The organism is Cedecea sp. (assembly GCF_036500665.1).
Taxonomy (GTDB): domain Bacteria; phylum Pseudomonadota; class Gammaproteobacteria; order Enterobacterales; family Enterobacteriaceae; genus Cedecea.
This window is the reverse complement of record NZ_DASYBS010000096.1, coordinates 115344-172610: the sequence shown is the minus strand read 5'-3', so window position 1 is coordinate 172610 and position 57267 is coordinate 115344. Positions and strand designations below refer to the sequence as shown.

52 protein-coding genes (2 of these 52 running past the window's edge) are annotated in these 57267 nt (G+C 54.6%); 13 read left to right on the top strand and 39 right to left on the bottom strand.

Features of this window, described 5'->3' with window-relative positions; genetic code table 11:
• The 3 genes in view from VGM55_RS15685 to VGM55_RS15675 are tightly spaced (at most 21 nt apart) and all read right to left on the bottom strand, a layout consistent with a single transcriptional unit that may run on beyond the window.
• Nucleotides 1-478, bottom strand: the 5' portion of a protein-coding gene (locus VGM55_RS15685) for an RNA polymerase sigma factor (RefSeq protein WP_154188304.1). 35 nt of this gene lie to the left of the window's left edge; the window shows 478 of its 513 coding nt (coding positions 1-478); the start codon lies at nucleotides 476-478; its stop codon lies beyond the left edge, outside the window.
• Nucleotides 479-499: 21 nt separating this feature from the next.
• Nucleotides 500-1042 (bottom strand): cytochrome b, encoded by a 543-nt coding sequence (locus VGM55_RS15680; RefSeq protein WP_154188303.1) that lies wholly within the window; start codon nucleotides 1040-1042, stop codon nucleotides 500-502.
• A complete protein-coding gene (locus tag VGM55_RS15675) occupies nucleotides 1039-2127 on the bottom strand; it encodes a catalase family peroxidase (protein WP_414648278.1) in 1089 nt (362 codons plus the stop codon). Before VGM55_RS15675 ends, VGM55_RS15680 begins: the two co-directional genes overlap by 4 nt.
• Before the next feature lie 575 nt (nucleotides 2128-2702).
• On the opposite strand from VGM55_RS15675, the gene VGM55_RS15670 reads away from it, so the two are divergent.
• A complete protein-coding gene (locus tag VGM55_RS15670) occupies nucleotides 2703-4268 on the top strand; it encodes a methyl-accepting chemotaxis protein (RefSeq protein ID WP_331635969.1) in 1566 nt (521 codons plus the stop codon).
• Nucleotides 4269-4305: 37 nt separating this feature from the next.
• On the opposite strand, the gene VGM55_RS15665 is transcribed toward VGM55_RS15670, so the two are convergent.
• Nucleotides 4306-5022 carry a Type III secretion system effector HopBA1 gene (locus tag VGM55_RS15665; RefSeq protein WP_331635968.1) on the bottom strand — a complete coding sequence of 239 codons (717 nt, stop codon included), beginning with the start codon at nucleotides 5020-5022 and terminating at the stop codon, nucleotides 4306-4308.
• Nucleotides 5023-5153: 131 nt separating this feature from the next.
• Entirely contained in the window at nucleotides 5154-5570 is a 417-nt protein-coding gene (locus tag VGM55_RS15660) for a hypothetical protein (protein ID WP_154188300.1), read from the bottom strand.
• A 283-nt stretch (nucleotides 5571-5853) separates the two neighbouring features.
• Between VGM55_RS15660 and mutS the strand changes: the two genes are divergently transcribed.
• On the top strand, nucleotides 5854-8415 hold the full coding sequence (mutS, locus tag VGM55_RS15655; protein ID WP_331635967.1) for a DNA mismatch repair protein MutS: 2562 nt from the start codon (nucleotides 5854-5856) through the stop codon (nucleotides 8413-8415).
• 91 nt (nucleotides 8416-8506) lie between these two features.
• Here the strand turns inward: mutS and rpoS are convergent, their stop codons facing one another.
• The 12 genes from rpoS to cysD form a co-directional block, all read right to left on the bottom strand.
• On the bottom strand, nucleotides 8507-9499 hold the full coding sequence (gene rpoS / locus VGM55_RS15650; RefSeq protein ID WP_154188285.1) for an RNA polymerase sigma factor RpoS: 993 nt from the start codon (nucleotides 9497-9499) through the stop codon (nucleotides 8507-8509).
• 57 nt (nucleotides 9500-9556) lie between these two features.
• Nucleotides 9557-10714: a murein hydrolase activator NlpD gene (gene nlpD / locus VGM55_RS15645; protein WP_331635966.1), complete on the bottom strand. Its 1158-nt coding sequence runs from the start codon at nucleotides 10712-10714 to the stop codon at nucleotides 9557-9559.
• A gap of 131 nt (nucleotides 10715-10845) precedes the next feature.
• A complete protein-coding gene (locus tag VGM55_RS15640) occupies nucleotides 10846-11472 on the bottom strand; it encodes a protein-L-isoaspartate(D-aspartate) O-methyltransferase (RefSeq protein WP_154188283.1) in 627 nt (208 codons plus the stop codon).
• The gene (gene surE, locus VGM55_RS15635) at nucleotides 11466-12227 is read right to left on the bottom strand and encodes a 5'/3'-nucleotidase SurE (protein WP_154188282.1); all 762 of its coding nucleotides are present in this window, start codon (nucleotides 12225-12227) and stop codon (nucleotides 11466-11468) included. The genes VGM55_RS15640 and surE overlap by 7 nt, the downstream gene beginning before the upstream one ends.
• On the bottom strand, nucleotides 12208-13254 hold the full coding sequence (gene truD, locus VGM55_RS15630; protein WP_331635965.1) for a tRNA pseudouridine(13) synthase TruD: 1047 nt from the start codon (nucleotides 13252-13254) through the stop codon (nucleotides 12208-12210). The genes surE and truD overlap by 20 nt, the downstream gene beginning before the upstream one ends.
• Nucleotides 13254-13733, bottom strand: a complete 480-nt coding sequence (gene ispF / locus VGM55_RS15625) for a 2-C-methyl-D-erythritol 2,4-cyclodiphosphate synthase (RefSeq protein WP_154188280.1) — start codon at nucleotides 13731-13733, stop codon at nucleotides 13254-13256. The genes truD and ispF overlap by 1 nt, the downstream gene beginning before the upstream one ends.
• A complete protein-coding gene (ispD, locus tag VGM55_RS15620; protein ID WP_154188279.1) occupies nucleotides 13733-14443 on the bottom strand; it encodes a 2-C-methyl-D-erythritol 4-phosphate cytidylyltransferase in 711 nt (236 codons plus the stop codon). Before ispD ends, ispF begins: the two co-directional genes overlap by 1 nt.
• A gap of 19 nt (nucleotides 14444-14462) precedes the next feature.
• Entirely contained in the window at nucleotides 14463-14789 is a 327-nt protein-coding gene (gene ftsB / locus VGM55_RS15615) for a cell division protein FtsB (protein ID WP_008458337.1), read from the bottom strand.
• 185 nt (nucleotides 14790-14974) lie between these two features.
• Nucleotides 14975-15298, bottom strand: coding sequence for a DUF3561 family protein (locus VGM55_RS15610; RefSeq protein WP_154188278.1), 324 nt, complete (start codon nucleotides 15296-15298; stop codon nucleotides 14975-14977).
• 50 nt (nucleotides 15299-15348) lie between these two features.
• Nucleotides 15349-15954: an adenylyl-sulfate kinase gene (gene cysC / locus VGM55_RS15605; RefSeq protein WP_331635964.1), complete on the bottom strand. Its 606-nt coding sequence runs from the start codon at nucleotides 15952-15954 to the stop codon at nucleotides 15349-15351.
• Nucleotides 15954-17381 carry a sulfate adenylyltransferase subunit CysN gene (gene cysN, locus VGM55_RS15600; protein WP_331635963.1) on the bottom strand — a complete coding sequence of 476 codons (1428 nt, stop codon included), beginning with the start codon at nucleotides 17379-17381 and terminating at the stop codon, nucleotides 15954-15956. Before cysN ends, cysC begins: the two co-directional genes overlap by 1 nt.
• Nucleotides 17382-17392: 11 nt before the next feature.
• Nucleotides 17393-18301 carry a sulfate adenylyltransferase subunit CysD gene (gene cysD / locus VGM55_RS15595; protein ID WP_154188276.1) on the bottom strand — a complete coding sequence of 303 codons (909 nt, stop codon included), beginning with the start codon at nucleotides 18299-18301 and terminating at the stop codon, nucleotides 17393-17395.
• Between the two features lie 278 nt (nucleotides 18302-18579).
• Here cysD and VGM55_RS15590 point away from each other — a divergent pair, with 278 nt between their 5' ends.
• Nucleotides 18580-19620, top strand: coding sequence for an aminopeptidase (locus tag VGM55_RS15590; protein WP_154188275.1), 1041 nt, complete (start codon nucleotides 18580-18582; stop codon nucleotides 19618-19620).
• Between the two features lie 39 nt (nucleotides 19621-19659).
• Here VGM55_RS15590 and VGM55_RS15585 read toward each other — a convergent pair whose 3' ends face one another.
• The 5 genes from VGM55_RS15585 to cysJ all read right to left on the bottom strand — a co-directional run bounded on the left by VGM55_RS15585 (nucleotide 19660) and on the right by cysJ (nucleotide 27625).
• Nucleotides 19660-21504: a glycoside hydrolase family 9 protein gene (locus VGM55_RS15585; RefSeq protein WP_154188274.1), complete on the bottom strand. Its 1845-nt coding sequence runs from the start codon at nucleotides 21502-21504 to the stop codon at nucleotides 19660-19662.
• A 24-nt stretch (nucleotides 21505-21528) separates the two neighbouring features.
• Nucleotides 21529-22920: an OprD family outer membrane porin gene (locus VGM55_RS15580; protein ID WP_331635962.1), complete on the bottom strand. Its 1392-nt coding sequence runs from the start codon at nucleotides 22918-22920 to the stop codon at nucleotides 21529-21531.
• Nucleotides 22921-23254: 334 nt separating this feature from the next.
• A complete protein-coding gene (gene cysH / locus VGM55_RS15575; protein WP_331635961.1) occupies nucleotides 23255-23986 on the bottom strand; it encodes a phosphoadenosine phosphosulfate reductase in 732 nt (243 codons plus the stop codon).
• 121 nt (nucleotides 23987-24107) lie between these two features.
• A complete protein-coding gene (gene cysI, locus VGM55_RS15570; protein WP_154188271.1) occupies nucleotides 24108-25820 on the bottom strand; it encodes an assimilatory sulfite reductase (NADPH) hemoprotein subunit in 1713 nt (570 codons plus the stop codon).
• A complete protein-coding gene (gene cysJ / locus VGM55_RS15565) occupies nucleotides 25820-27625 on the bottom strand; it encodes an NADPH-dependent assimilatory sulfite reductase flavoprotein subunit (RefSeq protein WP_331635960.1) in 1806 nt (601 codons plus the stop codon). Before cysJ ends, cysI begins: the two co-directional genes overlap by 1 nt.
• Nucleotides 27626-27928: 303 nt before the next feature.
• Here cysJ and queD point away from each other — a divergent pair, with 303 nt between their 5' ends.
• The 4 genes from queD to VGM55_RS15545 all read left to right on the top strand — a co-directional run bounded on the left by queD (nucleotide 27929) and on the right by VGM55_RS15545 (nucleotide 30539).
• Nucleotides 27929-28294 carry a 6-carboxytetrahydropterin synthase QueD gene (queD, locus tag VGM55_RS15560; RefSeq protein ID WP_162473299.1) on the top strand — a complete coding sequence of 122 codons (366 nt, stop codon included), beginning with the start codon at nucleotides 27929-27931 and terminating at the stop codon, nucleotides 28292-28294.
• 112 nt (nucleotides 28295-28406) lie between these two features.
• The gene (locus VGM55_RS15555) at nucleotides 28407-29681 is read left to right on the top strand and encodes an FAD-dependent oxidoreductase (RefSeq protein WP_154188269.1); all 1275 of its coding nucleotides are present in this window, start codon (nucleotides 28407-28409) and stop codon (nucleotides 29679-29681) included.
• Entirely contained in the window at nucleotides 29678-29950 is a 273-nt protein-coding gene (locus VGM55_RS15550) for a 4Fe-4S dicluster domain-containing protein (protein ID WP_038479427.1), read from the top strand. The genes VGM55_RS15555 and VGM55_RS15550 overlap by 4 nt, the downstream gene beginning before the upstream one ends.
• 13 nt (nucleotides 29951-29963) lie before the next feature.
• Nucleotides 29964-30539: a glycerol-3-phosphate responsive antiterminator gene (locus VGM55_RS15545; protein WP_038479425.1), complete on the top strand. Its 576-nt coding sequence runs from the start codon at nucleotides 29964-29966 to the stop codon at nucleotides 30537-30539.
• On the opposite strand, the gene VGM55_RS15540 is transcribed toward VGM55_RS15545, so the two are convergent.
• The 5 genes from VGM55_RS15540 to VGM55_RS15520 all read right to left on the bottom strand — a co-directional run bounded on the left by VGM55_RS15540 (nucleotide 30523) and on the right by VGM55_RS15520 (nucleotide 35869).
• Nucleotides 30523-31389 carry an electron transfer flavoprotein subunit alpha/FixB family protein gene (locus VGM55_RS15540; RefSeq protein WP_331635959.1) on the bottom strand — a complete coding sequence of 289 codons (867 nt, stop codon included), beginning with the start codon at nucleotides 31387-31389 and terminating at the stop codon, nucleotides 30523-30525. The genes VGM55_RS15545 and VGM55_RS15540 overlap by 17 nt on opposite strands.
• On the bottom strand, nucleotides 31386-32165 hold the full coding sequence (locus VGM55_RS15535) for an electron transfer flavoprotein subunit beta/FixA family protein (RefSeq protein ID WP_331635958.1): 780 nt from the start codon (nucleotides 32163-32165) through the stop codon (nucleotides 31386-31388). The genes VGM55_RS15540 and VGM55_RS15535 overlap by 4 nt, the downstream gene beginning before the upstream one ends.
• A complete protein-coding gene (locus tag VGM55_RS15530) occupies nucleotides 32143-33498 on the bottom strand; it encodes an MFS transporter (RefSeq protein ID WP_331635957.1) in 1356 nt (451 codons plus the stop codon). The genes VGM55_RS15535 and VGM55_RS15530 overlap by 23 nt, the downstream gene beginning before the upstream one ends.
• 60 nt (nucleotides 33499-33558) lie before the next feature.
• Nucleotides 33559-35013 carry an FAD-binding oxidoreductase gene (locus VGM55_RS15525; protein ID WP_331635956.1) on the bottom strand — a complete coding sequence of 485 codons (1455 nt, stop codon included), beginning with the start codon at nucleotides 35011-35013 and terminating at the stop codon, nucleotides 33559-33561.
• A gap of 70 nt (nucleotides 35014-35083) precedes the next feature.
• Nucleotides 35084-35869, bottom strand: a complete 786-nt coding sequence (locus VGM55_RS15520) for an SDR family oxidoreductase (RefSeq protein ID WP_331635955.1) — start codon at nucleotides 35867-35869, stop codon at nucleotides 35084-35086.
• 347 nt (nucleotides 35870-36216) lie between these two features.
• Here VGM55_RS15520 and VGM55_RS15515 point away from each other — a divergent pair, with 347 nt between their 5' ends.
• Together VGM55_RS15515 and VGM55_RS15510 are read left to right on the top strand one after the other, a co-directional pair.
• Complete coding sequence (locus VGM55_RS15515) at nucleotides 36217-37515, top strand: MFS transporter (RefSeq protein WP_331635954.1); 1299 nt, start codon at nucleotides 36217-36219, stop codon at nucleotides 37513-37515.
• Nucleotides 37516-37541: 26 nt separating this feature from the next.
• Entirely contained in the window at nucleotides 37542-39020 is a 1479-nt protein-coding gene (locus VGM55_RS15510) for an FGGY-family carbohydrate kinase (RefSeq protein WP_331635953.1), read from the top strand.
• 45 nt (nucleotides 39021-39065) lie between these two features.
• Here VGM55_RS15510 and queE read toward each other — a convergent pair whose 3' ends face one another.
• From queE to rlmD, 7 genes are all read right to left on the bottom strand, one after another.
• Nucleotides 39066-39737, bottom strand: coding sequence for a 7-carboxy-7-deazaguanine synthase QueE (gene queE, locus VGM55_RS15505; protein ID WP_331635952.1), 672 nt, complete (start codon nucleotides 39735-39737; stop codon nucleotides 39066-39068).
• Between the two features lie 142 nt (nucleotides 39738-39879).
• Nucleotides 39880-40896 carry an alcohol dehydrogenase AdhP gene (adhP, locus tag VGM55_RS15500; RefSeq protein ID WP_154188262.1) on the bottom strand — a complete coding sequence of 339 codons (1017 nt, stop codon included), beginning with the start codon at nucleotides 40894-40896 and terminating at the stop codon, nucleotides 39880-39882.
• Nucleotides 40897-41063: 167 nt separating this feature from the next.
• The gene (gene eno / locus VGM55_RS15495) at nucleotides 41064-42368 is read right to left on the bottom strand and encodes a phosphopyruvate hydratase (RefSeq protein WP_016538007.1); all 1305 of its coding nucleotides are present in this window, start codon (nucleotides 42366-42368) and stop codon (nucleotides 41064-41066) included.
• An 86-nt stretch (nucleotides 42369-42454) separates the two neighbouring features.
• The gene (gene pyrG, locus VGM55_RS15490) at nucleotides 42455-44092 is read right to left on the bottom strand and encodes a glutamine hydrolyzing CTP synthase (RefSeq protein WP_038479387.1); all 1638 of its coding nucleotides are present in this window, start codon (nucleotides 44090-44092) and stop codon (nucleotides 42455-42457) included.
• Nucleotides 44093-44317: 225 nt separating this feature from the next.
• Nucleotides 44318-45109, bottom strand: a complete 792-nt coding sequence (mazG, locus tag VGM55_RS15485) for a nucleoside triphosphate pyrophosphohydrolase (RefSeq protein WP_154188261.1) — start codon at nucleotides 45107-45109, stop codon at nucleotides 44318-44320.
• Nucleotides 45110-45208: 99 nt separating this feature from the next.
• Nucleotides 45209-47437 carry a GTP diphosphokinase gene (gene relA / locus VGM55_RS15480; RefSeq protein ID WP_154188260.1) on the bottom strand — a complete coding sequence of 743 codons (2229 nt, stop codon included), beginning with the start codon at nucleotides 47435-47437 and terminating at the stop codon, nucleotides 45209-45211.
• Nucleotides 47438-47488: 51 nt separating this feature from the next.
• Nucleotides 47489-48802, bottom strand: coding sequence for a 23S rRNA (uracil(1939)-C(5))-methyltransferase RlmD (gene rlmD / locus VGM55_RS15475; protein ID WP_154188259.1), 1314 nt, complete (start codon nucleotides 48800-48802; stop codon nucleotides 47489-47491).
• 61 nt (nucleotides 48803-48863) lie between these two features.
• On the opposite strand from rlmD, the gene barA reads away from it, so the two are divergent.
• Nucleotides 48864-51620: a two-component sensor histidine kinase BarA gene (gene barA, locus VGM55_RS15470; RefSeq protein ID WP_331635951.1), complete on the top strand. Its 2757-nt coding sequence runs from the start codon at nucleotides 48864-48866 to the stop codon at nucleotides 51618-51620.
• Between the two features lie 69 nt (nucleotides 51621-51689).
• On the opposite strand, the gene VGM55_RS15465 is transcribed toward barA, so the two are convergent.
• The gene (locus tag VGM55_RS15465; RefSeq protein ID WP_331635950.1) at nucleotides 51690-52262 is read right to left on the bottom strand and encodes a TetR/AcrR family transcriptional regulator; all 573 of its coding nucleotides are present in this window, start codon (nucleotides 52260-52262) and stop codon (nucleotides 51690-51692) included.
• A gap of 176 nt (nucleotides 52263-52438) precedes the next feature.
• Here VGM55_RS15465 and VGM55_RS15460 point away from each other — a divergent pair, with 176 nt between their 5' ends.
• Nucleotides 52439-53566 (top strand): MBL fold metallo-hydrolase, encoded by a 1128-nt coding sequence (locus VGM55_RS15460; RefSeq protein WP_154188257.1) that lies wholly within the window; start codon nucleotides 52439-52441, stop codon nucleotides 53564-53566.
• Nucleotides 53567-53608: 42 nt separating this feature from the next.
• A complete protein-coding gene (locus VGM55_RS15455; RefSeq protein ID WP_154188256.1) occupies nucleotides 53609-53950 on the top strand; it encodes a helix-turn-helix domain-containing protein in 342 nt (113 codons plus the stop codon).
• Between the two features lie 46 nt (nucleotides 53951-53996).
• Here the strand turns inward: VGM55_RS15455 and VGM55_RS15450 are convergent, their stop codons facing one another.
• From VGM55_RS15450 to syd, 4 genes are all read right to left on the bottom strand, one after another.
• Nucleotides 53997-54446, bottom strand: a complete 450-nt coding sequence (locus VGM55_RS15450; RefSeq protein WP_154188331.1) for a flavodoxin — start codon at nucleotides 54444-54446, stop codon at nucleotides 53997-53999.
• Nucleotides 54447-54463: 17 nt separating this feature from the next.
• Entirely contained in the window at nucleotides 54464-55243 is a 780-nt protein-coding gene (gene truC / locus VGM55_RS15445) for a tRNA pseudouridine(65) synthase TruC (protein WP_331635949.1), read from the bottom strand.
• Nucleotides 55243-55572, bottom strand: coding sequence for a YqcC family protein (locus tag VGM55_RS15440; protein WP_154188254.1), 330 nt, complete (start codon nucleotides 55570-55572; stop codon nucleotides 55243-55245). The genes truC and VGM55_RS15440 overlap by 1 nt, the downstream gene beginning before the upstream one ends.
• A gap of 650 nt (nucleotides 55573-56222) precedes the next feature.
• The gene (gene syd / locus VGM55_RS15435; protein ID WP_331635948.1) at nucleotides 56223-56768 is read right to left on the bottom strand and encodes a SecY-interacting protein; all 546 of its coding nucleotides are present in this window, start codon (nucleotides 56766-56768) and stop codon (nucleotides 56223-56225) included.
• A gap of 64 nt (nucleotides 56769-56832) precedes the next feature.
• On the opposite strand from syd, the gene queF reads away from it, so the two are divergent.
• Nucleotides 56833-57267, top strand: the 5' portion of a protein-coding gene (queF, locus tag VGM55_RS15430) for an NADPH-dependent 7-cyano-7-deazaguanine reductase QueF (RefSeq protein ID WP_154188252.1). It continues 408 nt past the right edge of the window; 435 of the gene's 843 nt are visible here — the first part of the coding sequence; its start codon is at nucleotides 56833-56835; the stop codon falls past the right edge of the window.

Genomic DNA, 57267 nt, shown 5'->3' with positions numbered 1-57267 from the left:
CACCCTCATCCCACTTTTGCAGCTGTTTTCTGGCCCGTGATAAACGTGACATCACGGTACCTAACGGAATATCCAGCGACTCCGCCGCTTCTTTATAGCTCAGCCCTTCCACGCTGATGAGCAGCAGCAGCGCGCGCTGCTCCACGGGAAGCTGGCTGAACATCGCCAGCATGTCGTCATTGATAAGCATCTCTTCGGCTGAAGCAGCAACTAGGCTTTCATCGCCGGTAAACAGCGACAAAATACGCTGGTAGCGCCTTTTACGCCGCTCGCCATCAATAAACTGCCGATAAAGGATCGAGAACAGCCAGCTGCGCAAACTCTCGCGAGCCGCCAGATCCCTTTCCTGCGTAAACGCTTTTTCCAGGCAGGACTGTACCAAATCCTCCGCGGAGTGAGGGTTACGCGTGAGCCACAAGGCAAAACGCTGCAGATGCGGCAGCATTTCACGTATTTCCAGTTCGCTCAGTGTTGACATGATTTACTCCGCTGCGCGACGTTAGCCACGGCCTTTATAGCCCGTCATGCTGCTGAACACGCCATCACGCAACAACAGCGCATGGAACAGTGCGGCAGTCAGATGCAGAACCACGGTGACGAACAGCAGCAGCGCAAGCCAGGTGTGCAGCGGCCGAAGCATGGCATAAAGCTCAATATTTTTGGCCACCAGCGCCGGTAACGTGATGCCGGCCCCCAGCGTCACGGGATAGCCCGCCGCAGAGAGCATCGCCCAGCCCACCAGCGGCTGAGCCACCATCAGAAGATACAGCAGCCAGTGGGATAAATGCGCGAGCGCCACCTGAAAACCAGGCAGATGCGCCGGGAGCGACGGCGTTTTATAACGCAGACGAAGATATACCCTCAGAATAACCAGCAGCAGAATGGCGACGCCGAGCGGTTTATGCAACGAGTATAAAAAGGCATGCAGTTCCGACACGGTGGACACCATCCCCACGCCGATAAACAACATCGCCACGATCATCAGCGCCATCGCCCAGTGAACGACGCGCAGCAAAGGGTGAAAATAAGCTGCTTTACTCATAACCCGGCCCCTTTATTTACCTGAGCTTCTTCATGCGTGCGGCGATTGAAGGATGACGAATAAGCCGCAGAGCGCGCGCTAAGCAGCGGATCGTCCGAGCCCGAAATGCCCTCTGGCAGTATCAGCGGATCGTAGTTGATGTCCCGGCAATTGCCGTCGGCCTGATCTTGTGCAGAAGTCAGCACCAGCGTGCCTGCGTTAAGCTTTTGGTGGCTATCGGGCCAGGCTTTCGTCGCGTCATTGGTCGCGTCGCCCTTTTCAGCCACGCTGATAATTAAATCCCATTTTAGCGGCCCCTGCTGCAGGCGCTGCTTGATGTCCTGTTGAAGGAATAAAGGATTCGCTTTGTCCTGCGCCGTCACCGGCACGCCGGGCGTTTGCGCCTGCATACTCCAGCGCACGCCGTGAACGTCCCCTGCTTTGTTGGTAAACAAGAAGGCATTCAGGCTGTTGTAGCTGTCGCTGGCCCAGCTGGACGTTGGCACATAGCTCTTTACCCAGGCAAAAAACGGCTTTGCCTCCGGGTGAGCGCTGATAAACGCTTTCATTTTGGCCGGATCGGGTTTGCCCGTTTTAGGATCGGGAATACCCGCCATTTGCTGATCGTAGAAGCCCTGAGGGGTAGCAACGCTAAAGAACGGCAGCGCGTTCATCCCCGTGCGCCACTCCTGGCCATCGCGGGTAATAAACTGCAACGCCATACTGCGCACCGGAACTGCACCATCGGGCGCGTTGGGGTTACCGCCGGCAATCGCCAGACGCCCAATAACCGGCGTATTGCCAGGCAGAAACACCGTTGCTTTTGACAGGGCGCTGCCGCTGCCGTTGGAGTCAAAATATCCCACCACGCAGACGCCTTTGGCATGATTGCGACGATAGCCGGGGTGCTCTCCTCCCGTTTTTTCCAGCGCATTAACCAGCTTATCGGGGGATAAACGCCCCGGCGTCAGAGCCCCCCACGCCCAGGCAAACAGCAGGCAAAGGGCTAACGGAATGGCGACTATCACGGCGCCACGCAGTAAAAATTGCTGCGGGTAGCGCAAATTTTTAAACATCGCGCAGAAAGAGGGACGGGGTTCTCGCATAGGTTCGGCTCACAATGATGAAACAGCATTTGGCTTTTGAGCACATAGGACGAACGAAATGAACATTTATTCCCAGGCCTTAAAGTTTTTTTACCGCCTGTATTCCACCATCAAAAACAGGGAGATTGCTGTAATTAACTTTCAAACAATCCGAGGGCGTCGATTTTAAAATATTGGTTCAGCCTTTTTCATTAATAGCTAAAAATTTAAACCTTAAATAAATAATAAACATTTGTTAGCAGACGTAACGAACGTGCTTGGGGAATTATTACAAGCCCTGGACACCAAGTTTAAAGCATAAAAACAAAGTGAAATCGCAAATGAAAAGCAAAATCATTTGGCTTAAGGAGAACAAAAATAAACGCCATTGTTATTTATGGAATAAAGCATTTCACCCTCGTCAACACTGCACCCATCGGTACAAAACCGCCCTATTGACAACGTTTTGCCTGCAGATTAATTTTCTTTCCAACCTGATAGCCTGCATGACAACTTACCCTCCTGTATTCGCTGCGGGAAAATACTCTAACAACACCATTAACATCACGCTCAATATTAATTAAAAGAGAGTTATTATGTTTAAAAACCTTTCCGTAGGCTCGCGCATTAGCGGCAGCTTTATCATTATTTTATTCACACTGATTGTCCTGACGCTGGTGGCAATTATGCAGGTGAATAAAATAAATAATGCGCTGATCGCCATCAATGATGTCAATAACGTTAAACAGCGCTATGCCGTTAATTTCCGGGGAAGCGTGCATGACCGCTCTATTGCCATTCGCGACGTGACGCTGGTTCCGGCAGGCGAGCTGCAAGGGGTGATCGAGCACATCCGCAAGCTGGAGCGGGATTACCAGGCCTCCGTCCAGCCGATGGAAGGTATTTTTGCTCTGGGCAACGACGTTACCGTAGAAGAGCGTGCGCAATACGCAAAGATAAAAGAAGCCGAACAGCAAACGCTGCCGCTGGTGAATGAAATTATCGCTCTGCAGCAAAAAGGCGATGTGGAAGGCGCACGCCAGGTCATCCTCAATCAGGCTCGCCCTTCATTTGTTAACTGGCTGGCCACCATTAACGGTTTTATCGACATGGAGACGCAGCTTAACGATGCGCTGGCTAATACAGCACGCGGTATCGCGCGCACATTTCACCTTCTGATGCTCACGCTGGCGCTGGTTGCCGTCGCGCTTGGCCTGCTCATCACCTGGTCAACCACGCGCAAAATTACGCTTTCCCTCGGCGGTGAGCCGGTTGATTTGCTGCGCATGACCAACGCCATCGCCGCCGGAGATCTGACGCAAACGCCCGAGCTGCGTAAAAAAGATTCCAGCAGTATTCTGGCTTCGCTCAGCCATATGCAAAATGCGCTGCGTCAGCTGGTGCTGGAAGTACGTCAGAACGCAGAAGGTGTGGCGAGCGCCAGCGCGGAGATTGCCAGGGGTAGCAGCTCACTTTCTGCAAGGACCGAGAACCAGGCCGCGGCGCTGCAGCAAACTTCAGCGGCGATGGACCAGGTGGCGAGCACGGTGCGTAACAATGCGGAAAGCGCGCAGTACGCCAGTAAGCTTGCCAGCTCTGCCGCCAGCGAAGTCGCCCAGGGGAGTGAAATGGTGCAGGGGATCGTCAGCACCATGGAGGAAATTACTCAGGAGTCCGTGCGCATTGCCGACATTACATCGGTGATCGAGGGGATAGCTTTCCAGACCAATATTCTGGCGCTTAACGCTGCCGTTGAGGCGGCAAGGGCTGGTGAACAGGGCCGAGGTTTTGCCGTGGTCGCTACCGAGGTTCGCGCCCTCGCCCAACGCTCTTCCAGCGCCGCGAAAGAAATTAAAGGCCTGATTACCGGCTCGGTGCAGCGGGTGAACAGCGGTGCGCAGGAGATAGACCAGGCTGCGGAAACCATGAGCAAGATTTTGACCACCGTCAGCCAGGTGAACAGCATCGTCAACGAAATTGCGCATAACTCTGCTGAACAGGCGACCGGCGTTAATGAGGTTGCTCAGGCCGTTGCGCAGATGGATAAAAACCTGCAGCAGAACGTCGCGCTGGTCGAGGTGACTTCCTCGACGGCAACCTCTCTCGATACGCAATCCCGCGTTCTGCGAGAAACCGTCAGCGTTTTCCAGGTGGCGTCCTGAGACAAAAAGGTGCGGGGAATCGCCATTGACCGTTAGTTTATTTCGGGAAATTAATCACCAGGTGGCTGTTGTCGTCCTTATCGTTCAGCGTGCAGCCCGGGGCTTTATCGCTCGCGCTGAAGGAAACCACGGGGCCGGGGCGCATATCTTTAGGCCCTTGCTCGCGGCTATGATGAAAATGCCCCCCGCCGCCCCAAACCAGCGTTTTACGAGCGCCAATGGCACGCTCTTCCTTTTCTGCCGCAGCGTTCCAGGCAATATTGAGCGCCAGCCGCTTGTTCATATATTTGATGGCTTCCATAGGCGTTTTGGGCGCAGCACCGGGAATATGGCGGTCAATGCCGGCGACGGAAATGCCGGCTTTGTGCGCTTCATAAAGTGCCCCGGCAATCTTGTCCACCCAGACCTCGCCATGTTTTGACCAGGCATTCATGATGAAGTTTTTTGTCGCCTCTTTGCCATGAGCCAGCGCTTCGCGAAACAAGGCGTTATCGCTGTACTTCACAAACTCTACCGCCAGCAGATCCACACCAGCCTTTTTCAACTCGGGAATGGCATGGCCGACAAATTCAGGGATCGCAAGCTGACCATGCACATCGCCCAGATAGGCAAGCTTGTTATCACGGAACAGGTTAGCCAGGGCCTGAACGGGATCGTTTACCGGCGGCTTAATTTTAATATCAGGATGGATCCTTCCGCTGGCGTTAAGGGAGGCGGGCTGAACGCGATTTGACTGACCGACTGCAGAAAACATGGTTATCTCCGATGTTGGGATGTTTTCTGGTAAGTGGGTAACTGAAAATTGAGTTCCTGAAAGCGGGGTAAAAAAGATGTGTCTAAACGCAACATCCGGCAACTGAAGCGGGTAGCCGGCTCTGGCAGGCGTTATCTTTTGTAATAGTTGTTGAGGCTCTTGATGTAGTTCATACAGCCCATCACGCTGGGATCCGTGCTGGTATATTTATAGTCCTTGATGATGCCTTTACTGTCAGTAGAGATCTGAATTTTGCAGCTGTAGTTGACCGGTACAAACGTGGTTTGTGTTGTTGTGGCCTCAAACGGTTTGCCGTTTACCGTGCCAGAGGTCGTTTGAGGCGAGACATTAGGCTCGGCCCCCGTGCTGTTCGTTACCCACGTATAAACTTTTGTATCGTCGAACGTTTGCTGATTATCGGGATAGCCCAGGATTTTAAATGCGACCGTTTTATCCTGACCGACCAGGCCACGTAAGCCATCATCAAGCTGTTGAAAAGACACACACCCGGTAACAACCAGCACGCCCGCCAGTACCCACTTTTTCATAAAGACCCTGAAATTTTACTGTTTAAACAGAATAAAGGCGCAAAGTTGCGCCAAACTACGGTATTGCAGCCAGCCGCAGCAAAGAACATATCAGAATCACAGCGAGTTGTTATTGCTTTAAACGATGTCGTTTAACCGCTGTTTTCCTGTCTCTGATACTCCGTTATCATGGGTCATCTGCGGAGTCATTCCCGCTAGCGGTTATTACGTATTAGTGAGCGATAATGAGAACCAGAAACTTCACTAACCAATTAAAATTCAACGGAATGGACATCATCATCACATGAGTACTAGCGAAACCTTCGACGCACATACGCCGATGATGCAGCAGTATCTGCGTCTCAAATCCGAGCATCGTGACATCCTGCTGTTTTATCGCATGGGTGACTTTTACGAGCTGTTCTATGACGATGCAAAGCGTGCCTCTCAGCTGCTGGATATCTCTCTGACAAAGCGTGGCGCTTCTGCTGGTGAGCCTATTCCGATGGCGGGAGTCCCCCACCACGCGGTGGAAAACTACCTCGCAAAGCTGGTTAACCTCGGCGAGTCCGTCGCTATCTGCGAACAAGTAGGCGACCCGGCAACCACTAAAGGGCCGGTTGAACGTAAAGTCGTTCGCATCGTCACGCCAGGCACCATCAGCGATGAAGCGCTGCTGCAGGAACGTCAGGATAACCTGCTGGCCGCCATCTGGCAGGACAGTAAAGGTTTTGGCTATGCGACGCTGGATATCAGTTCAGGGCGCTTTCGTCTGACCGAGCCCGAAGACAGTGAAACCATGGCGGCCGAGCTTCAGCGCACCAACCCGGCAGAGCTGCTGTATGCGGAAGATTTTGCGGAAATGAGCCTGATTGATGGCCGCCGCGGCCTGCGCCGTCGCCCGCTTTGGGAGTTCGAGATTGAAACCGCACGCCAGCAGCTGAATTTGCAATTTGGTACCCGCGATCTTACCGGATTCGGCGTCGAAAACGCCCATCATGCGCTTTGTGCCGCCGGTTGCCTGCTGCAGTACGTCAAAGATACCCAGCGCACCTCTCTGCCCCATATCCGCTCCCTTACAATGGACAGGCAGCAGGACAGCATCATTATGGATGCGGCCACCCGGCGTAATCTGGAGATCACGCAAAACCTGTCCGGTGGCGTGGAGAACACGCTAGCCTCGGTGCTGGACTGCACCGTCACGCCAATGGGCAGCCGCATGCTCAAACGCTGGCTGCATATGCCAATACGCAACGTTGATGTGCTAACCAAACGCCAGCAAACCATTGCCGCCCTGCAGGAACGTACCGCAGAAATTCAGCCGACGCTGCGCCAGGTTGGTGACCTCGAGCGTATTCTTGCACGCCTCGCCCTGCGCACCGCTCGTCCACGCGATCTGGCCCGCATGCGTTATGCCTTCCAACAGCTACCTGCCCTCAGGGGTATGCTGTCGGAGGTGGATACCGACTATGTACAAACGCTGCGCGAGCAGATGGGCGAGTTTGTGGAGCTCCGTGAGTTACTGGAACATGCAGTCATAGAATCACCGCCGGTGCTGGTTCGCGACGGCGGTGTTATTGCTCCCGGCTATAACGAAGAGCTGGACGAATGGCGAGCTCTGGCTGACGGCGCAACCGACTACCTGGATCGTCTGGAGATTCGAGAGCGCGAACGCCTGGGTCTCGACACGTTGAAAGTCGGCTTTAACGCCGTCCATGGCTATTATATTCAGGTCAGCCGCGGCCAGAGCCATCTGGTGCCGATCAACTACGTTCGCCGCCAGACGCTGAAAAACGCCGAGCGCTATATCATCCCCGAGCTGAAAGAATATGAAGACAAAGTTCTGACTTCTAAAGGCAAGGCGCTGGCGCTGGAGAAACAGCTGTACGACCAGCTGTTTGATTTACTGCTGCCGCACCTCGAAGCCCTGCAAAAGAGCGCAACCGCGCTGGCAGAACTGGACGTGCTGGTAAACCTGGCCGAGCGCGCATACACCCTGAACTACATCTGCCCGACGCTGACCGACAAGCCGGGGATCAGGCTAGTGGGTGGCCGTCATCCGGTGGTGGAACAGGTGCTCAGCGAACCGTTTATCGCTAACCCGTTAAACCTTTCGCCGCAACGCAGAATGCTGATTATTACCGGCCCGAACATGGGCGGTAAAAGTACCTATATGCGCCAGACCGCGTTAATCGCGCTGTTGGCCTATATCGGCAGCTTTGTTCCCGCGCAGCAGGCCGAGATTGGCCCGGTTGACCGTATTTTCACTCGCGTGGGTGCCGCGGACGACCTGGCTTCCGGCCGCTCAACCTTCATGGTGGAGATGACCGAAACCGCCAACATTCTGCATAACGCGACGGAACACAGCCTGGTGCTGATGGATGAGATTGGCCGCGGCACATCAACCTATGACGGCCTGTCGCTGGCATGGGCCTGCGCTGAAAGTCTGGCAAACCGGATCAAGTCGCTAACGTTGTTCGCTACCCATTACTTCGAGCTGACTACGCTGCCGGAAAAAATGGAAGGCGTCGCCAACGTCCATCTGGATGCCGTGGAGCATGGCGACACCATCGCCTTTATGCACAGCGTACAGGACGGGGCAGCCAGCAAGAGCTATGGCCTTGCCGTTGCCGCCCTGGCCGGTGTGCCAAAAGACGTCATCAAGCGCGCCCGCCAGAAACTGCGTGAGCTTGAGAGCCTTTCAGGCAATGCGGCAGCAAGCCAGGTAGACGGTACGCAAATGTCGCTGTTGGTTGCGACGGAAGAGACCTCTCCTGCCGTTGAAGCGCTGGAGAATTTGGATCCGGACTCGCTCTCTCCACGTCAGGCGCTGGAGTGGATTTACCGACTGAAAAATCTGGTTTAGGGTTTACCCGTTCTCCTTTCGGGGAGAACGACAAACTTCAGGCATAAAAAAAGCGGTGATTTGCATCACCGCTTTTTATTTGAACAGTCGATTACTCGCGGAACAGCGCTTCGAGGCTCAGCCCCTGAGTCTGCAAAATCTCACGCAGACGGCGCAGGCCTTCAACCTGAATCTGACGAACACGTTCACGAGTCAGACCGATTTCGCGGCCCACATCTTCCAGTGTCGCAGCTTCATAACCCAACAGACCAAAACGACGGGCCAGCACTTCACGCTGCTTAGCGTTCAGTTCGAACAACCACTTCACGATGCTCTGTTTCATGTCATCGTCTTGCGTGGTGTCTTCCGGACCGTTGTCTTTCTCATCCGCCAGAATATCCAGCAACGCTTTCTCTGAGTCACCACCCAGCGGGGTGTCTACCGAGGTAATGCGTTCGTTGAGACGCAGCATCCGGCTAACATCATCAACCGGTTTATCCAGCTGCTCGGCAATCTCTTCCGCACTCGGCTCATGGTCGAGCTTGTGGGAGAGTTCGCGAGCGGTACGCAGGTAAACGTTCAGCTCTTTCACAATGTGAATCGGCAGGCGAATCGTACGGGTTTGGTTCATGATAGCCCGTTCGATAGTCTGACGAATCCACCATGTGGCGTAAGTTGAGAAACGGAATCCACGCTCCGGATCAAACTTTTCAACCGCACGGATAAGCCCCAGATTACCCTCTTCAATCAGATCCAGCAGCGCCAGACCACGATTGCTGTAGCGACGGGCAATCTTCACCACCAGACGCAGGTTACTTTCAATCATGCGTCGGCGAGAGGCCACATCACCGCGTAAGGCGCGGCGTGCAAAATAAACTTCTTCTTCGGCTGTTAATAATGGAGAGTAACCGATCTCTCCAAGATAAAGCTGAGTCGCATCAAGTACACGCTGTGTGGCGCCCTGTGACAACAGCTCTTCTTCTGCAAGGTCGTTATCACTGGGTTCCTCTTCTACAAGGGCTTTTTCGTCAAAAGCCTCAACTCCGTTCTCATCATATTCCGCGTCTTCGTTTAACTCGTTAACTTTCAGCGTATTCTGACTCATAAGGTGGCTCCTACCCGTGATCCCTGGGCAATACACTCAATTGAGTATCTTGCCGGTTTATCGCTGCGGCAAATAACGCAGCGGGTTTACGGATTTCCCCTTGTAACGAATTTCAAAATGCAATCGTGTAGAACTGGTTCCGGTGCTACCCATGGTAGCGATTTTCTGCCCCGCCTTAACTTCTTCTTGTTCCCGGACCAGCATTGTATCGTTATGGGCGTAGGCACTCAGATAATCATCGTTATGTTTGATGATGATTAGATTACCGTAACCGCGCAGTGCGTTACCGGCATACACCACGCGCCCTGCGGCGGTCGCGATAATTGCCTGTCCTTTACTGCCGGCGATATCGATACCTTTGTTGCCCCCTTCGGTGGCCGCAAAGTTTTCGATGATCTTACCGTCGGTCGGCCAGCGCCAGGTCGAGATTGGCGAACTGTTAGACGTACTGCTGACGGTCGGTTCGGTAGAGCTAACCACAGGTGCCGTTACCGGTGCTGTGACGACAGTCGCAGCTGGCTTATTGCCTGGTAACATTTTAGTAGCACTCTGTTCACCTGAATCCTCAGAATACGTAATTGTTGGTTTAGAAGCAACCACCGTGGTGGAGTTTTGTGCAGCTGGCGTAGTCACGCCCTGCGCACGGGCATCAGCCGCGGTAACTGCATTTCCGCCCGTAATCGGCGTACCGGATGCATTACCCACCTGCAGGGTTTGTCCGACCTCAAGACCATACGGAGCCGCTACGTTGTTGCGCTGCGCCAGGTCACGGAAGTCGTTCCCGGTGATCCACGCAATATAGAACAGCGTGTCGCCACGTTTGACGGTATAAGTACTGCCACCCGCATAGCTCCCTTTCGGAATGTTCCCATACTGGCGGTTGTACACAATGCGGCCATTTTCCGTGTGTACTGGCTCGGAAACAGCGGGCTGTGTTTGAGGCTGGCGAACCGGCTGAATTTGCGGCTGTTGAACCGGCTGTATCTGCGGCTGTTGAACCGGCTGTATCTGCGGTTGCTGAATCGGGGTGGACATTGTCGGTGGCTTAGTCACCAGCAGGCTACCGGTCGAAGAGCCGGAAGTATTGCCGTTACCGCCCACGGAACTGATCGGTGCCTGGGTATTATTATTGCTTGTGCAGCCTGCCAGCCAAAGGCTGGTTAGCGTCAGCATCGCCGCCCGGCGTAAAGTGAAAGTTGGGCTTCCCGCGCTCATTTATCCCCCAAAATGATAACAACCAGATATTCATGAAAACACTATAGAAAGCAACGCTAAACCGCGCCTGCTTTTGCTGAGTCCGGCTACGTTACGCCGAATTCCAGCCAAAAAAACCGGAAATTTCCAGGTTATGCCAGTTCACCTGGCACTAAGGGTACAAAGCGAACAGCTTCTACAGTGTCGATTGAAAATTCGTCTCCGTGGCGACGCACGCGTTTCAAAAACTGCTGGTCGTCGCCCACGGGTAAAACCAGAATGCCGCCGTCGTCCAGCTGTGACAGCAGGGCCGAAGGAATTTCCGGCGGTGCTGCCGTCACAATGATAGCGTCAAACGGGGCTTTCGCCTGCCAGCCCTGCCAGCCATCGCCGTGACGGGTTGAAATATTATGCAAGTCGAGCTGCTTCAGGCGGCGTCTTGCGTGCCATTGGAGACCCTTGATGCGCTCAACGGAGCAAACGTGCCCCACCAGATGCGCCAGAATCGCGGTCTGATAGCCAGAGCCAGTGCCAATCTCCAGCACTTTTGAATGCGGCGCGAGCTCCAGCAGTTCCGTCATCCTCGCCACCATATAGGGCTGCGAGATAGTCTGGCCAGAGCCAATAGGTAACGCGGTATTTTCCCAGGCTTTGTGTTCAAACGCTTCGTCGACAAATTTCTCACGCGGCACCTGCGCAATAGCCTCAAGGACCCGTTCGTCCTTGATGCCCTGGGCACATAATTGATCGAGAAGAGTTTGTACGCGTCTGCTTACCATTGCGCCTCAACTCCGGCTTTTTCCAGCCAGTGGCCAACGACTTCGTGGGCGCTGTGCGCAGTTAAATCGACGTGCAGCGGCGTCACCGACACATAGCCTTCGTCCACGGCGGCAAAGTCGGTATCTGGCGCAACATCCAGTTTTTCCCCCGGCGGGCCAATCCAGTACACCGTGTTGCCACGTGGATCTTCCTGGCGAATCACCTGGTCTGCCGGATGACGGCTGCCGCAGCGCGTGACGCGAATGCCTTTGATTTGGTCCAGCGGTAAATCTGGAACGTTGATATTTAGAATGCGCCCGGTGCGCAGTGGCTCCCGAGCCAGCGCCAGGAGAATAGAGCAGGTGACCGCCGCTGCGGTCTCATAATGCTGATGGCCATCCAGCGAGACGGCCAGCGCCGGGAGCCCTAAATGACGCCCTTCCGTCGCCGCCGCAACAGTGCCGGAGTAGATAACGTCGTCGCCGAGGTTTGGCCCGGCGTTGATGCCCGACACCACAATATCCGGGCGCGGGTACATCAGCGCATTGACGCCGAGATAGACACAGTCCGTTGGCGTTCCCATTTGAACAGAGATATCCCCGTTGGCGAGGGTAAAAGTTCTAAGCGATGACTCGAGCGTCAGCGAGTTTGATGCGCCGCTGCGGTTTCTGTCCGGCGCAACAACCTGAACCTCGGCAAATTCGCGCAGCGCTTTTGCCAGCGTCTGAATGCCAGGCGCATGGACGCCGTCATCGTTACTCAGCAATATTCGCATAATCACCCGCTGTGTTCATGAGTTCCCTGACAACGCTGGTAGCGAAGCTACCCGCCGGTAGCCAGAAGTTCAGCTCAACGGTCACGTCATCCCACCAGTTCCAGCTTAATGCCTTCGGTTGCACTAACATCGCGCGACGCGCGGCTTCCACGCGTTCACGCTTCAGCAGCCCCTGCAGGACATCTTCGTCTGCCACGCACTGCTGCTCAAAAGCCAGCGCAACGTTTTGCGTTCCCCACTCGCCGTCACCCGGCAGCGCAGCGGTAATCAGCAGGTCGCCGTCATCCACTCGCTGTTGCAGGGTCGGGAGTTCTTCCGGGGTTGCTACAAACCAGCTGCCACGTCCTGCCAATTGTAGCGCATCGCCATCAACAACTTGATTAAAGTCTGTTTTTTTCAGGCGCTGGCTAACAATCTGATTAAACAACGCGCTGCGTGCTGCCGACAACCAAAAACTGCGTTTATTTCTGTCGCGCAGCGGTGAATTGCTTTCCGCCCAGCGCTTCGCCTGATGCAGGTTGTTACCGCCGATGCCAAAACGCTGGCTGCCGAAATAGTTAGGCACGCCCCGCAGAGAGATGGCCTGCAGGCGCTGCTCCATTTCGTTACGATCGCTGACTTCACGCAGCACGAGGGTAAAGCGGTTCCCTTTAAGCGCGCCCAGGCGCAGCTTGCGCCGATGGCGAGCAAACTCCAGCACCTGACACCCTTCAAGGATAAAGGCGTTCATATCCGGCATTTCTTTACCCGGCAGGCGGACGCAGAACCACTGCTCGGTCACGGCATGTTTATCTTTCTGCCCTGCAAAGCTGACTTCACGGGCATGAACCTTAAGGAACTTAGCCAGCGCATCGGCGACAAAACGCGTATTGCAGCCGCTTTTCAGGATCCGCAGCAGCAGGTGCTCACCGTCACCGTCGGGGCCAAAACCCAAATCCTCTATGACCACAAAGTCTTCCGGACTGGCCTTGATGACCCCGGAACCCTGCGGTTTACCGTGCAGCCACGTCAGATTTTGCATATCCATTACTTACTGGCCTTATGCAAAAGCGCGACCGCTTCGCAGGCTATACCTTCCCCACGGCCGGTAAAGCCAAGCTTTTCGGTGGTGGTTGCTTTGACGTTCACGTCATCCATATGGCAGCCGAGATCTTCAGCAATAAACACGCGCATCTGCGGGATGTGCGGAGCCATTTTCGGTGCCTGAGCAATAATCGTCACGTCCACGTTCCCAAGCGTAAAACCTTTAGCCTGAATGCGACGCCACGCTTCGCGCAGCAGTTCGCGGCTGTCCGCACCTTTGAAGGCAGGATCGGTGTCCGGAAACAGCTTGCCGATATCTCCAAGCGCAGCGGCACCGAGCAGCGCATCGGTCAGGGCATGCAGGGCAACGTCACCGTCGGAATGGGCCAGCAGTCCTTTTTCGTACGGGACACGAACGCCGCCAATAATAATCGGGCCAACGCCGCCAAAAGCATGAACATCAAAACCATGTCCGATACGCATTATAAATTCTCCGTTTGGGTTAACCGCGTAAGATAGAAAGCCGCCAGTGCCAGATCTTCAGGGCGAGTTACCTTGATATTATCAGCACGAGCACTAATCAGTTCTGGATGAAAGCCACAATATTCCAGGGCCGAAGCTTCATCGGTGATGGTTGCGCCTTCATCCAGCGCGCGCAGCAGACAGCTGCGCAAAAGTTCAAGCGGGAACAGCTGCGGCGTAAGGGCATGCCAGAGATCTTCACGATCGACAGTATGGGCTATCAACGCGTTGCCGGGCTCACCCCGCTTCATGGTATCTCGGACCGGCGCCGCCAGAATAGCGCCGACTTTGCTGGTGGCGGTAATCGCCAGTAGATTGCCCAGATCGTCCGGATGCAGACAGGGGCGCGCGGCATCGTGGACCAGCACCCATTTCGCATCACCTGCGGCCTGCAGGCCAGCAAGAACCGAATCCGCGCGCTGTTTCCCGCCGGTGACTACGGTGACGCGAGGATTAGCGGCCAGCGGCAGAGAAGAAAAGTAGGTGTCGTTGGGGCTGAGGGCGACGATCGTCTGGCCCACACGCGGATGCGCCATCAGGCAGGCTACCGCATGTTCAAGAATCGTTTTGTCGCCGATGTGTAGGTACTGCTTAGGACATTCCGTTTGCATACGGCTGCCGATACCGGCGGCCGGTACCACGGCAATTACGTCCGGGGAGGAGTCTGCCATGCCTTTCACTTATGCTGAGTTATCGATTATTTTGCCCGGCGTTGGAGGTATTACCGTTGGCTGCACGTTTAGAGGCATCCGGCACCAGGCGGTAGAATGTCTCTCCTGGCTTAGTCATGCTGAGTTCATTGCGTGCGCGCTCTTCAATCGCTTCCTGGCCACCGTTGAGATCGTCAATTTCGGCAAAAAGCTGATCGTTGCGAGATTTTAATTTGGCATTAGTTGCCTGCTGCGCAGCGACATCTTCGCTGACGCGCGTGTAATCGTGTACGCCGTTTTTTCCGAACCACAGCGAATACTGAAGCCAAACCAGCAAGGCCAGCAACAGCAGCGTTAGTTTACCCATCCTGCCCCCTGAAAAACGGCACAATCATCCCACAACTTTTTCGTCGACTCCACTGTAGCAAATAATCCTGCCCGCCAAATCGCGCCAGAATTTACCACATAACGCGAACTCATGCGCGATTGCAGCAAGTTTAGCTTAACGTTGCCCAAAAATAGTCTGTTACGGTTTGACGCAGTTCGGCACGGCTAACCCATTAGCCACATAAAGAGCACGCCGAACATCAGCGCGACGGAGAGCAGCGTAGCAAAGCAGCTAAACAGCAGCCTGCCACGCAAAATGGAGTGCAACGCTATCCCCACCACCACCGCGACCGGCATCAGCGCCAGGAAGAATGGCCACGTGTAAAGGAAGAAAAAGAGCGTGTTGGGGCCGTACACCAGAAAGGGAATGCCTAGCGCCAGCAGCCACGACAAAAAGCCGATAAACGCCCCGGGCAATGACCAGGTTGTTTCCTCGACCGTCGGGCTGGGTTCAGCCTGAGAAATAACGATATTCGTGCTGTTGCGCATAACTGATTTCATAACCCTGATGGCCGGAAGCGTTGTGCTTCCGGGCGTCTTCAGCAATTGATGATATCGTCGCAGCGCAGCAGGTCTAATATTTGGGCCACTAAATTTGTTACTAATTGTTCGCCGTCTAAGTGTATTTCCGCCTGCAGCGGCGCCTCATACGCCGAATCAATGCCGGTAAAATTCTTTAGTTCCCCTGCCCGAGCCTTCTTGTACAGCCCTTTAGGATCGCGTGTTTCGCAAATCGCCAACGGCGTGTCCACAAACACTTCGTAGAAGCGCCCTTCTCCGGCTCGTTCGCGTACCATTTGCCTTTCGGCACGATGCGGCGAGATAAACGCGCTGAGCACGACAAGGCCCGCGTCCACCATCAGGCCGGCAACTTCACCTACCCGCCGGATGTTCTCTTTACGGTCTGCATCGCTAAAGCCCAGGTCGCTGCATAACCCGTGGCGGACGTTGTCGCCGTCGAGCAAGTAGGTGCTTACACCAAGTTTATGCAGTTCCTGTTCAAGCGCGCCGGCCACGGTTGACTTCCCGGAGCCGGACAAGCCGGTAAACCACAGCACCGCCCCGCGGTGCTTGTGCAAAGCTTCACGCTGCTCACGCGTAACGGGGTGAGCATGCCAGACCACGTTTTCATCATGGTCGGCCATTACTTGCCTCCCAGCAGGTCACGCGCGCCCCAGTGTGGGAAGTGGCGGCGCACCAAAGCGTTAAGCTCAAGCTCAAACGCACCGTATGCCGAAGGTTCCTGATAAACCTCTTCCTGCGGCTCACGTACCATGCCTGCCCCCACGGTCACGTTGCTCAGGCGATCGATGAAAATCAGCCCGCCGGTCACCGGATTGGTCTGATATTTGTCGAGCACCAGCGGCTCATCGAAGGTCAAATCCACCAGCCCAATGCCGTTCAGCGGCAGGCTTTCCACCACGCGCTGAGTCAGCGAGTTAATCTCAACCTGGTACTGAATATTGTCGACGCGCGCGCGGGTTTTCTTCCCGGCGATCTTGATATCAAAGCTCTGCCCCGGCACCAGCGGCTGCTCCGCCATCCATACCACATCCACTTTAGCGCTCTGTACCGCGGCCAGTGATTCACCGGACTCGACCAGCAGATCGCCCCGGCTGATATCGATTTCATCTTTCAGCACCAGGGTTATCGCTTCACCCGCGCCGGCTTGTTGCAAATCTCCATCAAAAGTCACGATTCGGGCGATGTTCGACTCCACGCCGGACGGCAGCACTTTGACGCGCTGGCCCACGCTAACGGTACCCGAAGCCAGCGTCCCCGCGTAGCCACGGAAGTCCAGATTGGGACGGTTAACGTACTGCACCGGGAAGCGCATTGGCTGCAGCTCCACGCTGCGAGTAATTTCTACCGTTTCCAGCACCTCGAGCAGCGTCGGGCCGCTGTACCACGGCATCTGGCTGCTGGAGCTTGCCACGTTATCCCCTTCCAGCGCGGAAAGCGGCACGAAGCGAATATCCAGGTCCGCCGGCAGCTGCTGGGCGAAGGTCAGGTAATCCTGTTTGATCTGCTCGAAGGTCTGCTCGCTGAACGCCACCAGATCCATCTTGTTGATCGCCACCACCAGATGTTTGATCCCCAGCAGCGTGGAGATAAAACTGTGACGACGAGTTTGATCCAACACGCCTTTACGGGCGTCGATCAGCAGGATTGCCAGGTCACAGGTTGATGCCCCGGTCGCCATATTGCGGGTGTACTGTTCGTGCCCCGGCGTGTCGGCGATGATAAATTTGCGCTTCTCGGTGGAGAAATAGCGATAGGCCACGTCGATGGTAATGCCCTGTTCGCGCTCGGCCTGCAGGCCATCCACCAACAAGGCTAAATCAAGTTTCTCGCCCTGGGTACCGTGACGCTTACTGTCGGTATGCAGCGACGAGAGCTGATCTTCATAAATCTGGCGCGTGTCGTGCAGCAGGCGGCCAATCAGGGTACTTTTGCCGTCATCGACGCTGCCGCAGGTCAAAAAGCGCAGCAGGCTTTTGTGCTGCTGAGCGTGGAGGTAGGCTTCGACTCCGCCTTCGTCAGCGATTTGTTGTGCAATAGTGGTGTTCATCTGGCGGCTCCTTAGAAATAACCCTGGCGTTTTTTCAGCTCCATGGAGCCGGCCTGGTCGCGGTCAATCATGCGTCCCTGGCGTTCACTGGTAGTGGAGATCAGCATCTCTTCGATGATCTCCGGCAGCGTCTGCGCGGTAGATTCCACCGCGCCGGTCAGCGGCCAGCAGCCCAGGGTACGGAAGCGCACCATACGTTGTTCAATCACTTCACCCGGCTGCAGATCGATGCGATCGTCGTCAATCATCATCAGCATACCGTCACGTTCCAGCACCGGGCGCGGCGCCGCAAGATACAGCGGAACGATGTCGATATTTTCCAGGTAGATGTACTGCCAGATATCCAGCTCGGTCCAGTTAGAGAGCGGGAACACGCGAATGCTTTCGCCTTTGTTGATCTGGCCGTTGTAATTGTGCCACAGCTCAGGGCGCTGGTTTTTTGGGTCCCAGCGGTGGAAGCGATCGCGGAAGGAGTAAATACGCTCTTTCGCGCGCGACTTCTCTTCGTCACGACGTGCGCCGCCAAAGGCCGCGTCAAAACCGTATTTATTCAGCGCCTGCTTGAGGCCTTCGGTTTTCATAATGTCGGTATGTTTAGCGCTGCCGTGGACGAACGGGTTAATGCCCATCGCCACGCCTTCAGGATTGCGATGCACGATAAGATCGCAGCCGTAGGCTTTCGCCGTGCGGTCACGGAACTCGTACATTTCGCGGAATTTCCAGCCGGTGTCAACGTGCAATAGCGGGAACGGCAGCGTACCTGGGTAGAAAGCTTTACGGGCCAAATGCAGCATGACCGAAGAGTCTTTCCCAATGGAATACATCATCACCGGATTAGAAAATTCGGCAGCGACCTCGCGGATAATATGGATGCTTTCAGCCTCCAGTTGCCGCAAGTGAGTGAGTCTTTTCTGGTCCATAACCTTCCCTTAAGCAGATGCGCCGCGGCCGTTCATCGCAGCCGCTTGAGATTTAATCTAAGGGGACTATAAGTCTTGGACTTATTTGTTATGAAATTACGAATTGGAATGACTAGTTCCCGAAAAGAATAACGCCACGGCAAAGCTAACAACAAAATGTGCTTAACCAGCCGTTTTTTCGCGGGTTTAAGAGCAAATGAAATTGTTTAACCTGGCTCACAGTTTCATACTAATGGCGCTTAAAACTTCCGACTAATAAAGATGAATAAGGACGTACTATGTTTTCCGCATTGCGCCGCTCGGTGATTTGCCTGGCGCTGGGCGCGTGCTTTAGTTTTCCCGCCGTAGCGAAGACCGCGCAGCAAGGCGACATTGCCGACCAGCAAACCCGCCACATCGCCACCTATTTTCCTGGCCGAATGACCGGCAGTCCGGCCGAAATGTTGGCCGCAGATTATATTCAGCAGCAGTTTCAAAGCTGGGGTTACCAAAGCGATATTCGCCAGTTTAAGACCCGCTACCTTTACACCACGAAAGCCGGCCACCAGACCTGGCATAACGTCACCACCAGCAGCGTGATTGCCGCACGCGAAGGTAAGCTGCCGCAGCAAATCATTATCATGGCGCATCTGGACACCTATACGCCGCTCAACGATAAAGACGTGGACAATAACCTCGGCGGCCTGACGCTGCAGGGCGTTGACGATAATGCTTCCGGGCTTGGCGTTATGCTGGAGCTGGCCGAACGCCTGAAAGATATTCCTACCCGCTACGGCATCCGCTTTATTGCTACCAGCGGAGAAGAAATTGGCTCCCTGGGCGCGAAAAACATTCTGGAGCGCATGAGCAAAGAGGAGCAGGCCAACACGCTGCTGGTGATCAATCTGGACAGCCTGATCGTGGGCGATAAGCTTTATTTCAATAGCGGAGTATCAACACCTGCGGCCGTGCGCAAGCTGACCCGCGACCGCGCGCTCACGCTTGCCCATCGCGCCGGGATTCAGGCCACCAGCAATCCTGGACTCAATGCGAAATTCCCGAAAGGCACCGGCTGCTGTGGCGATGCAGAGCCTTTCGATAAAGCAGGTATTCCAGTGCTTTCTGTCGAGGCGAGCAACTGGACGCTGGGAGCGAAAGACGGCTACCAGCAGCGTGGTAAAAACAAGGCTTTTCCAAACGGCACCAGCTGGCATAACGCGACTATCGACAACCTCGACTATCTGGATAAAGCGCTGCCGGGCAGAATTAAGCGCCGCAGCCATGACACGGTGCGTATTCTGCTGCCGCTGGTGAAAGAGTTAGCGAAGGCCGAAAAGTGATCGGGCAGGAGCGGCCATAGCACCGCTCCTCCTTATTTATTACTGCTGTACCGGCAGGCTCACGGCATAAAGATACCACGCTGAATGAGGCAGCCAGCCTTCGGCCCAGCGCCAATCGTCATCTTTCCCGGTAACCGCATAACCCTGGTCAAACGCGATACCGTCTACGTTCTGCTGCGGATCGGCGGTAATGCCGTTCACAATCCCGCCAGGCAAGGTCGTATAGCGCCAGGAATTGAAGAACAGATAGCTAATGTGGCGATAGCCGCTGCCGGTCAGCATGCTGACATCAAACGGGTTTCTGCCGAGGATCCAGTCCAGCTGGTTCCAGGCATAGGCGTTAAGCCGATGGGTAAAATTGGCATCGTCGGCAAACAGCGGCATCGCCTGTCGGGCCGCCGCCGCAAGCGACGCTATACGAGCGTTTTCCCCCTGCCACCACGGCGCGGCTTCCGTATCATGCGGGAAGAAGAAGCTGGTGCGCTTTGTCCCGTCCTTCAGTTGGACCAGCTGACGTGCATAGCCAAACGGGTTATTAACATCGGCGGTGGTTGTCAGTTCAAAATCGAGCGCTTGTTTTACCGTGGAGAGAATATTCGCACGCTGGTTTTCAGGCGCAACGGCGTGATACTCCAGCAGCGCAATAACCGGCAGACCGGCATCTGAAGGATGGAAATAAGGTCGACTGGCGTCATCCGCGCGCCAGTAATGCTTCCATTGCCCCTCTGAAACCTGGCGCGCCATCAGGCTTTTTGCCCGCAGGGAAGCCACCTCCAGGTAATGTGATTGCTTAGTCGCTTTATACAGTTCGGTGGCGGCCAGCAGAACGTTATAGTCATCGACGATATTCTCTTTGCCGTCGTTCACCATCTTTAGGTTATTTTTCTCAAGAAAGGCAAAAGCCTCTTTCGCTGTCTGAAGATATTGCGCGCGGGTAAACTGCCCGTCCTCATTCTGGGTGCTGGCGAGCGCCAGCGCAGCAATGGACATCCCGGCACCTGAACGGAAGCTCGCCTGATAAGCCAGCCGCCCAACCGCCGATTCTTCAACAATGGTCGAGTCAGACTCTTTTTCTTTAATTTGCGTGCGCCAGTTCGGGTTCGCTACCACGCGGTCCTGCGCCAGCTTGTCTTTACCCGGCGAAGAGATAGCCTGCAGGAAAGACTCCCCAGGCTGCTTCATACGCACCAGAAAATCTGCGCCATAAAGACCTTCATCGAGCATACGGCGACGGTACTCGGAGAAATTGACGTCGTTACGCGCGCCCAAGCGCTGGTAGCTTTGCAGCAGGCTCCAGGCCACCAAAGGGGCTTGTTGAGGGTTAAACCAGGAGGTTAAATTCTGATGGGAAAGGTGAACGCCATAATCGCCGGTCGCGTCATACCAGCCGCCGTGCACATCCACCGTGCCTTTCTCGCCCCACGGTTTCGGCAGTTTGCGATCGGCCTTGTCAAAAAGCCCCGTTACACGCTGGCTTTTGAAATAAGCAATCACATCCGAGAGCGTGTAGCGTTCAAGCAAATCTTTATTAATGATAAACGGCCCGGAGCGCACATCACCGTCGCTGCTGACCACCTTGACCACATAACGCCCGGCTTTATGCCAGCCGCTAAAATCGGCCTGATAAAAAGTACGATTCTCCCAGCTCGGGACGCTTCCCTGCCCGACTAATTCACCGCTATACACCACTTTGTTGCTTTCGCTGTCCAGCAGCTCAAATTGGTCGCCAGCGTTAAATTTCGCGCCATCGCTCAATTGAATAACGGCAGATTTGGGTCCATTGAGGTCGTAGCCAACCTGGTTAATTAACACATGCGTTTCTGCATGGACGAAAAGCGCGCAGCACGAAAGCGCCAGCCCGAGGCCTGCCTGTCGAATCAACATTATTTTTCCTTAGCGTGGGTCGCGTTAAATAATTGAGAACGGAGCAATCATCATGAATTTGATATCCTTTTCATCCTGGAAAACGTTGGCATAGCCGCCGCTCCAGTCAGGATTGTCGGAATGGTTGTTGTAGCGGGTGTAATGCAGCTTAAACATCACATCTTTCGCCCAGCCCTGCTGGACTTGCCAGACGAGATCCAGGTTCCAGGCGCTTTCTGTCAGACGCTGTCTGGCCGACCAGTCTCCTCCCCGAGCCGGTTTGCCGTCCCAGCCCCAGGCCAGCGATGCCCCGGCGCTGATACCCGGATAAATGACGTCGCCTAAATCGACCATCGAGCCGAAAAACACCGCCTTTTCACCGTCGGCGTTGTAGTCAGAGCGGGCATCCCACCACATATCGATACGCCCCGCCGAGTTTGGGTAAATGGGCGTTGCGCTGACGGTGTAATATCCTTGCTTGCCCGGCGCATGGACCAGGCTCCCCTCTAACCGGAACTGCCAGCGTCCTCGCTGGTATTCGGCAGTAACGCCCTGCTGCCAGGCAAACTCATCGTAGACGTCATGGCGCCCCGTCGCATCATGCGAGCCGTAAAACTGCCAGCTGGTTCTGAGCTGGTTATCTGCCTCACCAAGACGCCAGCCTACTTTGGTAAAATACTTATCCAGGTAGCCCTGGGATTGACCAAAGGCCAGCTCCCAAATCACGCCATTTTTAAAATCAAATTTCCCGCCCAGCGAGTGCAAATAAGGAATTTTCGTTTTCTTGTCTATTTCCTTAAAGTCATACATTTCGCGATACCATGGGGCTTTATATTTATTGGCCCAAAAATAAGAAAGCAAAAATATACCGTACCGCCCAAAATCATACACTGCGCCAATTTCGGCCCCCTGATAGGTTCCGGGTAAGAAGCCCCATTGGGTGGCTAATAAACCCTGCCCAATGGGCTGAATATAACCGGCTCTGAGCCAGTAATTTTCCTTTTTGAATTTGAGCGCGGCCAGATAAAGATCCACCGCATTGGCCTCTCCGGTACCCCGATCGCGCCACATGGATTTCCCGTCGCTGAAGCTTATTTCGTTGGGATGTGCGGTGCTGCCCTCGAATAAATCCACCGTCGCAAATGCCCCGAGATCGATCCCAACAGTTTCGTCATAAAAACCGGAGCTGTAGTCCAGTCGTGCGGTCGTTGTGCTGTGGTGAAGGTTAGTCTGGTATTGCCCATAATGAGGGCTGCCAGGATTCATATCTTTGCGCTCGCGGTGGCGCTGCCAGTAGTAGAGCGAGCCCGTTAGCAGGCTGTCATCCACAAAACCTGCCGCCATCGCGGGCGCTACCGGAATGACCGAAAATATTCCTGACAGAAACAGGATGCATTTTATACCGTGTTTTTTTATATGAAGAGGTAAAATGGACATATATAATTCCCTAATGATAAGCCTTTACCGGTAATATTTACCGAGAACAGATGCTTTCCCTGGTAATAAAATCATTCGCCTTACGGCCATTTTTTACCGGCCCTGGCAATTATTATTTTTCTTGAATCAGATAAAACTGAAAACGTTTTCAGGTTTTATGGAATTATCGCCTCTACAAAAAAATGATCAATATCCGATCGCGTATTTCTTTGTGATGAACAGCCCATTTTGGGGAGTAAACTTGATGGAGGGTTTCATTGAGGCGAAGACAGGAAAGCAGAAAAGAAAAACGCGGGAACAAGGCCCGCGCTTTGAAATAAGTGATAAAGGGAGTTTATTCGTGCAGACCGCACTCGCGTTTCAGGCCAAAGAAGCGCGTTTCTTCTTCTGCCATTCCCGGCTCCCATTTACGGGTGGTGTGGGTATCGCCTACGGAAAGATAGCCCTGGTCCCACAATGGATGGTACTTAAGCCCGTGCTCTGTCAGATACTGGTAAACCGTGCGGTTATCCCAGTCGATGATGGGCAGAATTTTAAACACGTCACGCTGCACCGCCAGAACCGGCAGATTTGCACGGCTCCCAGACTGCTCACGACGCAGGCCGGCAAACCAGGTTTGCGCCTCCAGCGTTTTCAGGGCACGGTTCATCGGCTCTACTTTGTTGATGTCGTTGTAGCGCTCAATACCTTCCACGCCCTGCTCCCACAGTTTGCCGTAACGCGCTTCCTGCCACGCAGGACTTTCGGTCGCACGGAACACCTGCAGGTTCAGCTTCAGCTTATCGGTTAGCTCGTCGATAAACTGGTAGGTTTCCGGGAACAGATAGCCGGTATCGGTCAGGATCACCGGAATGTCGGGGCGCTGCTGCGTCACCAGATGCAGGCAAACGGCAGCCTGAATGCCGAAGCTGGACGAAAGGACAAACTCGCCCGGCAGGTTTTCCAGCGCCCAGGCGACACGCTGCTGCGCGCTAAGTTTTTCCAGCTGAGCGTTCGTTTCGGCGAGCGCCATGACGCGTTCGACCTTAGGAAGGGCGTTCAGCGCGGTAAGATCGAGTGTAGGCATAGGCTCCTCACCTGTTGATGTGGTTGACCCTCACCCCGGCCCTCTCCCTGGAAGGGAGAGGGGAAAGCGAAGTTCGGCGATCGTTATATAGTCATTTTCCCATTAGGAAATAGGAGAAAAATTAGTCCCACAAATCCCTGGCCGGATCGAGCACCGGGCGAATAATCCCGGCGCGCACGGTGAAGTCCCCAAAGCCTTCATCGGCTTCACGTTCTTTCGCCCAGCGCCCTACCAGCTCGTCAATCGAGCTGAGGATTTCCGGCTCCGTGATATTTTCACGGTACATGCGCGGAATACGCGTCCCGATGCGGTTGCCGCCAATGTGCAGGTTATAGCGCCCTGGTGCTTTCCCCACGAGGCCGATTTCGGCCAGCATCGCACGGCCACAGCCGTTCGGGCAGCCGGTGACGCGCATAACAATGTGCTCATCCGGCACCTTGTGTTTATCCATCACCTGCTCAACTTTGGTGACAAACTCAGGCAGGAAGCGTTCGGCTTCCGCCATCGCCAGCGGGCAGGTAGGGAAAGACACGCAGGCCATCGAGTTCTCGCGCTGCGGCGTGACCGCGTTCATCAGCCCGTGCCCGGTAGCCAGCTTCTCTATTTTAGCCTTTTCGCTTTCCGGCACGCCGGCGACGATCAGGTTCTGGTTTGCCGTCAGGCGGAAATCACCTTTATGGATCCGGGCTATCTCCAGCAGGCCGGTTTTCAGCGGGCGATCCGGGTAATCCAGAATACGGCCGTTTTCGATAAACAGCGTCAGGTGCCATTTGTCGTCGATGCCCTTCACCCAGCCGATACGGTCGCCACGGCCGGTGAATTCGTACGCGCGGGTCGGCTCAAACTTGATGCCGGCGCGGCGCTCAACTTCCGCCTTAAACACGTCCACGCCGACGCGCTCAAGGGTATATTTGGTTTTAGCGTTTTTACGGTCGGTACGGTTCCCCCAGTCTCGCTGGGTCGTCACCACCGCTTCCGCTACAGCCAGAGTATGCTCCAGCGGAATGTAGCCGAATTCGCTCGCCGTGCGGGCATAGGTATTTTTATTGCCGTGCTCAATGGACAGGCCGCCGCCGACCAGCAGGTTAAAACCAACCAGCTTGCCCTTTTCCGCAATCGCAATAAAGTTCATGTCATTGGCGTGCAGATCCACATCGTTCTGCGGCGGGATCACTACCGTGGTTTTAAACTTACGCGGCAGGTAGGTCGGCCCCAGAATTGGCTCTTCGTCCGTGGTGGCGACTTTTTCTTTATCCCACCAAATCTCGGCGTAGGCACGAGTGCGCGGCAGCAGGTGCTCGGAAAGCTTTTTCGCCCATTCGTAGGCTTCCTGGTGCAGCTCAGACTCCACCGGGTTGGAAGTACACAGCACGTTGCGATTCACATCATTGGCTGTCGCCAGCGCGTCCAGGCCAACCTCGTGCAGCATTTCATGCGCGGGCTTAACGTTCTTCTTCAGAATGCCGTGGAACTGGAACGTCTGGCGGTTAGTCAGGCGGATGCTGCCGTAGATAGTCTTATCTTCGGCAAATTTATCAATAGCCTGCCACTGTTGGGTGGTGATAATCCCGCCCGGCAGGCGGCAGCGGAGCATCATCGCGTGGCGCGGCTCCAGCCTCTGCTCCGCACGTTCGGCGCGAATATCGCGGTCATCCTGCTGATACATGCCGTGGAAGCGGATCAGCAGGAAGTTGTCGCCGTTGAAACCGCCGGTCAGACCATCCTGCAAATCTTCTTTAATGGTGCCGCGCAGGAAATCGCTATCGCGCTTCAGCCGTTCGGCGTCGACCAGTTTGCCTTCGACCACCAGAGGGCCAGGGTGTTTTTCGCTCATTAGTAGACATCTCGCTGATAACGGCGCTCAACGCGCAGCTCACTTAAAAATTCATCTGCCGCTTCGGTGTCCATGCCACCGTGGACGGCCACCACTTCCAGTAACGCCTGTTCAACGTCTTTCGCCATACGATTGGCGTCGCCGCAGACGTAAATGTGGGCACCTTCTTGAATCCAGCGCCACAGTTCCGCGCCTTTCTCGCGCAGTTTGTCTTGTACGTATATTTTATGCTGCTGGTCGCGGGACCAGGCTAAATCGATGTTCGTCAGCAGGCCGTCTTTGACGTAGCGCTGCCATTCCACCTGATACAGGAAATCTTCGGTAAAGTGCGGATTGCCAAAGAACAGCCAGTTCTTGCCGCCCGCACCGTCGTTATCACGCTGCTGAATAAAGGCGCGGAACGGGGCAATGCCGGTGCCTGGGCCAATCATGATGACCGGTGTTTCCGGGTTTGCCGGTAAGCGGAAGTTATCGTTGTGCTCAATGAACACGCGCACTTCACCCTCTTCTTCAAGGCGGTCAGCCAGGAAGCCGGAAGCCCCGCCGCTGCGGGCACGGCCTTCGATGTCATAGCGCACCGCGCCCACGGTAATATGGACTTCGGTTTCAGATTCCGCCTGCGAAGAGGCGATTGAGTAAAGGCGCGGCGTAAGCGGGCGCAGCAGGCCAACCAGCTGTTCCGCCGTCAGCTCTGCCGGGGCGTAGCGAGCCATATCTACAATCGGCGTCGTCTGCGCGTAGTGCTGTAATTTTGCTTTATCGCCCACCAGCTCCAGCAGCGCCGTGTTGCGGGTCAGCTGGGCGTAGTTTTCGACGATATTGCCGGTGTTCACCGTCAGCTCGAAGTGCCACTGCAGGGCTTCGCTCAGCGGCAGCGTTTTGCCGTCAACGGTGACGCTTTCATCGCCTTTCAGCCACAGCAAATCGGTCAGCTCTTTCACCAGCGCCGGATCGTTCTGGTACCAGACGCCAAGCGCATCGCCCGGCCGGTAGCGCAGGCCTGAGTCACCAAGATCGATTTCGATGTGGCGCACGTCTTTATCGGAGTCGCGGCCGGTAATCTTCTGGTTAACCGCGAGCGTGGCGGTTAACGGGGCTTCTTTGCTGTAAGGGCTGGTGAAAATTTCGTTGCTCACGCCAGTGGCGGTCGCGGTCGCCTGAGCCGGGGTTTCCGCCGGTACGCGAGACTTCAGTAGCTCGACAATTTTGCCACGCCATTCCTGGGCCGCAGGCTGGTACTCGACGTCAGTATCGACGCGATCCAGCAGGCGCTCACCGCCTAATTCCGCCAGCTTGCTGTCGAAGTCTTTGCCGGACTGGCAGAAGAATTCATAGGAGCTGTCGCCGAGGCCAAAGACCGCAAACGCGGTACCGTTAAGCTTTGGTGCCTTCTTCGAAAACAGGAATTTGTGCAGGGCCACGGCTTCTTCCGGCGGCTCCCCTTCCCCTTGCGTGGAACTGACGACAATCAGCAGCTTTTCCTGGGCAATTTGCTTGAATTTATAGTCGCCCGCGTTCACCAGGTTGACGTTCAGCTTCGCCGCCAGCAGGTCGTCACGCAGCTGCTCGCTCACGCGGCGCGCGTTGCCGGTCTGCGAAGCGGAAATCAGCGTGATAACCGGCACTTCTGCCGCGGGGGCCGGAGCCGCCTCGACAGCGCCAGGCTGCTGGTTAATCATTCCCCAGAAATAGCCGGACAGCCAGGCCAACTGAGTGGTCGAAAAATCAGTGGTCGCCGCCTGAAGGCGTGCCAGCTGGTCCGGCGTTAGCGGCAGCAAAGCGCTCGGTGGAACCTGAGAAGTCATACGTATTTAGCTTCCAGTAGCAAAGTGCAAAAAAAGGGCTTACAGACTGTAATGAGTCAAGGTTAACCAGCAGGTTATCAACAATTAAAGAAGGGATGGAAATAATAAATAACTAAAACGACTAATCGTTTTTTATGGTAAATCATAGTGTTAAAAGTGATTAGCTAACTAACTGATGAATAAAAGATTTTCAATCATTCACCGTTGCTTACAGCATCTAGCCGGCCTGCGGGCCGTTTAGTTAATGCGAAAAATAGTCCATTCCGCTATCATGCGGCGGTTTTTTGAATTCCAGAGAGTTGAATGATGTCCACCACCCTGTTTAAAGATTTTACCTTCGAAGCCGCCCACCGCCTGCCGCACGTGCCGGAAGGCCACAAATGCGGTCGCCTGCATGGCCACTCCTTTATGGTGCGCCTGGAAATTACCGGCGAGGTAGATCCCTATACCGGCTGGATCATGGACTTTTCCGAGCTGAAGGCGGCGTTTAAGCCGACTTACGATCGCCTCGATCACTATTATCTGAACGATATCCCTGGGCTTGAAAACCCAACCAGCGAAGTGCTGGCGAAATGGATTTGGGATCAGATGAAGCCCGTCGTTCCGCTTTTGAGCGCGGTGATGATCAAAGAAACCTGCACCGCCGGCTGCGTTTACCGCGGCGAATAAGAACGAAAAAAGTCCGGAAATTACGCCGGACTTTTCCCGTCTGCGCACCTCATCAAGCTAATTTTCTTCCCGCTTTGGTAAGCTACTCCGTCGCAACTAAAAGGTGCACGGGATGGCCACTACAGATTTCGATATTATCGTCGTAGGTGCAGGGATCGCAGGCTCCTGCTGCGCGGCAGAATGCGCGCGCGCCGGGCTAAATGTTCTGCTTGTTGAGCGGGCAAGCCAGCCCGGAGGCAAAAACCTGTCGGGCGGCAGGCTTTACACCGCCGTGTTTGACGATCTCTTTCCTGACTTTTCTCGTTCTGCCCCGCTTGAACGCTGTATTACCCATGAAAAACTCTCCGCTCTGACGCCGGACAGCGCCACTACGCTCAGCTTTCAACAGCCCACGGCTTCTTCATACAGCGTGCTTCGCGCACGTCTCGATCCGTGGCTGTTCCAGCAGGCTGAACAAGCCGGAGCCCAGTGCCTGGCGGCTACCCATGTAGATGGCCTGCATGTCGAAAACGGCGTGGTGAGCGGCGTAGTGATTGACGGAGAAGCGCTGAGCGCCAAAGCCGTGGTTGTCGCCGAAGGTGCCAACACCCTGCTGGCAGAGCAGCATAAGCTATTGAACAAGTTGCCCGAGCACGGCGTTGCGGTCGGCGTTAAGGAAGTGCTTGCGCTGCCGAAAGAAGATCTGGAGAACCGTTTTGCCCTCGAGGGTAACGAAGGCGCGGCCTGGCTGTTCACCGGCGGCGTCTGCGGCGAGCAGCCCGCAGGTGGTTTTCTCTATACCAATAACGATACGCTTTCTGTCGGCATCGTCTGCCCGCTCTCTTCACTCCGGGCTTGCTGCGCAGCGCTTCCTGACCTGCTGGAAAACTTCAAACAGCACCCAACGCTACGCCCGCTTCTTCGCCGCGCCGAGCTGGTGGAATACGGCGCACATCTCATTCCTGAATGCGGCCTGCACGGGCTCCCCGAACGCCTGGCCGGCCCCGGCTATTTGCTGGTGGGCGATAGCGCCCGTTTCTGTATCAATACCGGCTTCACCGTGCGCGGCATGGATTTGGCTGCGCTTTCGGCAAAAGCGGCGGCACAAACGCTAATTACGTCACTACAGCGGGATGAATGCGTCGATCTTAATCAGGTTTATCGCCAGCATCTGGAGCGCACTACGCTGTGGGGCGTGCTGGAGCGCTACCGCAAAATGCCCGATTTTTTACAAACGCCAGGGCTGTTTCAGGACTATCCGCACCTGCTGGCCGAGCTGCAGCGTGATATCTTTGATCCCCAAAGTTCACCGCCACCCCGCCTCGGCAGCCTGCTGTGGAAGCATGCCCGCAGGGCCGGTATTTCCCGGCTGGTTAAAGACATTTTTCACGGAGGACGCAGCCTGTGAACCTGCATGAGAAACTGGCAAAGAACGCCTGGCAACCCGCAGAGAAACCGCACATTGTTCCTGCAGACAGCCCCGACAGAGAAAGCCTTGCCCTGCTGGTACGCGCCTGCCCCGCAGGGTTATACCGCCAGAAGGAAGACGGCAGCCTGCAGATTGATAATACCGGCTGCCTGGAGTGCGGCACATGCCGCCTGCTTTGCGACGAACAAACCCTCAGCCGCTGGCGCTACCCGCCCGCCGGTTGCGGCATCCAATTACGCTTTGGTTAATGGAGTTCAAGCTGTGTCCCTGATGTCCCTACTCAAGCAACACCCGCTGATTGCAGCGGTAAAAGATAACCAGAGCCTGCAGCTGGCGCTGGAGTCCGACTGCCAGGTTATTTCCGTGTTGTACGGCAATATCTGCACGATTACCGGCATCGTGCAGCAGATTAAAAAAGCGAACAAATACGCGCTGGTGCACGTCGATTTACTGGAAGGCACGTCGAATAAAGAAATTGTGATTAACTTCCTGAAGCTGGTGACCCAGGCCGACGGCGTGATCAGCACCAAGGCACCGATGGTGAAAGCGGCCAGGGCGCAGGGGTTCTTTGCCATTCACCGGCTGTTTATCGTCGACTCTATCTCTTATCACAACATCGATAAGCAGATCGCGCAGTCAAACCCGGACTGCATTGAAATCCTGCCCGGCTGCATGCCGAAGGTGATGAAGTGGGTGACGGAGAAAATCGACCTGCCGGTGATAGCGGGCGGCCTGGTGTGTGACGCGGAGGATGCCAACAACGCCCTGAACGCCGGCGCGCTGGCCATCTCAACCACCAATACCGGCGTCTGGCAGCTGGCTAAATATCTTCCCTGACGCAGTTTTGCAGCTCGGCTAACACCGGCAGCAGGTCGTCCACAATCCCCACGTCGGCATGGCGAAAAATTGCCGCCTGTGGGTCGTTGTTAATAGCGACGATAAACCGGCTGTGGGCAATGCCGCTGATAAAGGCAGGTGCGCCGGAAATACCTGCGGCAATACAAACGTCGGCGGCAACCTGAGTACCGGACATCCCTAACAGCTTGTCCATGCTGCACCAGGCGTGCATCACCGCTTCCCGGCTCGCGCCGGTTTCCATCCCCAGCGCGCTGGCGCAGGCTTCAACCTGTTCCATCGCCTGCTGGCTGCCTACTCCTCGCCCGACCGCCAGCACAAGCCTGGCTTCAGCCAGCCCGGACGCACTTTCCTCAGCAATGGACGCACACTCAACCAGCCAGGCAGGCTTCTGTTCTGCTACGGGAATCTGCGAATATTCTATCTCTGGCTGCCAGCTCTCTGCGCCCGGCGAGGCCGCAACGCTCAGGCACCAGGGTTTATTTTGCAGCCGGAGAGTAGCCACCAGCGCGCCGCCGCAGGCATTTTTGCGCACCGTTTTTTGGGTAATATTTACCCCACTGACGGCACTCCAGGCTTCCCCCTTCAGGCGGCACGCCAGCCGGGTTGCCAGCTCCGCGCCCTGCCAGCCTGAAGGAAACAGCAAAACATTTGCAGGGGACTGAGCATAGTGCGCGCATAACGCATCCAGCAGCGGCTCGCTGTATTCAGTCTCCGGCAGCAGCCAGCCTTCAAGCTGGACTTTTTCAGTCTCGCTACACGAAATAAAATTCCCGAACTCGTTCAGCACGGCAGCTTTTCGGGATTCGGGCAGGATCAGGGCAATTTTCATGGCTGCATCCTTTTACGTAGCCAGTCGCGGTAAAGGCTACGGGCCTTCTCACCCGCATCGCTTCCCTGAATAATTAAGCCGCCGCGCTGTCGCTGAGGGTTATCCAGTTCGACCAGCGCAGGCATGGCTACCTCGGCACCCAACGTTTCCACAGGCAAAACCTCAACGTCCGAGGCCTTTACCGCCAGTTTTTGCCGCAGGCCCGGCGTTCTCAGGCAATATTCTCCCCGGCTTTCAATTATCAATACCGCAGGCAGCCGCACGGTAAGGCGGCGTTTTCCGGTAGCACATCGCTGTTTCAGCTCAACCTGCTGCAGCTCAGGGTTCACCGTAAAATCATAGACCTGACTGAAGCACAGCCAGCCTAGCTTTTCGGCAAGGTAGAAGCCCGTCTGGCCGCTGTTGCCTTCGGCGCTACGCGACCCAAGTACCACCAGCGATTGAGGGTTTTGCTGCTGCCAGGCCGCCAATAAGGCGGCAACCGATGCCGGTACAAAAGTCAGCTCGCCCGCCAGCCTCAACCGTACCACCCGCTGGAACCCCAGCGCCTTAAACTGGCGCAGAAAGCTATCCGCACGCTCGCTGCCTATGCTTAGCGCGGTAAGTTTCAGGCCTTCTTCCTGTCGCAGCAGCATCTCGGCGGCAGCCTGCTCATCTTCGCCCAGGCAAGGACGAGTGACAGAGGTGTCCAGCCCTTGATGTTTCGCGGCCAGCCAGTCTTTTTCCGCCAGCATGGCGAGGTCTGGTTCGGCCTTAAAGGCTAACAGAATGTTCATGGTTCACTCCCGGCGCCTGTTCCTTATTCCCGGAGGCGGCAACGAGGCTCATGTTTCGCGTTTCCGGTGCCCAAAAGACCGAAACCAGCAGCCCCAGCATCAGAACCGCACTCAGCAGCAGCATGGTGTTCTGCACGCCGAAGGAGACCAGCGCCACCGGCAGCAGGCCGGTGCTGATGGCCGAGCCGAAACGGCTCATTGACGTCGCAAAACCGACGCCCAGCGAGCGGATATCGGTCGGGAAACTCTCAGCGGGCAATACGCCCACCAGATTGCTGACAGCTGAAATCGTCAGAGTAAAAATAAAGAACAGCAGCAGGATGATAGTGCCGTGTTGTTCCGGCACCAGCGCCAGCGTGGTGAGGCTTAAGAACAGCACCAGAAAGCCGCCGATCAAAAAGCCGCGACGAGAACAGCGGTGGGTCAGCACAAGGCCCACAATCGCCCCTACCACCAGCACCATATTCAGCAGCAGGCTGGCGGTCAGACCATCCTGCATACCCAGCAGCCCGGTAATGGACGGCAGCCAGGTGTAAATCGCAAACCACGGAATAACCAGGCACACAAAGAACAGGCTATTAAACGCGGTGCGCCGCCAGTATTGCCCGGAAAACAACGTGCGGAGATGGCGGGAGGTCGGCACCGCAATTTCATCGCTGATAACAACATGTTCGCCGAAGCAGCGACGCACAATCTGGTGGGCCTCGGACACTCGCCCCTGGCGCATCAGCCAGCGGGGTGACTCCGGAGTACCCCAGCGTAAGAACGTGATTAACAGCGCGGGAAACGCTGCGGAAGCCAGCAGCCAGCGCCAGGCATCCGACCCGCTGTCCACCATTAAATGGCCAATCAGGCTTGCCAGCACATAGCCCAGCGTCCAGACCACACTAAACGCGCCTAACAGCACGCCGCGATGTTTGCGTGGGGCAAATTCGGCCAGCATGGTATGGCCTACGGAATAATCGCCGCCAAGCCCGATGCCGATCAGCACCCGTAGCAGGATCAGCTGTTCCACGTTGCTCACGAAAAACTGTAAAAAAGAGGCCAGCGTGATGAGCACAAAGCTGAAGTTAAAGATTTTCTGCCGGCCAATATGATCGGAGATCCAGCCCAGCACCAGGCTGCCAAGAAACAGCCCAAACAGCGCCGAACCGCCTACCAACCCTTCCTGTAGCGGCGTCAGGCCCATTTGCGGCGTAATCATCACCAGCGCAAAGCCAATCACGCCCAGCACATAGCCGTCCGTCAGGTGGGCGCCGAAAGTCAGCCCGGCGATGCGTAAATGAAAGCGATTAAGCGGCAGGTCATCCATACGAACCGGTTCGGCGTGCATACTGATTCCTTTGTCGATCCGTAAGTAGAAAAGTCGGCTCCTGAGAGCCGACCTGTACGGTTACTTTTCCATCGGCCAAATCGTGCCGGTATTCATGATGCCGTTCGGATCGTACCGATCTTTCAGGCCCTGCATGATTGGCCATGCGCTGCCGTGCTCCAGCTTTGACCAGTGCACGCGGTGTTTACCGATACCGTGGTGGTGCACCATCGAGCCGCCGAGGCGAATCGTCTCTTCAACGATGATTTTATTCAGCGGGTTGTGGTACTTGTCGATTTCCTCTTCCGGTTTGCAGTCCACCACGTTGTAGTCATAGACGAAGTACATGTTGGTGCCGTTGATGTAACTGTGGGAGGAGTGACCGCCAAGCATAGTGATGTCGCCTGCATGAGGAAATTCGTTGCGAATGCGCTCGATCACATTGTGGTAAATCTCATTAATGCAGCTCCAGCTTCCGGAGACTTCAGTGGTAAAGCCCATATTGCCGGTTTTCATAATCTGAACGCGTTCGGCGGCGACTTTATCTGGCCCCCAGTTCAGGTTATTAAACCAGGTTTCGATAAGCTTGCTGTCCACTTTTTTGCATTCCGGGTAGCGGGACACAACCTCTTCAATCCCTGCTCCGGTCGCCTCAGCCAGCCGTTTAGAACCCTCCGCCATAAAGATCAGCACGCATTTACCGTCGGCAAAATGGGTAAAGTGCTGGGTGCCATCTTCGGCGTCATACAGGCGGGCAATCGATGGACGGTAACCCTCAACCATCACTTCACGCAGGATGTTGAAGCCGATTTTCATGTTGTCGAGGATGTAGCCGTAGAACAGGTTGTTTTCCGGCGTGTATTTGAAGATTTTCACCGTCACTTCGGTGATGTAGCAGAGCGCCCCTTCGTTACCGATAATCACATGGCGGATATCCGGGCCAGCGGCGCGGCGCGGTACATTTTTGATGCGCGTGATGCTGCCGTCAGGGAAGACGGCTTCCAGGCCAACCACCATGTCTTCAATTGCGCCATAAAGCGTTGAGAACTGGCCGATGCTGCGGGTTGCGACGAGGCCCCCCATTTGCGCCAGCGGCTTGGATTGCGGAGAGTGGCCGGTGGTATAACCCTTTGCGCGCAGCGCATCTTCCAGTACCTCCAGCGGAACGCCGCACTGGGCGGTCGCCTGCATGTTTTCAATATCGATATCGATAATTTTGTTCAGCCCGGAACCGTCCAGCACCACGGAGTTTTTCACCACGGTTTCCAGACCGCCTTCCGTTGCCGACGCACCGGTGCGCGGGATACAGGTGATGCGGTTGCTGTGCAGAAACGCCAGCACGCTGGAGACTTGCTCAGCGCTCTGCAGTTTCACTACCGCGGCCGGCAGCGGCTGAGTGTACACGCCATGAATATCCGCATATTTTCTGAACCGGTCGATACTGTTTTTCTGCAATACTTTCTCATCGGTAATAACCTGCTGTGGGCCAACGATTTCTTTTAATTGATCCACAATTGCTTCGCGAGATAAAGACATGACAACTCCTTCCTGACCAATAAGGGAATACGGATAAAAATAAGAGAAAGCAGGAACCACCCTGCGAGAATTACCTGACTAAATAACCGCCATCGACCACTAATAAATGGCCATTCACATAATCCGAAACGCGGCTGGATAAATAAACCATTGCCCCCATGAGATCCTGAGTTTCACCCCAGCGGTTGGCTGGAATATGGTCAAGCACGCGCTTATTGGTTTCGGGGTTTTTACGGGTTTCAGTAGTAATATCGGTGGCATAATAACCCGGCGCGATACCGTTCACTTGAATATTATATTGACCTAATTCATCACAATAGGCTTTCGTTAAGCCAGCCAGTGCGTGTTTTGTCGCGGAATAAGCCGGAGACCACTGGCCGCCAAGATAAGAAAATAATGAACAGATATTAATGATTTTCCCGTGCTTTTGAGGAATCATCACTTTTGCCGCTTCGTGGCTTAATTCAAAGGCGGCGGTCAGGTTGATATTGATCATCGGATCCCAGTCGGCGCGGCCAAAGTCCAGCACCTTGTTGAGCTTACAAATCCCGGCATTATTGACCAGGATATCGACCGAGCCGAAAGTTTCAAGGCACTGGGCAATGACCTGTGCAGGTGCGCCTTTTTCGGTAATATCAACGGTCATAAACGCCACTTTTACGCCTTGTTGTTCAATAAGTTGACGCGTTTCGCCTTTCTCTTCCACCACCGTGGGAATGAACACATTCGCCCCGGCTTTCGCCAGCGCCATAGCAAACGCCTGCCCCAGCCCGCTGTTGCCGCCGGTGACGATAGCCGTCTTCCCTTTTAGCGAGAAGAAGTCCAGTGAGAATTCGTTGAGTGCGCTGAGCGACATGATGAACTCCTTAAATTTTTTAAACGCAAAAAAAATGAGAAAAGCAAGCTCCCCCCGAAAGGGAAGTTACTTTTCTCATCGTCTCTAGTAACTGGCTAAAATAAGTATCACAGCGGCTGGTCATGTTATGTGATCAATATCACAACTCAATAATGAAAAGGCTTTAACGCTATATCATTCACCATGAAAACCAATAGCGTGATATTTCTCACACTAAAAAACCGCTTCCCATGATAATAATCTCCGCAATTACTAGAGCCCATGAGAAAAGTAATCAGCCCCCACAGGGGATTGGTTGCTTTTCTCTTTTTTTTGTCTTTAACAATCTTACTCACTGAGAGCACACCATGCGTGATTCAAATTTTCGTCGCTGGCTAACGCTGGCAATAATAAGTATCAGTGGTGGCGTAAGTTTTGACCTTGCTTATTTAAGGTATATTTACCAAATCCCAATGGCAAAATTCATGGGATTTAGCAATACCGAAATAGGCTTAATTATGAGTACGTTCGGAATAACCGCAATTATCCTTTATGCACCCAGCGGGATCATTGCCGATAAATTTTCTCACCGCTTAATGATGACGCTGGCCATGATTGCCACCGGCCTTCTGGGTATCGTCATGGCTTTCTACCCGCCGCTATGGGTCATGATAGTCATCCAGATCGCCTTCGCCGTCACCACGATTCTGATGCTGTGGTCGGTTTCAATTAAAGCCGCTTCCCTGCTGGGCGATCACAGCGAGCAGGGGAAAATCATGGGCTGGATGGAAGGCCTGCGGGGCGTTGGGGTGATGGCGCTGGCGGTCTTTACTATGTGGGTGTTCTCGCGTTTCGCCCCGGAAGATGCTAACAGCCTTAAAGCCGTCATTCTGATTTACAGCGGCGTTTATATCGCGCTCGGCGTGCTGTGCTGGTTCTTCGTCAGCGACGGGTATACCGGCCGCACAGAAGGTACTCAGGAGGCAAAAAAACCGGCCTTCCAGCTTAAAGATATTCTTTCCGTTTTACGCATCAGCACCACCTGGTATTGCAGCATGGTTATCTTCGGGGTCTACACTATCTATGCGATTCTGAGCTACTCAACTAACTACCTGACGGAGATGTACGGCATGTCGCTGGTGGCCGCCAGCTATATGGGCATCGTGATAAATAAAATCTTCCGCGCCATTTGCGGCCCGCTGGGCGGCATCATTACCACCTACAGCCGAATCAAGTCGCCGACTCGCGTTGTGCAGCTGCTCTCTATTGTCGGAGCCGTGGCGCTGGTTGCGCTACTGGCGACAAACTCAAACCCTCAGTCCGTCGCCATGGGTATTAGCCTGATTCTGCTGCTGGGTTTCACCTGCTACGCCTCGCGCGGGCTGTACTGGGCCTGCCCCGGCGAAGCCAGAACGCCGCCCTACATTATGGGCACAACCGTGGGTATCTGTTCGGTCATAGGCTTCCTGCCGGACGTGTTCGTTTACCCGATGGTCGGCTACTGGCAGGACACCCTTCCGGCTGAGGAAGCCTACCGCAACATGTGGCTGATGGGATTCGCCGCGCTGTGCATGGTCATCGTGTTTGCCTTTTTGCTGATTCGCAAAATTCACGCAGCCGACGTGGCACAGGAAAAATTGGCATCGCTGGCCGCAACGGGCGAGTGATGAGGGAAAATTGAAGGAGAAAGGCAATGTCGAAGAAATACATCATTGGGATTGATGGTGGCAGCCAGAGTACAAAAGTCGTTATGTACGATCTGGCAGGCAATATCGTCTGCGAAGGCAAGGGGCAGCTCCAGCCGATGCACACGCCGGACGCAGATACCGCCGAACACCCCGACGACGATCTGTGGGACTCGCTGTGCCGCGCCGGTCAGGATTTGATGAGCAATTTCACGGGAAACAAGAACGCCATCGTCGGGATTGGTCTTGGTTCTATCCGCTGCTGCCGCGCGTTGTTAAAAGCCGATGGCACCCCCGCTGAGCCGCTGATCAGCTGGCAGGATGCTCGCGTCACCCGTCCCTACGAGCACACCAACCCTGATGTCGCCTGGGTCACATCATTCTCGGGGTATCTTTCCCACCGCTTAACCGGCGAGTTTAAAGACAATATCGCCAACTATTTTGGCCAGTGGCCTGTGGATTACAAAACGTGGTCGTGGAGCGACGATGACGACGTGCTGAAGAAATTTAATATTCCGCGCACCATGCTGTTTGATGTTCAGATGCCGGGCACGGTCATCGGTCAACTCACGCAGAAAGCCGCTCAGGCAACGGGGTTCCCGGCTGGGTTACCGGTCGTTTGTACCACCAGCGATAAACCGGTGGAGGCGCTGGGTGCCGGGCTGCTGGATGACGAGACAGCGGTGATTTCCCTCGGCACCTATATCGCGCTGATGATGAACGGCAAAGCGCTGCCAAAAGCGCCGACGGCCTACTGGCCAATTATGTCGTCCATTCCGGAAACGCTGCTGTATGAAGGTTACGGCATTCGTAAGGGGATGTGGACGGTGAGCTGGCTGCGGGACATGCTGGGCGAGTCGCTGATTCAGGACGCGAAAGCGCAAAACCTCTCGCCGGAAGGGCTGCTGAATAAGAAAGCTGCTCTGGTGCCGCCGGGCTGTAATGGCCTGATGACCGTTCTGGACTGGCTGACCAACCCCTGGGAACCGTTCAAACGTGGGATCATGATTGGCTTTGATTCCAGCATGGACTACGCGTGGATTTACCGCTCAATCCTTGAAAGCATCGCGCTGACGCTGAAAAACAATTACGACAATATGTGCAATGAGATGGACCACTTTGCCAAACACGTGATCATCACCGGCGGCGGCTCCAACAGCGACCTGTTTATGCAAATCTTTGCCGACGTATTCAACCTGCCGGTCAGGCGTAACGCCATCAACGGCTGCGCCAGCCTGGGGGCAGCCATCAATACCGCCGTTGGGCTAGGGTTGTACCCGAGCTACGAAGCGGCTGTTGGAAGCATGGTGCGGGTCAAAGACGTGTTTATGCCCGTTGAAAGCAACGCTAAGCGCTATGAGGCATTAAACAAGGGGATCTTCAGGGAGTTAACGCAGCATACTGATGTCATTTTAAAGAAATCGTATCAGGTACTGCACGGCGATTTGGATAACACAGACTCCATTCAAAGTTGGTCCAACGCTTAACAACCCGCTGAACGCCGGGTGCCCTTTCGGCCCCGGCTTAACGCATCAGGCAATATTCAGATACTTGTGCGTCTGCATCGACAGGCGCCAGTTACGCGCCATACAGGTTTCAATACACAGGCGCGTCGCATCGTCTTTTTGGCTGATAGGCTGCAAGGCGATAATACGGCTCTTCTCATCGGCCAGCGTGGCAAGCAGTTCATCCAGCGCTTCAATGTCGCGCATACGCCCTACCGGGTGCTTAATTTCATCCGCACGCTCCAGCGCCTGGGACAGAATGTCGTAACCGCCGCGCATGTTCACCTTCGGGGAAACCGTCACCCAGGTATTCGCGGTACAGCGCACTTCATGGGTGCCACTGGTTTCAATCTGGCAGCTAAAACCGTTTTTCTCCAGCTGCTCGGTAAGCGGCGTGAGATCGTGTACGCACGGCTCACCGCCGGTTATCACCACATGGCGCGCGGTATAGCCCTGACGCCCAATAACCGCCAGGAGATCTTCAGCGCTTGCCGCCCCCCATTTATCGCTTTCTTTGGTTTTTGCCAGGATGCTGAACAGCGACACTTCACGATCGGCGAGCTTATCCCAGGTATGTTTAGTATCGCACCAGGCACAGCCTACCGGGCAACCTTGCAGGCGAATAAAAATGGCCGGCACGCCGGTAAAATAGCCTTCCCCTTGCAGGGTCTGGAACATCTCGTTAATCGGGTACTGCATAATCATCTCGGTCATAGTCACAAAAAGTAATTATCGCAGAACTACCGACTGAGATCATGCTAAAGCGGCTGCGGGACTCAGCAGATGCAGGGAGGGAACCGAATGGTCTACTGGAAGGCCGGGCTTTTCCCGGCCAGAATAATTACTTTTTACGTTTAAAATCAATCACCATACGGCCTTTGATCTTGCCGCTTTCCATTTCATGGAAAATGGTATTGATGTCCTCCAGCGGACGCAGCGTTACCTTCGGCGTCACTTTCCCTTCGGCGGCAAACTGGAATGCTTCGGTGAGATCCTGACGAGTCCCCACCAGCGAGCCCACGACTTCAATACCGTCCAGTACCAGGCGAGGGATATTCAGGCTCATGGATTCCGGCGGCAGACCAACGGCAACAATACGTGCACCCGCGCGTACCGCATCAACGGCAGAGTTAAAGGCTGCTTTGGCTACCGCAGTCACGACCGCAGCATGAGCGCCACCGGTTTTTTCCTGAATGATTTTTGCCGCGTCTTCATTGCGGGAGTTGATCACCAGATCGGCACCGCTCTCTTTGGCAAATTCAAGCTGGGCGTCGTTGACATCAACCGCAATGACTTTGGCGTTAAAGACATTTTTGGCGTACTGCAGCGCGAGGTTGCCGAGGCCGCCTAAACCATAGATAGCAATCCACTGGCCCGGTTTGATATGGGAAACTTTCACCGCTTTGTAGGTCGTTACGCCGGCACAGGTAATGCTGCTGGCTTCCGCGGAAGCCAGGCCATCCGGCACTTTTACCGCATAGTCAGCCACCACAATGCACTCTTCCGCCATCCCGCCATCTACGGTGTAACCCGCGTTGGTCACGCTACGGCACAGGGTTTCGTTACCGGAGTTACAGTATTCGCAATGCCCGCAGCCGCGGAAGAACCAGGCCACGCTTGCACGGTCACCGACCTTCAGAGAGCTGACGCCGGGGCCGATTGCCTTGACGATGCCGATACCTTCATGCCCCAAAGTGGTGCCTGTAACATCACCAAAGTCGCCATTCTTTACGTGTAAATCGGTGTGACAAACACCACAACACTCCATCGTTAATAGCGCCTCTCCGTATTCAAGACCGCGCATAGCTTTATCGATGATTTCAACTGAATGATCCTTGCTAACAACAGCTGCTTTCATGGTTGCCTCCTGGCTTTGATTAAAGACCCTTCCAGACTGAACCGTAGGAAAATCAAGTGCAACCCTTAAAAACCAGTTCTGAGTGATACCGAGAGAAAGTGCTATTTTTTAGCAATAAAAAAACCCGCCGAAGCGGGTTTTTCAACGTCTAAAGCAGCAGTAAGAAATTACTGGCCTTTAACTTCTTTCAGACCGTTGAACGGTGCTGGGGTGCCCTGTGCAGCCAGCGCTTCTTCGATACGAATCAGCTGGTTGTACTTAGCAACACGGTCAGAACGGCTCATAGAACCCGTTTTGATCTGACCTGCAGCGGTACCCACAGCCAGGTCAGCGATGGTAGCATCTTCGGTTTCGCCTGAACGGTGAGAGATAACCGCAGTGTAGCCAGCGTCTTTCGCCATTTTGATCGCAGCCAGCGTTTCGGTCAGAGAACCGATCTGGTTGAATTTGATCAGGATGGAGTTAACGATGCCTTTCTCGATGCCTTCTTTCAGGATCTTGGTGTTGGTTACGAACAGATCGTCACCAACCAGCTGGATTTTGTCACCCAGGACTTTGGTCTGGTATGCGAAACCAGCCCAGTCAGATTCGTCCAGACCGTCTTCGATAGAAACGATTGGGTAATCTTTGGTCAGGTTTTCCAGGAAGTGAGTGAACTCTTCAGAGGTGAACGCTTTGTTGCCTTCGCCAGCCAGAACGTATTTACCGTCTTTGTAGAACTCAGACGCTGCACAGTCCATAGCCAGAGTAACGTCTTTACCCAGCTCGTAACCTGCTGCTTTAACCGCTTCAGCAATAACAGCCAGCGCTTCTGCGTTAGAACCCAGGTTAGGCGCGTAGCCGCCTTCATCACCAACAGCGGTGTTCATGCCTTTGGATTTCAGCACTTTTGCCAGGTTGTGGAACACTTCAGAACCGATACGTACCGCTTCTTTCAGGGTTTTCGCGCCAACAGGCTGAATCATGAATTCCTGAATATCAACGTTGTTATCAGCGTGCTCGCCACCGTTGATGATGTTCATCATTGGCAGAGGCATAGAGTATTTGCCTGGGGTGCCGTTCAGTTCAGCGATGTGAGCGTAAAGCGGCAGGCCTTTAGAGGCAGCAGCAGCCTTAGCAGCAGCCAGAGAAACAGCCAGGATGGCGTTAGCGCCAAACTTGGATTTGTTCTCGGTGCCATCCAGGTCGATCATGATCTTATCGATGTTAGCCTGGTCTTTAGCATCTTTGCCAAGCACAGCTTCAGCGATCGGGCCGTTAACTGCAGCAACAGCTTTCAGTACGCCTTTACCCATGAAACGAGATTTGTCGCCATCGCGCAGTTCCAGAGCTTCACGGGAACCGGTAGAAGCACCTGATGGAGCCGCAGCCAGACCAACGAAACCGCCTTCCAGGTGAACTTCGGCTTCAACAGTCGGGTTACCGCGGGAGTCGATGATTTCACGACCGATCACTTTCACAATTTTGGACATATAGGTTTTCCTCAAGTCACAACGTTAAACTAAAACTCCAGACAAACAACGCGCGAGGATGTCGCGCGTTGCCGTTCTAACTCTGCTTACTTCGCCTGGCGTTTCTGGTACTCACCGGCGGCTTTCACGAAGCCTGCAAACAGTGGGTGCCCGTCACGCGGAGTCGAAGTGAATTCCGGGTGGAACTGGCAGGCAACAAACCACGGATGATTTGGCACCTCAATGATTTCCACCAGTTGGTCATCACCGGAACGACCTGCAACACGTAAACCAGCTGCTTCAATCGGTTTCAACAACATGTTGTTGACTTCATAGCGATGGCGATGGCGTTCAACGATAGTCGGCTCACCGTACATCTGGCGAACCAGACTGCCGTCGGTCAGCTGGCACTGCTGCCCGCCGAGGCGCATGGTGCCGCCCAGATCGCTCTTCTCGGTACGCACTTCAACGTTGCCTTCTTCATCGCGCCACTCGGTGATCAATGCCACCACAGGGTACTTACAGTCTGGCACAAATTCAGTGGAGTTGGCGTTATCCATGCCCGCCACGTTACGGGCGAACTCGATAAGGGCAACCTGCATACCCAGGCAAATACCGAGATATGGGATGTTGTTTTCACGGGCATAGCGCGCGGTGGCAATTTTGCCCTCAACGCCGCGGTAGCCGAAACCGCCAGGGATAAGGATAGCATCCAGACCTTTCAGCAGCTCAACGCCACGGGTTTCAACATCCTGTGAATCAATCAGCTTGATGTTCACGGTCAGACGGTTTTTCAGCCCACCGTGTTTCAACGCTTCAATCACCGATTTATAGGCATCCGGCAGTTCAATGTACTTGCCGACCATACCGATGGTGATTTCGCCCGTTGGGTTGGCTTCTTCGTAGATAACCTGTTCCCATTCTGCCAGATTGGCTTCAGGCGCGTTCAAGCTGAATCGTTTACAAATATAATCGTCCAGCCCCTGTGATTTCAACAGGCCTGGAATTTTATAGATAGAATCGACGTCTTTTAGAGAGATTACCGCTTTCTCCGGGACGTTACAGAACAATGCAATTTTCGCGCGTTCATTGGCCGGTACAACACGGTCAGAACGGCAAATCAGCACGTCTGGCTGGATACCGATGGAGAGCAGTTCTTTTACGGAGTGCTGAGTCGGCTTGGTTTTCACTTCACCGGCTGCGGCCATGTATGGCACCAGCGTCAGATGCATGTAAAGCGTGTGCTCACGGCCCACTTCTACTGCCATCTGGCGAATCGCTTCAAGGAACGGCAGGGATTCGATGTCACCGACGGTGCCGCCGATTTCAACCAGCACCACGTCGTGGCCTTCGCCGCCTTCCAGAATACGTTCTTTAATGGCGTTGGTGATGTGCGGAATAACCTGCACGGTCGCGCCAAGATAGTCACCACGGCGCTCTTTACGCAGAACGTCAGAGTAGATACGGCCGGTGGTGAAGTTGTTACGGCGGCTCATCTTGTTACGGATAAAACGCTCGTAGTGACCCAAATCCAGATCGGTTTCAGCGCCGTCTTCGGTAACGAACACTTCCCCATGTTGAATAGGGCTCATGGTACCCGGATCGACGTTGATGTACGGATCGAGTTTCATGATGGATACGTTGAGGCCACGGGCTTCAAGAATAGCTGCGAGGGAGGCTGCGGCAATGCCTTTACCCAGAGAGGAAACGACCCCGCCGGTCACAAAAATATAGTTCGTTGTCATGCTGAACCTGAGAAGTTAGGTTTAAAGACGATGGAATAACCAGGACGGGAAAGCAGTATACCCGAACAGCATGAGTGCCACAAACATTCATTCTATCCTGCGGATTTTCTCCTGGCCCCACAGTCAGGCTAAGAAAATAGCCCTTCCGTGATAAATGTTTTTGACGCAAATCAATCGCTTGTTAAATAGAAAGTGCCAGAAAGTGCAGCTGGTCTCAAAAACGCTTTAGATATCAGTTTCCTGGCGTTTAACTTCCTGCCAAGCATTTTCCATGATCTCCAGCCCGGCCTGCTCCATAGTCAATCCCTGGGCGGCAACAATGGCTTCGACTTTCCGAAAACGCACTTCAAATTTCCGGTTCGCTTTCTGTAAAGCGACCTCGGCTTTGGTCCCCAGATGGCGAGCCAGATTGACGGTAGCGAACAATAAATCGCCCACCTCTTCTTCCAGTTTGGCTTCATCCACAACGGCCTGTTTTGCTTCAAACATCACTTCGTCGATCTCTTCGTGAACTTTATCCAGCACCGGGCCGAGCGTCGTCCAGTCGAAGCCGACGTTCGAACAACGTTTTTGGATCTTTTGTGCACGCATCAACGCGGGCAGTGCCTCGGGAATATCATCCAGCGCTGAGTGCTGAGCCTTCTGCGCACGCTCTTCAATTTTGATCTGCTCCCACTTCGCCAGCACCTCACCGCTGGTCGCGGCCTCACCGTCGGCGAAAATATGGGGATGGCGGCGCTCAAGCTTGTCGCTAATCGCCCGGCAGATATCCTCAAAGTTAAAGCGCCCTTCTTCCTGCCCCATTTGTGCGTAAAACACCACCTGAAACAACAGATCGCCAAGCTCGCCGCGAAGATCGTCAAAATCTTCGCGATTAATGGCATCCAGCACTTCGTAAGTTTCTTCGAGGGTGTGAGGTGCGATACTGGCGAACGTCTGTTCACGATCCCACGGGCAGCCGTTTTCCGGATCGCGCAGGCGTTGCATGATGCCAAGCAGGCGGTCTATTTGAGTCATTGTAATTCCTTGTTTTTTTACCCTCATCCAGTCCCTCTTCCCAAAAGGAGAGGGACTGGATCGAGTTGAATTATTCTCGTCGAGATGAGGAGCAATGATTTAGCCGTGCAGGCGACGAGCATCAATGATATCCGGCACCTGATTCAGCTTGCCCAGCACCCGGCCAAGCACCTGCAGGTTATAGATCTCAATGTTCATATCGATGGTTGCCAGCTGCTGCTTCGTGTCGCTACGGCTGGCAACGCCGAGCACGTTGACCTTCTCGTTCGCCAGAATGGTTGTGATGTCACGAAGCAGGCCGCTGCGGTCGTTCGCCGTCACGCGTACCACCAGCGAATAACCGCTGGAATAACTTTCGCCCCACACGGCATCCACAATACGTTCCGGCGCATGGGATTGCAGCTCGGCCAGCTGGTCACAGTCCGCTCGGTGAATCGAAATCCCACGTCCCTGCGTGATGAAGCCAACAATTTCATCCCCCGGGATCGGCTGGCAGCAGCGGGCAATGTGGTGCATAAGATTACCCACGCCCTCTACCACAACGCGCCCGTTGTCTTTGCTGCGCGACTGCGGAGCATAAGTTTTCTGCGTCAGCTGGCGCAGCGCGGCGGCATCCTGCTCTTCGGCGCTCGGCTTGTTAAACTGCGCCTGCAGGTAGTTGCTCATTTGGTTAAGACGAATATCACCGCCGCCGATGGCGGCCAGCAGCTCTTCAATTTCGTTGAAGTTGTAGCGCGGCAGCAGGGTCTTCTCCGCCTCTTTCAGGCTAATACCAAGATGTTCAATTTCATCATCAAGGATTTGGCGACCGGCAAGAATATTCTTGTCCCGATCCTGCTTGCGGAACCAGTTATGGATTTTCGCACGCCCGCGGCTGGTGGTGATGTAACCCAGGTTTGGATTCAGCCAGTCGCGGCTCGGGTTTGGCTGTTTCTGGGTAATGACTTCAATCTGATCGCCCATCTGCAGCTGGTAGGTGAACGGCACGATGCGCCCGCCTATCTTGGCTCCAATGCAGCGGTGCCCGACATCGCTATGAATGTGGTAGGCAAAGTCCAGCGGCGTCGAACCTGCGGGCAGATCCACCACGTCACCTTTAGGCGTAAACACATACACGCGATCGTCAAAGACCTGGCTGCGGACTTCGTCGAGCATTTCGCCGGAATCGGACATCTCCTCCTGCCAGGCGATAAGCTTGCGCAGCCAGGCAATGCGGTCTTCATGGCCTGAACTGCCGCTACGTGCATTGCCTTCTTTGTACTTCCAGTGCGCGGCCACGCCCAGCTCGGACTCTTCGTGCATCTGTTTGGTACGGATTTGTATCTCTATGGTTTTGCCGTTCGGACCAAGTACCACGGTGTGAATGGACTGGTAGCCGTTCGGTTTAGGGTTTGCGACATAGTCGTCAAACTCATCCGGCAAATGGCGGAAGTGAGTATGCACTATCCCCAACGCCGCATAGCAATCCTGCAGGCGCTCAGCAACAATACGCACCGCGCGGACGTCAAACAGCTCATCAAACGCGAGGTGTTTTTTCTGCATTTTGCGCCAGATGCTGTAGATGTGTTTTGGTCGGCCATAGACTTCAGCCTTTACGCCCTCTTCTTTCATCGAAGAACGTAATGTGCCGACAAAATCGTCAATGTACTGCTCGCGATCGATACGGCGCTCGTGCAGCAGCTTCGCTATACGCTTGTATTCCTCCGGGTGCAGGTAGCGGAAGCAGTAATCTTCCAGCTCCCACTTGAGCTGACCGATGCCAAGGCGATTCGCCAGCGGTGCATAGATATTGGTACATTCTTTCGCCGCCAGCACGCGCTCATCTTCCGGCGCGTCTTTCACTTCGCGCAGATGAGCGATACGTTCCGCAAGCTTGATGACCACGCAGCGGAAGTCGTCCACCATCGCCAGCAGCATCCGGCGAACGTTATCCACCTGGTCAGAAGAAACAGAGTCGTTATGGGTCGCTTTCAGGTGGCGAATCGCGTCCATGTCGCGCACGCCGTGAATCAGGGTCACCACCTGTTTGCCGACGCTTTCCAGCATCACCTCTTCACTGACGACGCCCGCATCGGCCAGTGGGAACAACAACGCCGCACGCAGCGTGTCATTATCCATACTCAGCATCGAGAGGATTTCCACCATTTCAACGCCGCGCCACAGCAGTAGCTCAGCGTCAGGGTGGCCTTTAGTCTGGCGTTCACAATACGCCCAGGTTTCGGCTAAGCGTTCACATGACTGCTGGTTGGAAATCCCGAGACTTGCAATCCATTTTTCGGGCGCAAATTCGCCAGCTTTGTTGAGATGTGCACTTCTTACCGCAACCATTATCCTCTCCTGTCGGGCTAAAAGTCAGGCAAATGAACCTGATTAGCCGCTTCAATTACGCTCAAAAAGCGCCATAGATTCCAGATGCCCGGTGTGGGGAAACATATCGAGCATTGCCAGTCGCTTAATTTGGTACCCGGCGGCCAGTAACGCTTCGCTGTCACGCGCAAGCGTAGTGGGGTTGCAGGACACGTACACCACGCGACCCGGAGCCAGCGTGATGACATGCTGCATAACGCCCGCCGCCCCGGCACGCGCCGGGTCGAGCAATATTTTAGTAAACCCTTGTTGCGCCCACGGTTGAAGCGTCACATCATCTTCCAGATTTTCATGGAAGAATGTCACGTTTTTCAGCGCATTACGCTGGGCATTATATTCACCTTTCGCCACCAGCGCAGCAACGCCTTCCACGCCAACTACCGCAGCGGCTCGTTTTGCCAACGGCAGGGTAAAATTTCCCATTCCACAGAACAAATCCAGTACCCGGTCTTCTGGCTGCACGTCCAGCCACTCAATCGCCCGGGCCACCATCTGCTGATTAACATCGTCGTTAACCTGGATGAAATCACGTGGGCTAAAGGTTAAGCGTAGCCCGTCTGAGTGATACCAGGGCTGTTCGTTCGAAAGCGAGACCAGGTTGTCGCTGTCCGGCGCCAGGAACACCGCCACCTTAGAGGAATGCGAAAACTGTTCCAGTTTTTGCCGGTCACCCGCGCTGAGCGGCGCCAAATGGCGCAGCACCATAAGAGGCCCGCTGTCTGCCAGGACCAGCTCTACATGCCCAGGACGATCAACGATACTTAATTCAGACAAGCATTCGCGTAAAGGTTCAAGTAATGCTTCAAGCCGGGGCGCCAGTACGGGGCAATGATGGATATCCACCAGCGCTTTGTCGCTCGCCTTGCGAAACCCCATTTGTAAGGTCTGTGTCCGAGGTTGATAATTCAAGCTCAGCCGGGCACGACGGCGATACCCCCATGGTTCGGCAGAGATAATTTCATCGACCAGGCGGGGATGTTCGCGATCGCCCATCATGCGCCCCAGGGCTTTAGCCTTAGCGTCCTGCTGTAACGCCACGCTTACGTGCTGCTGCTGGCAGCCGCCGCAGACGCCAAAATGAGGGCAACGTGGCTTCACGCGTTCCGGGCTGTCGCTTAAACGCCGCTTTACCTCTGCCTGAGCGTAACTACGCTTATCTTCGGTAATGCGGACCTCAACCTGTTCGCCAGGTAATGCGCCGCGAATAAAAAGCGCCTTGCCCTTGTGGCGTGCAACGCCCTGACCGAACGGGTCAAGATCGTTTACCGTCACGGTTAGTAATTCACGATTCGTATCGCGTCGCTTTGCAGAGTAGAATTGCGCCATGATGTAAGTCGATGTGTTCTCAAATGTCACTGTTGCTTTTATTGTCCCATATCGGAACCCCATGACCAACTACAGCCTGCGCGCACGTATGATGATCCTGATTCTGGCCCCGACGCTTCTGGTCGGTTTGTTGCTCAGCATCTTTTTCGTTGTTCACCGTTACAATGACTTACAGCGTCAACTGGAAGATGCAGGCGCCAGTATTATCGAGCCGCTGGCGGTTTCCAGTGAGTATGGGATGAACTTCCATAGCCGGGAGTCTATTCGCCAGTTAGTCAGCGTACTCCACCGCCGACATTCAGATATCGTTCGCGGCATTTCTATTTACGATGACGCTAACAAGCTATTCGTGACGTCTAACTTTCAACATAACGACACCCGCCTGAGGCTGCCCGAAGGGGAAAAACCGCCGACCGATCTCACCGTTAGCCGCGTTGGCGACTTGATGATCCTGCGGATGCCTATCGTTTCCGAAAGATATTCGCCGGATGAGTCCGCTGAAAGCAATGCCAAGCTGAGCAGTAGCACGCTTGGCTATGTCGCCATGGAGCTGGATCTTAAATCGGTTCGGCTTCAGCAATACCGCGAGATATTTATTTCCACGCTGATGATGCTGTTCTGCATCGGTATTGCGATGCTCTTTGCCTACCGCCTGATGCGCGACGTTACCGGCCCGATTCGTAATATGGTGAATACCGTCGACCGCATCCGCCGCGGGCAGCTGGATAGCCGGGTTGAAGGGTTTATGCTGGGCGAACTGGATATGCTAAAAAATGGCATTAACTCAATGGCCATGTCGTTAACCGCCTATCACGAAGAGATGCAGCACAACGTTGACCAGGCGACATCTGACCTACGTGAAACCCTGGAGCAGATGGAAATCCAGAACGTAGAGCTGGATCTCGCCAAAAAGCGAGCCCAGGAAGCCGCACGCATTAAATCCGAATTTCTGGCAAACATGTCCCATGAGCTGCGTACGCCGCTTAACGGGGTTATCGGCTTCACCCGTCTGACGCTAAAAACGGACTTGAATCCCACCCAGCGCGACCACCTCTATACGATTGAACGTTCGGCCAATAACTTACTCACTATCATTAACGACGTGCTGGACTTTTCTAAGCTGGAAGCGGGCAAGCTGATGCTGGAATCCATTCCGTTCCCGCTGCGCAACACGCTGGATGAAGTGGTGACGTTGCTGGCACATTCCGCCCACGACAAGGGCCTTGAGCTGACGCTAAACATCAAAAATGACGTGCCGGACAACGTGATTGGCGACCCTCTGCGCCTGCAGCAGGTCGTCACCAATCTGGTGGGCAACGCGATTAAATTTACCGAAACCGGCAATATCGATCTGCTGGTGGAAAAGCGCGCGGAAGGGAACAACAAAGTTCAGATTGAAATGCAGATCCACGATACCGGGATCGGCATTCCTGAACAGGAGCAGTCGCGCCTTTTCCAGGCTTTCCGTCAGGCAGATGCCAGTATCTCGCGTCGCCACGGCGGTACGGGCCTGGGGCTGGTTATCACCCAGAAGCTGGTGAATGAGATGGGCGGCGATATATCCTTCCACAGTAAACCCAATCGTGGCTCCACCTTCTGGTTCCATATCAGTCTCGATCTTAACACAAACGCCGTACACGACAGGCAGGCGCTGGACAAACTCGCAGGCAAACGTCTTGGTTACGTGGAGCCTAACGTCACCGCAGCACAAAGCACGCTGAGCCTGCTGCAAAACACCCCGCTGAACGTGGTACATAGCCCGTCGCTGTCCGGGTTAGCTGACGAGCATTTTGATATCCTGCTGTGCGGCATTCCCGTCACCTTTACGGAAACACTCACGCTCGCAAACCCGAAGCTTGCAAAAGCGGTCACCATGGCCGACAGCCTGATTCTGGCACTCCCCTGCCATACCCAGGTGGGTGCGGAAGAGCTCAAACGCCAGGGCGTGGCGGGCTGCCTGCTAAAACCTATAACCTCTACGCGCCTTTTCCCGATGCTGCTTGAAAGCTGCCCGAAGGCTAACCTTACTCTGCCGTTTATTGAGCACAGCGATAAACTTCCGATGGCGGTTATGGCGGTGGATGATAACCCGGCAAACCTGAAACTGATTGGTGCCTTACTGGAAGATCGCGTCCAGCAGGTCGTGCTGTGCGAAAGCGGAGCCCAGGCGCTGGAACGCGCCAGGCAGATGAACATCGATATTATTTTGATGGATATCCAGATGCCGGAAATGGACGGCATTCGAGCCTGCGAGATGATTCGCCAGCTGCCGCATCACCAGCAAACCCCGGTGATTGCCGTAACCGCTCACGCCCTGGCCGGGCAAAAAGAGAAACTCATGAGTGCCGGCATGAACGATTACCTCGCCAAACCGATCGAAGAGGAAAAACTGCATCGCCTGTTGATGCGCTACCATCCGGGAAACATAAGTCCCCTACCGGTGCCGCAGGAAGAACCTACGCCGCCTGCCATTAGCATCAATCAGACGCTGGACTGGAACCTTGCCCTGCGTCAGGCCGCTAACAAGGCCAATCTGGCGCGCGAGATGCTTGAAATGCTGCTGGAATTTCTGCCCGAAGTGAGAAACGTCCTCGAAGAACAACTCGTCGGCGACCAGCCGGAAGGCCTGGTCGATATCGTCCATAAGCTGCACGGCAGCTGTAGCTACAGCGGCGTTCCGCGAATGAAAAAGCTCTGCCAGACGCTGGAACACGGCCTGCGTAACGGCGTAGCGCCTGAAGAGCTGGAGCCAGAAATTCTGGAACTGCTGGACGAGATGGATAACGTTGCACGCGAGGCGAAAAAGTACCAGATCTGAACGCAGACTTTCAGGCAAAGAGGGAAGAGCTTACTCCCTCTTTTTTCATCTATATCAATATGCTGTGGCTTAGCCTTTGGTCATACCGCGCCACATAACGTCAAAGCCTGCAGACTTGTACTCTTCCCTGCGCGAGGGCTCACGCCCGGCGAATTCCATGGTGGTTTCGGCAAGCCCGAAGAAAATGGCATCGGCAAAAGCCGATTCAACACCGGTCAATGCCTCGTTGGTGACGCACTCTTTCGACAAATCTCGTAGATCAGGATAGGCCTGGTAAACCTGCTCAAGCGTTTCAGGCGTGATCTTGCCGGAAACGGCCAGCTGGCGCATCGCTTTGCGGGCATTCACTTTCACCAATCCCCAGTCGATATAATTTCCCCACACCGTCCTTGAGCGCTCTTTACTTGGTGCATGCCGGTCATAAGTCTTCATCAGCTCGCTGCCGAGGTCTTGCTTATGATGAAGATAAACTGCATTCAGCAACTCGTCTTTAGTCGGGAAATAGCGGAACAGCGTCCCTTCGGCCACGCCCGCCTTTCTGGCAATTAAAGACGTCGCCGCCCCCAGCCCCAGCTCCGCTATCGCGTCGGTAGCCGCATCGAGTAATGCTAATCGTTTATCTTCACTTTTTGGACGAGCCACGGTTCCTCACAAGCCAGTTATCTGTATGAATAGGGGTTTCAGCCACCGCAAGATCGCGGAAAGCGATGATCTGTATCATACCGTAAATTTTGTTGACGGTTGATCTTACCTGCCTATAATGAGTGTTTACTCACTCAATAGCAATATTACCCTTATATTTATCAAGAGAACCCCTTATGGCTGCCGTGCATTCTGGCCAGCGTTCGTTAACCCTAAAATTCATGGTCGTGATTATGTTATTAGGCCTTACTGCCGCTAGCGCTTCGCTGTTCCCGATGACTGAATTCGGCAAATTGCCAGAGGGAAATCGCCTCGAACGCATCCAGCAATCACCTCAGTACCGCGACGGCAAGTTTCACAATCAGCAAGATACCCCAATGATGACCGACAAACGCGGTCGGATAGCGGCGCTGTGGGATTTCTTCTTCTCCCGCCCGGATACGGTAAAACCGACTCACCCTCTGCCACTGGTCAAAACCGACCTGGCTACACTGGATATGCAGCACGATCTTGTGGTGTGGCTTGGGCATTCATCCTGGTTTATCCAGCTCGGCGGCAAACGCATTCTGGTAGACCCGGTGTTCAGCCATTATGCCGCCCCTTTTGCCTTTCTGAATAAGGCGTTTGCTGGAGAATACCCGTGGCGAGCAGAGGACATGCCGGAAATAGACACCCTGATTATCTCTCACGATCACTGGGATCATCTGGACTACCCGACGCTACGGGCCCTGAAACCAAAGATTAAGCAGATCGTCACGCCACTGGGGGTGGGGGCACATTTTGAAGCCTGGGGTTTCGAGCCCGCGATTATCCACGAGCTCGACTGGCAGGAAAAAGTAGCCATTGATAATGAGCTGACGGTCCACGCCCTTCCAGCGCGTCACTTTTCTGGCCGCGGTTTGACCGGCAATAAAACGTTGTGGGCGAGCTTTATGCTGGTCACGCCGCAGCGGAAGGTCTACTACAGCGGCGACACCGGCTACGGCCCGCATTTTAAGCAGATTGGCGAGCAGTTTAGCGATATCGACCTCGCGATTATGGAAAACGGCCAGTACGACGAGGGCTGGAAATATATTCACATGATGCCGGAAGAGGCCGCGCAGGCAACGGAGGAGCTTGGGGCCAAAACCATGGTCCCGGGACATGCAGGCCGCTTCGCACTGGCAAACCATAGCTGGGATGAACCCTTCCGCCGCATTGCCACGGCCAGCGCTGGCCGCAGCTACCATCTGTTAACGCCAGAAATGGGGCAGATACTGGAAGTCAGCAAACCCCACCAGGCCTTCGACTCCTGGTGGGAATAGAACTCTCAATAATCGAACGAGCAAGATGTAGAAGGAGGTGATATGTCCATGCCTAAAGATTTTATGGAATCTCTGCTTGAATGGGTCGACGGCAATATGCAGCGCCCGCTGCGTATTGAAGAAGTCGCAAGGCAGTCCGGCTACTCGAAGTGGTACTTACAGCGGATGTTCTCTGACTGGGCGGGAAAAAGCCTCGGCGCCTACATTCGCGAACGAAAGCTGCAGCTGGCGGCGGAAGATCTGAAGAATACCGAGGATAAGATCCTCGATATCTCGGTACGCTACGGTTTTGATTCACAGCAATCCTTTACCCGCACGTTTGGGAAGCGGTTTAATACCTCCCCCGGCGCCTATCGCCGCGATCACGAACAACCGCTAAACTAAGACGCTTTCAGGGCGGGTAAGCCTCGCTTTTCCCGCCCTGTTTAACTCATTTCAGTAAAGTTGCCCACTGCTCAACCCACGGGCCGGAAACCACTTCAGGCTCAGGATGGTCGTTAGCGTCAATCGTCAGCACGTCTGCAATGCGAGTCGCGCTCTGTTCCTGGAGCAAAGCGTCAAACTGCTTACCGCCGCCGCAGAAACGATCGTAGTTACTGTCGCCAAGGGCAATCAGCCCGTAATGCAGCTCAGGCTGGTAGCCGAGTTGATCTTTGATGCTCTGGAACAGAGGCATAATGCTATCTGGCAGATCGCCCTGCCCGGTCGTGGAGGTCACTACCAGCGCATAATGGTTGCGATAATACTGCCAGTCCGCCAGTTCAGGATCTTCAAACACTTTCGCCTGATGGCCGTGTTTTTTAAGAATGGTTTCGGCTTCTTCCGCCACTAACAGCGCGTTGCCATACATCGTGCCTACAAAAATGCCCACTTCGGCCATCGGTAACTCCTTAAGAATTAGAGACAAGGCTTATCCTGGCGACTCGCCGGGTCAAACTCAATATCTTCAACATCCGGCAACTGGCCACGCCAGCCAAATTTTGTCAGCATTTGCATCCAGGTGTCATCCAGGCCCGCGCTTAGCGTCAGCGGTTCTCCGGTGACAGGGTGGCTAAGAGAAAGCTGGCTGGCGTGCAGCATCAATCGCTGGCAGCCAAAATGCTCTGCAGCACCGCGATTTTGACGCAGATCGCCATGCTTTGAATCCCCAATAATCGGGTGACGCAGATGTGAAAGGTGGCGGCGAAGCTGGTGCTTGCGCCCAGTTTTTGGCTCAAGTTCCACCAGGCTGTAGCGTGCGGAGGGATAGCGTCCCACCGCCACCGGCATTTCTACCGTTGCCAGCCCTCGATAGTGCGTTACCGCAGGCTGAGGCCCTTTGTCCTGGTCGCTAAACTTATCGGCGATTTTATCCAGCTCTTCAACCAACGGATAGTCCAGCACGGCTTCGTCCTGCAGCCAGCCACGCACGACAGCATGATAGCGTTTCTGCATCTGGTGCTGCTCAAACTGCTGCGATAACAAGCGGCCTACTTCGCTGGATAGCCCCATTAGCAGCACGCCGGAAGTCGGCCTGTCGAGACGGTGAACGGTAAAAACATGCTTGCCAATCTGGTCACGAACGGTTTGCATCACCACAACTTTTTCATGCCTGTCCAGCCAGCTGCGATGCACAAGCCAGCCGGAAGGTTTGTTCACGGCAACCAGCCACTCATCCTGGTAAATAATCTCCAGCATTAGCCCTTTTCCGCGTCAAACAGTGCATCCAGTTCAACTAATGCGGCAAGAAGAGGTTCACGCGCGGCATGTGTCGCGTCCAGCGCCATTTCATAATACGGCGCAACGGCAAAGGCCTCAGGCAGCGGGTGTTGGCTGTCCAGCAGAGCATGCATACGAGGGATCAATACCCATTGCAGCCATTCATGGGGTTGCAGCGTATCCATACAAAAAGGCTGCGAGCTTTCAAATGCAGCCGAATCGGGAGGCAGGCCCTGCCAGAGGGAGTGATCGCGCAGGATCTGCTCAAGGGTGAGTAAATGGCGGCGAACCAGCGTCTGGCGCTCCATGAAAACCTCGTGATTCAGTGAAAAATAGCGGTACAGGATAGCACTTCTTGTCAGCGCGGGAAAAAGGCATAAAAAAAGGGAGCACTGTATAAACAGTGCTCCCGGTTCGTTTCGCAGCTAATCCGGCTACTTTTCGTGCTCCCTGCTCGTCCGTGACAACTTTGTCCTCTGGTCTCCTGACCAACGATCCATCGCCAGCGCTTCCTGCAACCTTCATCCTGATGGTGTCCTGCATCATCCTGACGCTAAGTCCTTGAGTCTTCCTGACCCACCGTACTCCTGTTACGGCTCTCGTTCTCCATCCTGGAGGTGTCCATTACTCTTCCTGAGTTATCCCTGCTTCATCTATGAAGCCTTCCTTGTACGCCATCCCGGCGGGTTCCTTTCGTCATGAAGCGACATCATCCTGATATCCCCTTCATTACGTCGACCTCCTGTCGATGAATATAGAATCCTCTATTTGGCCGCTTGTGACAAGGCATGCAGCGGGCAAACGCATAAAAACTTTCATTCGGAACTTTCCTAAAACAATTACAACACATTGTTTAATATGGACATCTACAAATGAGAGTCGCTTTCATCTGCCGCTAAATGTAGCGATCTCTCACAGTGCGTGTAAGAGATCTCTCACAAAACTTTGGGGGAAATGGCTAAATAACCTGAGGCGTTAAGGTCGTCAGAAAATGAGGAAGTGAAGCAGAGAGCACGGTACGCTGCGGGGTGCCGATTCTTTCAAGCACCACCTCCCCTGTCAAGTTGCACAGCGAAACAACGTCCATTTCATCATCCGTTGTCGCTAAAAAGAGTGTAGGTGATAGCTTCAGTCGCTTTTGCGTCACCAGGTGGCCAATGAGATTTTCCTGTACGCGCTGAAAATCATCTTCACTCCACGCCTGCAGCAAAGTTAGCGAAATGCTACCGTGAACAGCGGGCATATCGCCGGCAAATTGCGTGGTATAGAACGCATGGATCCCCGGCTGAAGCGCAATATCCAGCGCCCGTTCAACGGCACTCAAATCTGCCGCCGGAGAGAAAGGTTGAGGCTGCCAGCGCACATCGCCGCCCGTGGTGGTAACAATACAAGGCGATGGAATGCCATAGAGCGCTTCGCTGGCAGGCCAGCCTCCCGTATCCTGCTGCCACAATTCGCAAAAACGGCGGGTAAACCCTTCCAGGGCAACACTGACTTCGTTCATTAATTTCTCACTCGCGTAGGCTGGGGTACAATAAAAGCCAATTGTACCTTTATCTCGGTGAAACATGTCCTACGAAAATCACCAGGCTCTGAGTGGCCTGACGCTGGGTAAGCCAACCGCTTATCAGGATCAATACCAGCCATCGCTGCTGCAGGCCGTGCCGCGCAGCCTCAATCGTGACCCGCTTGGCCTCCATGCCGACAGCCTGCCGTTCAGCGGCGGCGACATCTGGACGCTATATGAGCTCTCATGGCTGAACAACAATGGCCTGCCTCAGGTTGCCGTTGGCCATGTGCAGCTGGATGCCAACAGCGTCAATTTGGTGGAGTCAAAAAGCTTCAAGCTTTACCTGAACAGCTTTAACCAGACGCGTTTCGCCGACTGGGAAACCGTGCAGGAAACCCTAAAACGTGATTTAAGCGCCTGCGCCGAAGGCGACGTCAGCGTTGTGCTTTTCCGCCTACATGAACTGGAAGGCCAGGAAATTGCGGCCTTCAGC

Excerpts from the sequence above, each read along its gene's own strand:
- VGM55_RS15680 (WP_154188303.1), bottom strand. The coding sequence starts at position 1,042 with ATGAGTAAAGCAGCTTATTTTCACCCTTTGCTGCGCGTCGTTCACTGG.
- VGM55_RS15675 (WP_414648278.1), bottom strand. The coding sequence starts at position 2,127 with ATGCGAGAACCCCGTCCCTCTTTCTGCGCGATGTTTAAAAATTTGCGC.
- VGM55_RS15670 (WP_331635969.1), top strand. The coding sequence starts at position 2,703 with ATGTTTAAAAACCTTTCCGTAGGCTCGCGCATTAGCGGCAGCTTTATC.
- VGM55_RS15665 (WP_331635968.1), bottom strand. The coding sequence starts at position 5,022 with ATGTTTTCTGCAGTCGGTCAGTCAAATCGCGTTCAGCCCGCCTCCCTT.
- VGM55_RS15660 (WP_154188300.1), bottom strand. The coding sequence starts at position 5,570 with ATGAAAAAGTGGGTACTGGCGGGCGTGCTGGTTGTTACCGGGTGTGTG.
- mutS (WP_331635967.1), top strand. The coding sequence starts at position 5,854 with ATGAGTACTAGCGAAACCTTCGACGCACATACGCCGATGATGCAGCAG.
- rpoS (WP_154188285.1), bottom strand. The coding sequence starts at position 9,499 with ATGAGTCAGAATACGCTGAAAGTTAACGAGTTAAACGAAGACGCGGAA.
- nlpD (WP_331635966.1), bottom strand. The coding sequence starts at position 10,714 with ATGAGCGCGGGAAGCCCAACTTTCACTTTACGCCGGGCGGCGATGCTG.
- VGM55_RS15640 (WP_154188283.1), bottom strand. The coding sequence starts at position 11,472 with ATGGTAAGCAGACGCGTACAAACTCTTCTCGATCAATTATGTGCCCAG.
- surE (WP_154188282.1), bottom strand. The coding sequence starts at position 12,227 with ATGCGAATATTGCTGAGTAACGATGACGGCGTCCATGCGCCTGGCATT.
- truD (WP_331635965.1), bottom strand. The coding sequence starts at position 13,254 with ATGGATATGCAAAATCTGACGTGGCTGCACGGTAAACCGCAGGGTTCC.
- ispF (WP_154188280.1), bottom strand. The coding sequence starts at position 13,733 with ATGCGTATCGGACATGGTTTTGATGTTCATGCTTTTGGCGGCGTTGGC.
- ispD (WP_154188279.1), bottom strand. The coding sequence starts at position 14,443 with ATGGCAGACTCCTCCCCGGACGTAATTGCCGTGGTACCGGCCGCCGGT.
- ftsB (WP_008458337.1), bottom strand. The coding sequence starts at position 14,789 with ATGGGTAAACTAACGCTGCTGTTGCTGGCCTTGCTGGTTTGGCTTCAG.
- VGM55_RS15610 (WP_154188278.1), bottom strand. The coding sequence starts at position 15,298 with ATGCGCAACAGCACGAATATCGTTATTTCTCAGGCTGAACCCAGCCCG.
- cysC (WP_331635964.1), bottom strand. The coding sequence starts at position 15,954 with ATGGCCGACCATGATGAAAACGTGGTCTGGCATGCTCACCCCGTTACG.
- cysN (WP_331635963.1), bottom strand. The coding sequence starts at position 17,381 with ATGAACACCACTATTGCACAACAAATCGCTGACGAAGGCGGAGTCGAA.
- cysD (WP_154188276.1), bottom strand. The coding sequence starts at position 18,301 with ATGGACCAGAAAAGACTCACTCACTTGCGGCAACTGGAGGCTGAAAGC.
- VGM55_RS15590 (WP_154188275.1), top strand. The coding sequence starts at position 18,580 with ATGTTTTCCGCATTGCGCCGCTCGGTGATTTGCCTGGCGCTGGGCGCG.
- VGM55_RS15585 (WP_154188274.1), bottom strand. The coding sequence starts at position 21,504 with ATGTTGATTCGACAGGCAGGCCTCGGGCTGGCGCTTTCGTGCTGCGCG.
- VGM55_RS15580 (WP_331635962.1), bottom strand. The coding sequence starts at position 22,920 with ATGTCCATTTTACCTCTTCATATAAAAAAACACGGTATAAAATGCATC.
- cysH (WP_331635961.1), bottom strand. The coding sequence starts at position 23,986 with ATGCCTACACTCGATCTTACCGCGCTGAACGCCCTTCCTAAGGTCGAA.
- cysI (WP_154188271.1), bottom strand. The coding sequence starts at position 25,820 with ATGAGCGAAAAACACCCTGGCCCTCTGGTGGTCGAAGGCAAACTGGTC.
- cysJ (WP_331635960.1), bottom strand. The coding sequence starts at position 27,625 with ATGACTTCTCAGGTTCCACCGAGCGCTTTGCTGCCGCTAACGCCGGAC.
- queD (WP_162473299.1), top strand. The coding sequence starts at position 27,929 with ATGATGTCCACCACCCTGTTTAAAGATTTTACCTTCGAAGCCGCCCAC.
- VGM55_RS15555 (WP_154188269.1), top strand. The coding sequence starts at position 28,407 with ATGGCCACTACAGATTTCGATATTATCGTCGTAGGTGCAGGGATCGCA.
- VGM55_RS15540 (WP_331635959.1), bottom strand. The coding sequence starts at position 31,389 with ATGAAAATTGCCCTGATCCTGCCCGAATCCCGAAAAGCTGCCGTGCTG.
- VGM55_RS15535 (WP_331635958.1), bottom strand. The coding sequence starts at position 32,165 with ATGAACATTCTGTTAGCCTTTAAGGCCGAACCAGACCTCGCCATGCTG.
- VGM55_RS15530 (WP_331635957.1), bottom strand. The coding sequence starts at position 33,498 with ATGCACGCCGAACCGGTTCGTATGGATGACCTGCCGCTTAATCGCTTT.
- VGM55_RS15525 (WP_331635956.1), bottom strand. The coding sequence starts at position 35,013 with ATGTCTTTATCTCGCGAAGCAATTGTGGATCAATTAAAAGAAATCGTT.
- VGM55_RS15520 (WP_331635955.1), bottom strand. The coding sequence starts at position 35,869 with ATGTCGCTCAGCGCACTCAACGAATTCTCACTGGACTTCTTCTCGCTA.
- VGM55_RS15515 (WP_331635954.1), top strand. The coding sequence starts at position 36,217 with ATGCGTGATTCAAATTTTCGTCGCTGGCTAACGCTGGCAATAATAAGT.
- VGM55_RS15510 (WP_331635953.1), top strand. The coding sequence starts at position 37,542 with ATGTCGAAGAAATACATCATTGGGATTGATGGTGGCAGCCAGAGTACA.
- queE (WP_331635952.1), bottom strand. The coding sequence starts at position 39,737 with ATGCAGTACCCGATTAACGAGATGTTCCAGACCCTGCAAGGGGAAGGC.
- adhP (WP_154188262.1), bottom strand. The coding sequence starts at position 40,896 with ATGAAAGCAGCTGTTGTTAGCAAGGATCATTCAGTTGAAATCATCGAT.
- eno (WP_016538007.1), bottom strand. The coding sequence starts at position 42,368 with ATGTCCAAAATTGTGAAAGTGATCGGTCGTGAAATCATCGACTCCCGC.
- pyrG (WP_038479387.1), bottom strand. The coding sequence starts at position 44,092 with ATGACAACGAACTATATTTTTGTGACCGGCGGGGTCGTTTCCTCTCTG.
- mazG (WP_154188261.1), bottom strand. The coding sequence starts at position 45,109 with ATGACTCAAATAGACCGCCTGCTTGGCATCATGCAACGCCTGCGCGAT.
- relA (WP_154188260.1), bottom strand. The coding sequence starts at position 47,437 with ATGGTTGCGGTAAGAAGTGCACATCTCAACAAAGCTGGCGAATTTGCG.
- rlmD (WP_154188259.1), bottom strand. The coding sequence starts at position 48,802 with ATGGCGCAATTCTACTCTGCAAAGCGACGCGATACGAATCGTGAATTA.
- barA (WP_331635951.1), top strand. The coding sequence starts at position 48,864 with ATGACCAACTACAGCCTGCGCGCACGTATGATGATCCTGATTCTGGCC.
- VGM55_RS15460 (WP_154188257.1), top strand. The coding sequence starts at position 52,439 with ATGGCTGCCGTGCATTCTGGCCAGCGTTCGTTAACCCTAAAATTCATG.
- VGM55_RS15455 (WP_154188256.1), top strand. The coding sequence starts at position 53,609 with ATGTCCATGCCTAAAGATTTTATGGAATCTCTGCTTGAATGGGTCGAC.
- VGM55_RS15450 (WP_154188331.1), bottom strand. The coding sequence starts at position 54,446 with ATGGCCGAAGTGGGCATTTTTGTAGGCACGATGTATGGCAACGCGCTG.
- truC (WP_331635949.1), bottom strand. The coding sequence starts at position 55,243 with ATGCTGGAGATTATTTACCAGGATGAGTGGCTGGTTGCCGTGAACAAA.
- VGM55_RS15440 (WP_154188254.1), bottom strand. The coding sequence starts at position 55,572 with ATGGAGCGCCAGACGCTGGTTCGCCGCCATTTACTCACCCTTGAGCAG.
- syd (WP_331635948.1), bottom strand. The coding sequence starts at position 56,768 with ATGAACGAAGTCAGTGTTGCCCTGGAAGGGTTTACCCGCCGTTTTTGC.